Origin of the sequence: Rhabdonatronobacter sediminivivens (assembly GCF_013415485.1) — a bacterium.
GTDB lineage: Bacteria > Pseudomonadota > Alphaproteobacteria > Rhodobacterales > Rhodobacteraceae > Rhabdonatronobacter > Rhabdonatronobacter sediminivivens.
Map to the genome: position 1 here is coordinate 1 of NZ_JACBXS010000019.1, position 57,345 is coordinate 57,345.

General features: G+C 67.3%; 49 protein-coding genes (1 of these 49 only partly in view). 33 read left to right on the top strand and 16 right to left on the bottom strand.

All coding sequences use genetic code 11. The annotated features are described in order from the left end of the window. Positions 1–74: 74 nt before the first annotated feature. From HUK65_RS10355 to HUK65_RS10370, 4 genes are all read right to left on the bottom strand, one after another. Complete coding sequence (locus tag HUK65_RS10355; RefSeq protein ID WP_179906098.1) at positions 75–464, bottom strand: hypothetical protein; 390 nt, start codon at positions 462–464, stop codon at positions 75–77. Further along, a complete protein-coding gene (gene pdeM, locus HUK65_RS10360; RefSeq protein ID WP_179906099.1) occupies positions 464–1,087 on the bottom strand; it encodes a ligase-associated DNA damage response endonuclease PdeM in 624 nt (207 codons plus the stop codon). Before pdeM ends, HUK65_RS10355 begins: the two co-directional genes overlap by 1 nt. A gap of 132 nt (positions 1,088–1,219) precedes the next feature. Further along, the gene (locus HUK65_RS10365; protein ID WP_179906156.1) at positions 1,220–3,631 is read right to left on the bottom strand and encodes a ligase-associated DNA damage response DEXH box helicase; all 2,412 of its coding nucleotides are present in this window, start codon (positions 3,629–3,631) and stop codon (positions 1,220–1,222) included. A gap of 53 nt (positions 3,632–3,684) precedes the next feature. Beyond that, complete coding sequence (locus HUK65_RS10370) at positions 3,685–4,593, bottom strand: LysR substrate-binding domain-containing protein (RefSeq protein ID WP_179906100.1); 909 nt, start codon at positions 4,591–4,593, stop codon at positions 3,685–3,687. Positions 4,594–4,725: 132 nt separating this feature from the next. On the opposite strand from HUK65_RS10370, the gene katG reads away from it, so the two are divergent. The 12 genes from katG (at position 4,726) to gghA (ending at position 21,397) form a co-directional block, all read left to right on the top strand. Continuing rightward, positions 4,726–6,987: a catalase/peroxidase HPI gene (katG, locus tag HUK65_RS10375; RefSeq protein ID WP_179906101.1), complete on the top strand. Its 2,262-nt coding sequence runs from the start codon at positions 4,726–4,728 to the stop codon at positions 6,985–6,987. Positions 6,988–7,296: 309 nt separating this feature from the next. Beyond that, the gene (locus HUK65_RS10380; RefSeq protein WP_179906102.1) at positions 7,297–8,313 is read left to right on the top strand and encodes an amino acid ABC transporter substrate-binding protein; all 1,017 of its coding nucleotides are present in this window, start codon (positions 7,297–7,299) and stop codon (positions 8,311–8,313) included. A gap of 110 nt (positions 8,314–8,423) precedes the next feature. Beyond that, positions 8,424–9,695, top strand: a complete 1,272-nt coding sequence (locus tag HUK65_RS10385; protein WP_179906103.1) for an amino acid ABC transporter permease — start codon at positions 8,424–8,426, stop codon at positions 9,693–9,695. Between the two features lies 1 nt (position 9,696). Further along, entirely contained in the window at positions 9,697–10,995 is a 1,299-nt protein-coding gene (locus HUK65_RS10390; protein ID WP_179906104.1) for an amino acid ABC transporter permease, read from the top strand. Positions 10,996–11,005: 10 nt separating this feature from the next. Next, on the top strand, positions 11,006–11,809 hold the full coding sequence (locus HUK65_RS10395) for an amino acid ABC transporter ATP-binding protein (RefSeq protein ID WP_327787102.1): 804 nt from the start codon (positions 11,006–11,008) through the stop codon (positions 11,807–11,809). 45 nt (positions 11,810–11,854) lie between these two features. Next, positions 11,855–12,532, top strand: a complete 678-nt coding sequence (locus HUK65_RS10400) for a hypothetical protein (protein WP_179906105.1) — start codon at positions 11,855–11,857, stop codon at positions 12,530–12,532. Between the two features lie 89 nt (positions 12,533–12,621). Then, positions 12,622–13,131 (top strand): arsenate reductase/protein-tyrosine-phosphatase family protein, encoded by a 510-nt coding sequence (locus HUK65_RS10405; RefSeq protein ID WP_179906106.1) that lies wholly within the window; start codon positions 12,622–12,624, stop codon positions 13,129–13,131. Then, entirely contained in the window at positions 13,128–15,413 is a 2,286-nt protein-coding gene (locus tag HUK65_RS10410) for a polysaccharide biosynthesis tyrosine autokinase (protein WP_179906107.1), read from the top strand. Before HUK65_RS10405 ends, HUK65_RS10410 begins: the two co-directional genes overlap by 4 nt. A 219-nt stretch (positions 15,414–15,632) precedes the next feature. Then, entirely contained in the window at positions 15,633–16,439 is an 807-nt protein-coding gene (locus HUK65_RS18745) for a 2-keto-4-pentenoate hydratase (protein WP_327787103.1), read from the top strand. Positions 16,440–16,622: 183 nt separating this feature from the next. Further along, on the top strand, positions 16,623–17,027 hold the full coding sequence (locus HUK65_RS10420) for a (R)-mandelonitrile lyase (protein ID WP_179906109.1): 405 nt from the start codon (positions 16,623–16,625) through the stop codon (positions 17,025–17,027). Positions 17,028–17,334: 307 nt separating this feature from the next. After that, positions 17,335–18,513 (top strand): BaiN/RdsA family NAD(P)/FAD-dependent oxidoreductase, encoded by a 1,179-nt coding sequence (locus HUK65_RS10425; RefSeq protein ID WP_235441893.1) that lies wholly within the window; start codon positions 17,335–17,337, stop codon positions 18,511–18,513. A 484-nt stretch (positions 18,514–18,997) separates the two neighbouring features. After that, positions 18,998–21,397, top strand: coding sequence for a glucosylglycerol hydrolase (gghA, locus tag HUK65_RS10430; protein ID WP_235441894.1), 2,400 nt, complete (start codon positions 18,998–19,000; stop codon positions 21,395–21,397). A 144-nt stretch (positions 21,398–21,541) separates the two neighbouring features. Here the strand turns inward: gghA and regB are convergent, their stop codons facing one another. Further along, positions 21,542–22,942 carry a sensor histidine kinase RegB gene (gene regB, locus HUK65_RS10435; RefSeq protein WP_179906110.1) on the bottom strand — a complete coding sequence of 467 codons (1,401 nt, stop codon included), beginning with the start codon at positions 22,940–22,942 and terminating at the stop codon, positions 21,542–21,544. 96 nt (positions 22,943–23,038) lie between these two features. On the opposite strand from regB, the gene HUK65_RS10440 reads away from it, so the two are divergent. Both HUK65_RS10440 and HUK65_RS10445 read left to right on the top strand, forming a co-directional pair. Next, a complete protein-coding gene (locus tag HUK65_RS10440) occupies positions 23,039–23,662 on the top strand; it encodes an SCO family protein (protein ID WP_179906111.1) in 624 nt (207 codons plus the stop codon). Between the two features lie 120 nt (positions 23,663–23,782). Beyond that, positions 23,783–24,337 carry an ActR/PrrA/RegA family redox response regulator transcription factor gene (locus HUK65_RS10445; protein WP_179906165.1) on the top strand — a complete coding sequence of 185 codons (555 nt, stop codon included), beginning with the start codon at positions 23,783–23,785 and terminating at the stop codon, positions 24,335–24,337. A 52-nt stretch (positions 24,338–24,389) separates the two neighbouring features. On the opposite strand, the gene HUK65_RS10450 is transcribed toward HUK65_RS10445, so the two are convergent. Further along, complete coding sequence (locus tag HUK65_RS10450) at positions 24,390–26,333, bottom strand: bifunctional 2',3'-cyclic-nucleotide 2'-phosphodiesterase/3'-nucleotidase (protein WP_327787104.1); 1,944 nt, start codon at positions 26,331–26,333, stop codon at positions 24,390–24,392. Between the two features lie 257 nt (positions 26,334–26,590). Between HUK65_RS10450 and nudC the strand changes: the two genes are divergently transcribed. Beyond that, the gene (nudC, locus tag HUK65_RS10455; protein ID WP_179906113.1) at positions 26,591–27,556 is read left to right on the top strand and encodes an NAD(+) diphosphatase; all 966 of its coding nucleotides are present in this window, start codon (positions 26,591–26,593) and stop codon (positions 27,554–27,556) included. Between the two features lie 113 nt (positions 27,557–27,669). Here the strand turns inward: nudC and HUK65_RS10460 are convergent, their stop codons facing one another. Next, positions 27,670–28,782: an acetoin utilization protein AcuC gene (locus HUK65_RS10460; RefSeq protein ID WP_179906114.1), complete on the bottom strand. Its 1,113-nt coding sequence runs from the start codon at positions 28,780–28,782 to the stop codon at positions 27,670–27,672. Positions 28,783–28,885: 103 nt separating this feature from the next. Between HUK65_RS10460 and HUK65_RS10465 the strand changes: the two genes are divergently transcribed. The 8 genes from HUK65_RS10465 (at position 28,886) to HUK65_RS10500 (ending at position 39,667) form a co-directional block, all read left to right on the top strand. After that, a complete protein-coding gene (locus tag HUK65_RS10465; RefSeq protein WP_179906115.1) occupies positions 28,886–30,001 on the top strand; it encodes an AAA family ATPase in 1,116 nt (371 codons plus the stop codon). Beyond that, positions 29,998–31,293, top strand: a complete 1,296-nt coding sequence (locus tag HUK65_RS10470) for a vWA domain-containing protein (RefSeq protein WP_179906116.1) — start codon at positions 29,998–30,000, stop codon at positions 31,291–31,293. Before HUK65_RS10465 ends, HUK65_RS10470 begins: the two co-directional genes overlap by 4 nt. A gap of 403 nt (positions 31,294–31,696) precedes the next feature. Next, positions 31,697–33,535, top strand: coding sequence for a polysaccharide biosynthesis protein (locus HUK65_RS10475; protein ID WP_235441895.1), 1,839 nt, complete (start codon positions 31,697–31,699; stop codon positions 33,533–33,535). A 126-nt stretch (positions 33,536–33,661) separates the two neighbouring features. After that, the gene (locus tag HUK65_RS10480; protein WP_179906118.1) at positions 33,662–34,648 is read left to right on the top strand and encodes a metal ABC transporter solute-binding protein, Zn/Mn family; all 987 of its coding nucleotides are present in this window, start codon (positions 33,662–33,664) and stop codon (positions 34,646–34,648) included. A 74-nt stretch (positions 34,649–34,722) separates the two neighbouring features. After that, positions 34,723–35,490, top strand: a complete 768-nt coding sequence (locus HUK65_RS10485) for a metal ABC transporter ATP-binding protein (RefSeq protein ID WP_179906119.1) — start codon at positions 34,723–34,725, stop codon at positions 35,488–35,490. Continuing rightward, positions 35,487–36,626 (top strand): metal ABC transporter permease, encoded by a 1,140-nt coding sequence (locus tag HUK65_RS10490; protein ID WP_179906120.1) that lies wholly within the window; start codon positions 35,487–35,489, stop codon positions 36,624–36,626. The genes HUK65_RS10485 and HUK65_RS10490 overlap by 4 nt, the downstream gene beginning before the upstream one ends. After that, positions 36,623–37,753, top strand: coding sequence for a metal ABC transporter permease (locus HUK65_RS10495; RefSeq protein ID WP_179906121.1), 1,131 nt, complete (start codon positions 36,623–36,625; stop codon positions 37,751–37,753). Before HUK65_RS10490 ends, HUK65_RS10495 begins: the two co-directional genes overlap by 4 nt. A 126-nt stretch (positions 37,754–37,879) precedes the next feature. Then, entirely contained in the window at positions 37,880–39,667 is a 1,788-nt protein-coding gene (locus HUK65_RS10500) for a PAS-domain containing protein (protein WP_179906122.1), read from the top strand. 82 nt (positions 39,668–39,749) lie between these two features. Here HUK65_RS10500 and HUK65_RS10505 read toward each other — a convergent pair whose 3' ends face one another. The 3 genes from HUK65_RS10505 to deoC all read right to left on the bottom strand — a co-directional run bounded on the left by HUK65_RS10505 (position 39,750) and on the right by deoC (position 43,547). Then, positions 39,750–40,079, bottom strand: coding sequence for an AzlD domain-containing protein (locus HUK65_RS10505; protein WP_179906123.1), 330 nt, complete (start codon positions 40,077–40,079; stop codon positions 39,750–39,752). A gap of 154 nt (positions 40,080–40,233) precedes the next feature. Beyond that, the gene (locus HUK65_RS10510) at positions 40,234–42,582 is read right to left on the bottom strand and encodes an aldehyde dehydrogenase family protein (protein ID WP_179906124.1); all 2,349 of its coding nucleotides are present in this window, start codon (positions 42,580–42,582) and stop codon (positions 40,234–40,236) included. A gap of 14 nt (positions 42,583–42,596) precedes the next feature. Next, positions 42,597–43,547: a deoxyribose-phosphate aldolase gene (gene deoC / locus HUK65_RS10515; RefSeq protein WP_179906125.1), complete on the bottom strand. Its 951-nt coding sequence runs from the start codon at positions 43,545–43,547 to the stop codon at positions 42,597–42,599. 250 nt (positions 43,548–43,797) lie between these two features. Here deoC and HUK65_RS10520 point away from each other — a divergent pair, with 250 nt between their 5' ends. From HUK65_RS10520 to HUK65_RS10530, 3 genes are read left to right on the top strand one after another with little or no spacing between them, the layout of a single operon-like run. After that, complete coding sequence (locus HUK65_RS10520; protein WP_179906126.1) at positions 43,798–44,784, top strand: extracellular solute-binding protein; 987 nt, start codon at positions 43,798–43,800, stop codon at positions 44,782–44,784. Beyond that, positions 44,781–46,376: an ABC transporter permease gene (locus tag HUK65_RS10525; RefSeq protein WP_235441896.1), complete on the top strand. Its 1,596-nt coding sequence runs from the start codon at positions 44,781–44,783 to the stop codon at positions 46,374–46,376. The genes HUK65_RS10520 and HUK65_RS10525 overlap by 4 nt, the downstream gene beginning before the upstream one ends. A 16-nt stretch (positions 46,377–46,392) precedes the next feature. Beyond that, entirely contained in the window at positions 46,393–47,481 is a 1,089-nt protein-coding gene (locus HUK65_RS10530; RefSeq protein ID WP_235441897.1) for an ABC transporter ATP-binding protein, read from the top strand. Positions 47,482–47,624: 143 nt separating this feature from the next. Here HUK65_RS10530 and pcaD read toward each other — a convergent pair whose 3' ends face one another. From pcaD to HUK65_RS10550, 4 genes are read right to left on the bottom strand one after another with little or no spacing between them, the layout of a single operon-like run. Continuing rightward, a complete protein-coding gene (gene pcaD, locus HUK65_RS10535; protein ID WP_179906127.1) occupies positions 47,625–48,419 on the bottom strand; it encodes a 3-oxoadipate enol-lactonase in 795 nt (264 codons plus the stop codon). A gap of 1 nt (position 48,420) precedes the next feature. Further along, positions 48,421–49,437: a threonine ammonia-lyase gene (locus HUK65_RS10540; RefSeq protein WP_179906128.1), complete on the bottom strand. Its 1,017-nt coding sequence runs from the start codon at positions 49,435–49,437 to the stop codon at positions 48,421–48,423. Next, entirely contained in the window at positions 49,416–50,237 is an 822-nt protein-coding gene (locus HUK65_RS10545) for an alpha/beta fold hydrolase (protein WP_235441898.1), read from the bottom strand. The genes HUK65_RS10540 and HUK65_RS10545 overlap by 22 nt, the downstream gene beginning before the upstream one ends. Positions 50,238–50,239: 2 nt before the next feature. Continuing rightward, positions 50,240–50,926, bottom strand: a complete 687-nt coding sequence (locus tag HUK65_RS10550) for a haloacid dehalogenase type II (protein WP_179906129.1) — start codon at positions 50,924–50,926, stop codon at positions 50,240–50,242. A gap of 176 nt (positions 50,927–51,102) precedes the next feature. Here HUK65_RS10550 and HUK65_RS10555 point away from each other — a divergent pair, with 176 nt between their 5' ends. The 6 genes from HUK65_RS10555 to phnE (HUK65_RS10580) all read left to right on the top strand — a co-directional run bounded on the left by HUK65_RS10555 (position 51,103) and on the right by phnE (HUK65_RS10580) (position 55,140). Further along, positions 51,103–51,531, top strand: a complete 429-nt coding sequence (locus HUK65_RS10555) for an FKBP-type peptidyl-prolyl cis-trans isomerase (RefSeq protein ID WP_179906130.1) — start codon at positions 51,103–51,105, stop codon at positions 51,529–51,531. A 93-nt stretch (positions 51,532–51,624) separates the two neighbouring features. Then, positions 51,625–51,942: a TraR/DksA family transcriptional regulator gene (locus HUK65_RS10560; RefSeq protein ID WP_179906131.1), complete on the top strand. Its 318-nt coding sequence runs from the start codon at positions 51,625–51,627 to the stop codon at positions 51,940–51,942. A gap of 166 nt (positions 51,943–52,108) precedes the next feature. Beyond that, a complete protein-coding gene (locus HUK65_RS10565; RefSeq protein WP_179906132.1) occupies positions 52,109–52,675 on the top strand; it encodes a protein-tyrosine phosphatase family protein in 567 nt (188 codons plus the stop codon). Continuing rightward, complete coding sequence (gene phnC / locus HUK65_RS10570; protein ID WP_179906133.1) at positions 52,669–53,400, top strand: phosphonate ABC transporter ATP-binding protein; 732 nt, start codon at positions 52,669–52,671, stop codon at positions 53,398–53,400. The genes HUK65_RS10565 and phnC overlap by 7 nt, the downstream gene beginning before the upstream one ends. Then, positions 53,390–54,274 (top strand): phosphonate ABC transporter, permease protein PhnE, encoded by an 885-nt coding sequence (phnE, locus tag HUK65_RS10575; protein ID WP_179906134.1) that lies wholly within the window; start codon positions 53,390–53,392, stop codon positions 54,272–54,274. Before phnC ends, phnE (HUK65_RS10575) begins: the two co-directional genes overlap by 11 nt. Then, positions 54,271–55,140, top strand: a complete 870-nt coding sequence (phnE, locus tag HUK65_RS10580) for a phosphonate ABC transporter, permease protein PhnE (RefSeq protein WP_179906135.1) — start codon at positions 54,271–54,273, stop codon at positions 55,138–55,140. Before phnE (HUK65_RS10575) ends, phnE (HUK65_RS10580) begins: the two co-directional genes overlap by 4 nt. 192 nt (positions 55,141–55,332) lie before the next feature. Here the strand turns inward: phnE (HUK65_RS10580) and phnD are convergent, their stop codons facing one another. Next, complete coding sequence (gene phnD, locus HUK65_RS10585; RefSeq protein WP_179906136.1) at positions 55,333–56,232, bottom strand: phosphate/phosphite/phosphonate ABC transporter substrate-binding protein; 900 nt, start codon at positions 56,230–56,232, stop codon at positions 55,333–55,335. 181 nt (positions 56,233–56,413) lie between these two features. After that, entirely contained in the window at positions 56,414–57,058 is a 645-nt protein-coding gene (locus tag HUK65_RS10590) for a GntR family transcriptional regulator (RefSeq protein WP_179906137.1), read from the bottom strand. A 109-nt stretch (positions 57,059–57,167) separates the two neighbouring features. Here HUK65_RS10590 and HUK65_RS10595 point away from each other — a divergent pair, with 109 nt between their 5' ends. Continuing rightward, positions 57,168–57,345, top strand: the 5' end (the start) of a protein-coding gene (locus tag HUK65_RS10595; RefSeq protein ID WP_179906138.1) for a phosphatase domain-containing protein. 347 nt of this gene lie beyond the right edge of the window; the window shows 178 of its 525 coding nt (coding positions 1–178); it begins with the start codon at positions 57,168–57,170; its stop codon lies off the right edge, out of view.

The window sequence follows — 57,345 nt, forward strand, 5'->3', positions numbered from 1 at the left end:
CAGCATTCACCCCAGAGGAATGCGCGCGATACCTCCGCCATGCAGGCTATGCGTCAACTTGATCGGGAGTCACTCTAGGCTGCCAAGCGGGCGGGGCGCCCGGCGGCTGAGACTGCGGCGTCGGCGGGAGTGGCGTCAGGCTGTGCGGCGCGGAGGTCGGCGAGAATGACGGCAGTGGCAGTTGCGACTTCGGCGCGCGCTGCCGCGGTCCTGATTTCAGGGGTCGAATCCATCGCCGCCACCCCTGAGATCAGATTCATTCGCAGGATCGGCATGCCTTTCGAATTAGTATCCCGCGCACTCCCGTATGGGCTTGATTGGAAAGTTTGCGGCAAAGCTCGCATCGGCGTCTGGTGCGCAATCGCCACCGCCCAACGCTGTGCCTCTTTACGCTCGGCTTCCTGCGGCAGCGCTTCGTGCCACGACATTAGACTGTCCGCGTCCCTGATCTCTTCCACCTCCATCACGCCCTCCTGCGGCTCCCCAGCGGGATCGGTCGGGCCGTGCGGCCGGTGAGGACGGCAAGGCCTTCGGGGATCAGGTTGCGCAGCACCGGCGCATCCGTGTCAAGCCCGCCGGTATATGTGCCGAAGGCGGGCAGGATCAGGTGGCCACCCCCGATCAGGAACACCGGCACCCGCCGCCCTGCGATGCGCAGTTTGGGGTGATAGTGCCCCGAGATATCGGGTCCTTCGGCGGCGATATGGCGCAGGGCGATGCCGTGCAGCATGGCCTCGGCCCCTGCCGTGCCGGGGTCGTGGTTACCGCCCACCCAGAGCACCTCCACTCCCGCGAAAACGCCCTCCAGCGCCGCCGCCACCCCGTCCCGCGCGGCGTCATCGTCGAAACTGTCCCCCAACGCGATCAGGCGTCGCGCGCCGGTGGCGGCCAGTTCGGCGCCCAACCGCTCCAGCGTGGCCTGAACCTCATAGGGGGGCAGCAGCGCGCCGCCGCGCCTTGCCATGCGCTCGGCCTTGCCCAGGTGCAGGTCGGCCACCACCAGCGCAGCTTCCGCCCCCCACCACAGCGCGCCCGAAGGGCGTGCGGTGAACGCCTGCCCAGCGAAACGAAAGGGGAAACCACTCATGAACCTAGCTCCAATCAGTCACGCCCGCCCGCACACCGTCCCCGCGGCGTGCAGGGGTGGGTGGGTGGGCACGCCGTGGGGACGGTGTGCGGGCGGGCCGCGTGCGCGCCAAACGCTCAAACGGACGTGGTCTCATGCCCCCATATCGGGCGCCCCGTCACCAAAGTACAAGCCCGCCTCGGCCATCATCCGCGCGGCCTCGGCCTCGATCAGCCGGTCCTCGCCCAGCCCGCGAATGGGGATGCGCCCGGCTTCCAGCAATAGCGGCGCGGCAAGCGGCGTGACATGGGGCGCACGGGCATGGACCAGACGCGGACGATCCGAAACCATCGCTTCGATCCGGTCGAAGTCCACCAGACCGTGCCGGGCCGCGTCCCGGGTGATGCGCAACAGCAGGTGGCCCGGGTCAAAGCGGCGCAGCGTGTCATAGAGGATGTCCGAGGAAAACGTCGCCTGCTTGCCACTTTTCCTCTGCCCCGGCAGGTTCCGCTGCAGCAACCCTGCCACCTGCGCCACGGCCCGGAAGCTGCGCTTCATCACCGCGTTTTCGGCCAGCCAGTCGTCGAACCCCGCGCGCAAGTTCTCTGCCGCCAGAAGCGGCGCGGGGTCCGCCACCGGGTCCAGGGACCAGATCAGCACGGCATAATCCGTCGCTACAAACCCCAGCGGGCCCAGCCCGGCCTCCTCCATCCGCCTTGTAACCAGCAGGGCCAGCGTCTGATGCGCGTTGCGGCCCGCGAAGCCGTAGATGCAAAAATATGCCCGGCCCGCGCGCAGGAAGGTCTCGCAGGTCAGCGTCCCGGGTTCGGGCAGCACCGAAATCCGGCGTTGCAGGTCCAGCCATTCGCGCACCTCTGCCGGCAGCGCATCCCATTGCGCCGGATCGCCCAGCAATGCCTGCACCCGCGCCGAGAGCTGCACCGAAGTCGCCATCTTGATGCCGTTGAACACCGCGATCTTCGGCTGACGCGCGGGTTGGGGGGTGACCTCGACCACCATCTCGCGCAGGCCCTCGTAGCGCACGGTCTGCCCGCCGATCAGGAAAGTGTCGCCCGGCGTCAGGCTGGCGGCAAAACTCTCCTCGATCTCGCCCAGCGGCACGCGGTTGCCCCGGCGGCGGACCTTCATGGTTTCGGGGTCGGTGATGGTGCCGATATTCATGCGGATCATCCGCGCGGCACGCGGATCACGCAACTGCCAGCGGCCCTCGCGCAGAAGCAGGCGTTGCCAGCGGTCATAGGCGCGCAGCGCGTAGCCACCAGTAGCGCAGAAATCGAGGCAGGCGTCGAAATCGGCCCGGCTCAGCGCGGCATAGGGGCCGGCGCGGCGCACCTCGGAATAAAGCGCATCGGCATCGAACGGCCCGACGCAGGCGGTCAGCAGGATATGCTGGCACAGCACGTCCAGCGGGGCATCGGCGCGGGGGGTGCCATCAAGGTCGTTTTCGGCCACGGCCTGCAGGGCGGCGACGCATTCCACCACCTCGAACCGGTTGGCGGGCACCATCCGGGCGCGCGAGGGGCTGTCATAGCGGTGGTTCGCCCGCCCGATCCGCTGCACCAACCGCTTGACGTTATGCGGCGCGCCGATCTGGATCACCAGATCCACATCGCCCCAGTCGATCCCCAGATCCAGGCTGCCGGTGCAGACCAAGGCGCGCAGGGCACCGCTGGCCATGGCGGCCTCGGCCTTCGCCCGCGCCTCGCGCGACAGGCTGCCGTGGTGCAGGCCGATGGGGAGATTCTCGTCATTGATGGCCCAGAGCGCCTGGAAGAACAGCTCCGCCTGCGCGCGGGTGTTGATGAAGACCAGCGTCAGCCGGGCGCCCCGGATCGCCTCCATCACATCGGCGGCGGCGTAATGCCCCCCACCCCCGGCCCAGGGCGCGGGGGCTGAGGTCGGCAGCATGGCGATATCCGGCGCCGGGCCGGGCGGCGCCTCGATCACCCGCGCGCCGCCCATGAAGCGGGCCAGCGCGGCCGGATCCTCGACCGTGGCCGAAAGCCCCGCCACCTGCAGCCCCGGCGCCAGGCTGCGCAGCCGCGCAAGGCCCAGCATCAGCTGATCGCCGCGCTTGCTTTCGGCCAGGGCGTGGATCTCGTCGATCACCACCCGGCGCAGGGTGGCGAAGATGCGCGGGGCTTCCTCGTAGGACAGCATCAGCGCCAGGCTTTCCGGCGTGGTCAGCAGCACATGCGGCGGGTCCACCCGCTGGCGCGCGCGCCGCGTGGCCGAGGTGTCGCCGGTGCGATCCTCGATGCGGATATCCAGCCCCAGATCGGCCACCGGACGGGCCAGGTTGCGGGCAATATCATTGGCCAGCGCCTTGAGCGGCGAGACATAGAGCGTGTGCAGCCCGGGTTCGGGCGCCTGCAGATCCACCAGCGACGGCAGGAACCCCGCCAGCGTCTTGCCACCGCCGGTGGGGGCGATCAACAGCGTGTCATCGCGCTCCGCCAGCAGGGCCAGCTGGTGCGGATGCGGTGCCCAGCCCTGATCGGCGAACCAGCGGGCAAAGGCGGGGGGCAGGGTGTCGCGGGTGATGGCGGGATCTCCGGACTTGGCTGCGGGGGAAGCTGTGCCCGCGCGCGACGCCGTCAAGGCTGCGGCACGGGCGCGCCCGTTCCCACCGCCCGCACCAGCGCACCGATCTGCGCCAGTTGCGGCGCCAGCGGCGAGGTGCGGCGCCAGATCATGCCGATGGTGCGCGCGGGCTGTGGCTCTGGAAAGCGCGCCACGGCCACGGGGGCCGAGCGCGTCTCGACCGCCACCGCCATTTCCGGGATCAGCGTCACGCCGATCCCCGCGCCCACCAGTTGCACCAGCGTCGCCAATGATGACCCGTCCAGAAGCTCTCGCGGGCGGCCCGGCGTCATGGCGCAGAAGGACAGGGCCTGATCGCGGAAACAATGCCCTTCCTCCAGCAGCAGCAGACGCATTTCGCGCAGGCCCTCGCGGTCGGGGACGGGGGCGGCGGCATCGGCCTGCGGACGCACCAGCACGAAGGATTCCGCGAAAAGCGGGGCCTCGTCTATGCCCGGCTCGGACACCGGCAGGGCCACGATGGCTGTGTCCAGGCCACCGGCGCGCAACTCGCTCAGCAGGCGCGGCGTCATCGCCTCGCGCACTTGCAGGTCCAGCTCCGGCCAGGCGCGGCCAAGCGCGGGCAGGAGGCCCGGCAGCAGATAGGGCGCAATGGTGGGAATCACCCCCAGCCGCAACTGCCCCGCCAGCCCGGATTGCGCGGCGCGGGCCAGATCGCCCAACTCATCAACCGCGCGCAGGATTTCCCGCGCGCGGGCCACGAAGGCGGCGCCGAAACTGGTCAGCCGCACCTGCCGGGCGCTGCGTTCGAACAGCGGCGTACCCAGCGCGGCCTCCAGATCGCGGATCTGCATGGACAGCGCCGGCTGCGAGATGGCGCAAACCTCGGCGGCGCGGCCAAAATGGCCCTGCTGGGCCAATGCCTCGACATAGCGCAACTGTTTCAGGGTAAGGCTCTTCATAAGCGTTACATATGGTCGCAATCAGAAAATCAAACTTAAACTAATCGCCATGAGGTGTTAGAACCATTCCAGAATCTTGATGACGCTGCGTTCCGGCAGGCCCGGACCGGCGCAAACATGAGGGAGACGATCATGGATGGAACCGATTTCGGCAGTGGCGGCGGATGCCCGATGGGCTTTGGCGGCGGCAACCCCAATGCAACCCAGCGGGGCCGCAACAACCGTGACTGGTGGCCGAACCAGCTGAACCTGAAGCTGTTGAGCCAGAACAACCCGGCCACCGATCCGATGGGGCTGCATTTCAACTATGCGCAGGAGTTCAAGAAGCTGGACCTGGTGGCGCTGAAAAAGGACCTCACGGCGCTGATGACCGACAGCCAGGACTGGTGGCCCGCCGATTACGGCCATTACGGCGGCCTCATGATCCGCATGGCCTGGCACGCCGCCGGGACCTACCGGACCGCTGACGGACGCGGCGGCGCAGGCACCGGGCAGCAGCGCTTCGCGCCGCTGAATTCGTGGCCGGACAACGCCAACCTGGACAAGGCGCGGCGCCTGCTGTGGCCGATCAAGCAGAAATACGGCAACAAGATCAGCTGGGCCGATCTGTTCGTGCTGGCGGGCAACGTGGCCATCGAATCCATGGGCGGCAAGACTTTCGGCTTCGGCGGCGGGCGCCCCGATGTCTGGGAGCCCGAGGAAGACGTCTACTGGGGTTCGGAATCCGAATGGCTGGGTGACAAGCGCTACAACACCTCGGCCGGGGCGGATGGTCCGCTGGTCGCCGAAGGTGCGGTGGAGCCGACCGACCGCTTGCTGGAGGACCCGCTGGCCGCCGTGCAGATGGGCCTGATCTACGTCAACCCCGAAGGCCCCAACGGCAACCCGGACCCGCTGGCCTCGGCCCATGATATCCGCGACACCTTTGCCCGGATGGCCATGAATGACTATGAAACCGTGGCGCTGACCGCCGGGGGCCACACCTTCGGCAAATGCCATGGCGCAGGCGATGCCGCCCATGTCGGCCGCGAGCCTGAAGGCGCTCCCCTGCACGAACAGGGCCTTGGCTGGACCAGCAGCTATGGCAGCGGCAAGGGCCGCGATACCATCACCTCCGGCATCGAAGGCTCCTGGACCCCGAATCCGATCGCCTGGGACATGGGCTATTTCGACGTGCTCTTCGGCTACGAGTGGGAGCTGGTGAAAAGCCCCGCCGGCGCCTGGCAGTGGACGCCCAAGAACCCCGATGACAAGGCCATGGCCCCGGATGCCGAGGATCCGTCCAAGCGCGTGCCGATCATCATGACCACCGCCGACATGGCGATGCGCATGGACCCGACATACGAGAAGATCTCGCGTCATTTCCATGCCAACCCCGATGAGTTCGCCGATGCCTTTGCCCGCGCCTGGTTCAAGCTGACCCACCGCGACATGGGGCCGAAAGCGCGCTATCTGGGTGCCGAGGTCCCGGCCGAGGACCTGATCTGGCAGGATCCGCTCCCCGCCGTCGATCACCCGCTGGTCGAAGCCGGTGACGTGGCCGCGCTGAAGGAAAAGCTGCTGGGCGCGCTCTCGGTGCAGGATCTGGCGTTCACCGCCTGGTCCTCGGCCTCGACCTTCCGCGGGTCGGACATGCGCGGCGGCGCCAATGGCGCGCGCATCCGGCTGGCGCCGCAAAAGGACTGGGAGGCCAACGAGCCCGCGCGACTGGCAAGCGTGCTCAAGTCCCTCGAAGGCATCCAGGCCGATTTCAACGCGCAGGCGTCGGGCGGCAAGAAGATCTCCTTGGCCGATCTGATCGTGCTGGGCGGCGTGGCGGCGGTTGAAAAGGCCGCGCGGGACGCAGGTTTCACGGTCGATGTGCCCTTCACCCCCGGCCGCACGGATGCCAGCGAAGAGCAGACCGACGCTGAATCCTTCGAGCCGATGGAGCCGATTGCCGACGGGTTCCGCAACTGGCAGAAAGGCGTCTACAGCGTTTCTGCCGAAGCGATGCTGGTGGACCGCGCGCAGCTTCTGGGCCTGACGGCACCGGAAATGACCGTGCTGGTGGGCGGCATGCGCGCCCTGGGCGCAACCCATGGCGGCAGCGCGCACGGGGTCCTGACCGACCGCCCCGGGCAGCTCAGCAATGACTTCTTTGTCAACCTGCTGGACATGGGCACCGTTTGGGCCCCCGTGGAGGGCGACGACCAGTTGTTCGAAGGCCGCGACCGCAAGAGCGGCGAAAAGCGCTGGTCCGGTACCCGGGTGGACCTGGTCTTCGGGTCGAACTCGCAGCTGCGCGCGCTGAGCGAGCTTTACGCCCAGGACGACGCGAAAGAGAAGTTCGTCAAGGACTTCGTTGCCGCATGGACCAAAGTGATGGACGCCGACCGCTTCGACCTGAAGTGATGCGGCACCGGTATTGACCGGGACACAGCGAACACCGGCGGCAACGCCGCCAGTCACCGGGCCGGGCGCATCAGCGCCCGGCCTTTTGCATGGATCATGCCCGCCAGCGCCCCCCTGTGAGCCCCGCCGCGCTTTGCCCGTTCAGGCAGCAGTGATTCCGAATTAGGCAGCCGGGGCGATCATGAGTCTTGACCCATGCGGCATTATCGGCACAAAATTGCCGACGGCGGGGGCATTGCCGTCCCTGCTGCCCGCCCCTGCGCGGCAGGGACCGACCGCCGCAAAGGCGGCGACAACAGAGAGGTAGAAATGAAAAAATCCATAATCGTGGCTGCAGTGGCAGCGACCGGGCTGACGGCGGGGATCGCCAATGCACAAACACTGTCGCAGATTCAGGAACGGGGTGAACTGAACTGCGGCGTGTCCACCGGGCTGGCCGGTTTCTCGGCCCCTGATGCCAACGGCGTCTGGCAGGGCTTCGACGTGGACAAATGCCGGGCCGTTGCGGCGGCCATCCTGGATGACCCGATGGCCGTGAACTTTGTCCCCACCACCGGGCAGACCCGCTTTTCGGCGCTGGCCTCGGGTGAGGTGGACATGCTGGCGCGCAACACCACCTGGACCTTCACCCGTGACATCGACCTGAACCTGACCTTCGTGGGCACGAACTACTACGATGGCCAGGGGTTCATGGTGCCCCGCGAAATCGGCGTCAGCTCTGGCATGGAACTTGATGGCGCCACCGTCTGCATCCAGACCGGCACCACCACCGAACTCAACCTGGCCGACTTCTTCCGCGCCAATGGCATGAGCTACGAACCCGTGCCGATCGAAACCAACGCCGAGGCGCAGCAGCAGTATCTTGCCGGTGCCTGTGACGTCTACACCACCGACGTGTCCGGCCTCGCCGCCACGCGCGCGTCCTTCGCCGACCCGGGTGAACATGTGATCCTGCCGGAAGTGATCTCGAAAGAGCCGCTGGGCCTGGTGGTGCGCGATGGTGACAAGCAGTGGGAAGGCATCGTGCGCTGGACCCTGATGGCGCTGATCGCCGCCGAGGAGCTGGGCGTGACCTCGGCCAATGTTGCCGAGCTGGCAGAGGGCACCGATTCGCCCGAGATCAACCGCCTGCTGGGCGCCGAAGGTGATTTCGGCGCGATGCTGGGTCTGGACAGCGAATGGGCCGTCCGCGCCATCGCCGCTGCCGGAAACTATGGCGAGATCTTTGCCGCCAATATCGGCGAACAGACCCCGATCGGTCTGGCCCGCGGGCTGAACGCACAATGGACCCAGGGCGGGCTGATGTACGCACCGCCCTTCCGCTGATCTGATCGAATGCGCGCCCGAAAGGGCGCGCATTTTCGGTTCACGCTTCCGAATACCCTGAGCACGCCTCTGGCGGCGCGGCAAGCTTTTGCCTGCGTCAGGAGAAACCCATGTCCACATCCAGCGACCCGCGAACCAAACCGGCGCCCCCGAAGCGCAGCTTCGAATTGAGCATGCTGCTCTATGACCAACGGTATCGCTCGATCACCATCCAGGTGTTTTTCCTGTTCCTGCTGATGCTGTTCGCGGCCTGGCTGGTTGACAACACGGTGAACAACCTGCGCGCCCTGGGCCGGGATTTCAGCTTTGCCTTCCTGAACGCGCCTGCGGGCTATGACATCAGCCAGCGGCCCATCGAATACAACAGCCAGATGACCCATGGCCGGGCGGCGCTGGTGGGGCTGCTCAATACGCTGATCCTGGCGGTGATGGCCTGTGTTCTGGCCACCGTTCTGGGGGTGATCGCCGGGGTGTTGCGGCTGTCGAACAACTGGATCGTCGGCCGCCTGATGACCGTCTATGTCGAGGTGTTTCGCAACATCCCCACCTTGTTGTGGATCCTGATCTTCGGCGCCATCATGACCGAGGCGATGCCCGCGCCCTCGGCGTTCCGGGGCGACACGCCAGCGGCCAGCATGCTGTTCAACGACTCCATCGCCATCACCAACCGGGGCGTCTACGTCCCGTCCATCCTGTTCGAACGCGATCTGGGCAGTTTCCAGCTTGGCCCGGTGGCGCCGTCGATCAGCTGGGTGCTGGTGATCTTGATTGTTGCCGCCAGCATCTGGGCCAACAAGAAGATCATTGACCACGCCACTCGGGTCCAGAATGCCACCGGCATCCGGCCAAAGACCTGGTGGAAATCCATCCTTGTCCTGCTGGGGCCGCTTGCGCTCTATTTCATCGCGCTCGGGGCGCATCTGGAATACCCTGAGCTGCGCGGCTTCAACTTTGCCGGCGGCACCCATCTGCGCAATTCGCTGATTGCCATGTGGCTTGGCCTTGGCATCTATACCGGCGCCTTCGTGGCCGAGAACGTGCGCTCGGGGATCCTTGCGATTTCACGCGGGCAGACCGAAGCCGCCTTTGCCCTGGGCCTGCAGCCGGGCAAGACCATGCGACTGGTCGTCCTGCCACAGGCGCTGCGGGTCATCATTCCGCCGCTGATCTCGCAGTACCTCAACATCACCAAGAACACGTCGCTTGGTCTGGCGGTCGGATACATGGACCTGCGCTCGACCCTGGGCGGGATCACCATCAACCAGACCGGACGCGAGCTGGAGGGAATGCTGCTGATGATGCTGATCTATCTGGCCATCAGCCTGATCATCTCGGGGGCGATGAATGTCTACAACTCCCGCGTCACGCTGAAGGAGCGATAAGATGAGCAATATCGAATCGCATACCATCGCTTACGTCCGGGGCACGATGATCCCCGAGCAGGACCCGCCGATCACCGAAACCGGTGCCATCAAGTGGCTGCGCGAGAACCTGTTTTCCGGCTGGTTCAATACGCTTCTGACCATCCTGTCGCTCCTGATCATATGGTGGTCCGTGGCGGCCATCGGGCCGTGGCTGTGGAACATGGTCTGGAACGCGGGCTCCCTGCGCGAATGCCGCGAGATCCTGGCCGGGGCCGAGGGCGCGTGTTTCGCCGTCATCAACGACCGCTGGCATCAGTTGCTGTTCGGCTTTTACCCGCCGGCACTCTACTGGCGGCCCGTGCTGGCCCTGATCCTGCTGTTCGTGGCCCTGGCCCCGGTGCTGTTCCCGGACCTGCCGCGCAAGCTGCTGTGGTTTTCCGCCGTCTACCCCTTCGTGGCCTATCACCTGCTCTGGGGCGGGTCGGTCTGGCTGCCGATCGTGGCGCTTCTGGGGTTTGTGGCGGGCTATGTCGCCTGGCGCCTGATACATCGCATGTCGCCGCTGGCCTCCGTCTTTGCCGCCGTGATCGTGCCGGTGCTGTGGTGGGTGATCCTTGCCGCACCGCTGAACAGCTTCCTCTATTCCGGGCTGCCCTGGGGGCTGGATTTCGTCCGCTCGGACCGCTTCGGCGGCTTCCTGATCTCGCTGGTCATCGGCATCACGGGGATTTCGATATCATTGCCGCTGGGCATCCTGCTTGCACTCGGGCGGCAATCGGACATGGTCTTCGTGAAATCCGTCTGCGTGGTCTTCATCGAATTCATCCGGGGCGTGCCGCTGATCACGCTGCTGTTCACCGCGTCGCTGCTGCTGAACTATTTCCTGCCGCCGGGCACCAGTTTCGATCTGATCCTGCGGGTGATCATCATGGTCACGCTGTTTGCCGCCGCCTACATGGCCGAAGTGATCCGTGGCGGCCTGGCCGCCCTGCCCCGCGGCCAGTACGAGGCCGCCGACGCGCTGGGGCTGGACTACTGGAAGGCGCAGCGGCTGATCATCATGCCGCAGGCGCTGAAAATCTCCATCCCCGGGATCGTCAACACCTTCATCGGCCTGTTCAAGGATACCACGCTGGTGGTGTTCATCGGGCTTCTGGATCCCATCGGGCTGTCCAACGCCATCCGGGCCTCGACCGACTGGCAGGGGGTCTACTGGGAGTTGTTCATCTTCATCGGGCTCCTGTTCTTCGTCTTCTGCTTCGGCATCTCGCGCTACTCCATGTATCTGGAGCGGCGCCTGAAGACAGACCACAAGTAAGGATATTGTCATGACTGACCTCCAAATCGACCATGGGATCGACCGCAAGATCGATACCAGCCAGATGAAGGTGACCAGCGAGGTCGCCATCCAGATCACGGACATGAACAAGTGGTTCGGCGCCTTCCATGTGCTGCGCGACATCAACATGACCGTCAACCGCGGCGAGCGGATCGTGATCTGCGGCCCCTCGGGCTCGGGCAAATCCACATTGATCCGCTGCATCAACCGGCTGGAGGAACATCAGGCCGGGCAGATCATCGTGGATGGCACCGAACTGACCTCGGACCTCAAGAACATCGACAAGGTGCGCTCCGAGGTCGGCATGGTGTTCCAGCATTTCAACCTGTTTCCGCATCTGACGATCCTGGAAAACTGCACGCTGGCGCCGATCTGGGTGCGCAAGGTGCCGAAGAAGGAAGCCGATGAAATCGCCATGCACTTCCTGGAAAAGGTCAAGATCCCCGAACAGGCGCTGAAATACCCCGGCCAGCTTTCGGGCGGGCAGCAGCAGCGCGTGGCGATCGCGCGGTCGCTGTGCATGCGCCCGCGGATCATGCTGTTCGATGAACCCACCTCGGCACTGGACCCGGAAATGATCAAGGAAGTTCTGGACACCATGATCCAGCTTGCCGAGGAAGGCATGACCATGATCTGCGTCACGCATGAAATGGGCTTTGCCCAGGCGGTGGCGAACCGGGTGATCTTCATGGATCAGGGCCAGATCGTCGAACAGAACGAACCGCGGGAATTCTTCAACAACCCCAGGTCGGACCGCACCAAGCTGTTCCTGAGCCAGATCCTGGGACACTGAACGGGTGCGATGGATTGGCGCCGCCGCAGCGCTACCTTTCCGCGCATGTTCATAATCTCGCCCGATACGCTGCGCGGGCGCGCGGCGTTTGAGTTCCGGCAGGTGCCGCGCCGTTTCCTGGGCCGGGTCACCGTCTGGCCCCGCGCCGAAGGCGACTGGCGCCTGCGCGCGCGGCTGATCTTTGAAATGGAATTCCTGCGCTATCTGGTCGCGCTGGCGCCCTTTGCGTTGGCGGCCCTGATCTGGCGCGACAGCGCGCTGGTCATCGCGCAGGCGCCGCTGTTGATGGTTCTGGTGATCTATGGCGTGGAGATGCGCTATCTGCGGCTTCTGCCCGCGCGCCGCCGTGCGCTGATGGGCGCCGCCGAACAGGACCGGCTGGGCGACCTGCTGGCCGCCCGCGCGCGAGAGGTGCTGACCCGGATCGGCGCCGGGCGCAACCTCAGCCAGGGCAGGCTGCATCTGGTGATCGAGCAATCCGACCTGGTGCGGGTGCCTCCGCTCACACTGGTTTCGGTGCAATGGGATCAGGGCCCGTGCATCCTGGACCTCGATACCCGCGAACGCGCGCTGATCCGTGACCGGCTGTTCGCCCCGCCCCTGACCGAAGCCGCCATGCACCGCCTGACGCTTGCGCGCAATGAAACCGTCCATGCGCTGCCCCTGGACCTGGACGCCATTTCCGCCCATGCCCGCATGGCCGCCCTGACCGCTCCGGCCTGAACCCGGCGGCCGGAACACGGGTTTTTCATGGACGCTGTTGCGGAAAAGCTGCAGGGCGGCCTTGCCCTTCGGGGTGTTTTGACATCATCATGGCGGCGCTCCGGTTCGGGGCATTTCGGGGTGGGATTGAAACCGTGCTGAAATCGGTTCTGGTTGTCTGCGTGGGCAATATCTGCCGTTCTCCGCTTGGGGAGCGGATGCTTCAGGACGCGCTGCAGGGCAGCGGAATCACCGTTGCCTCCTGCGGCATCGCCGCCGTGGTGGGACATGGCGCCGATGCCACAGCGGCCACGGTCGCCGCAGAGGCGGGTGTCACGCTGGACGGCCACGTGGCGCGGCAGTTCACCCCGGAAATCGGCAAGGCGCATGATCTGATCCTGGTGATGGAGCCCGGGCACAAGCGCGAAATTGCCCGCCTGTCCCCCGAGCTTTCAGGAAGGATCATGCTGTTTGATCACTGGACCGGCGGCACCGGCATCGCCGATCCCTATCGCCAGCCCCGCGCCTTTCACGAGGATGTCCACGCCCGTCTGGCCGCTGCCGCAGACGCCTGGGCGGCGAAACTGGCGCCCGCACGGCGCCAGCAGGTGTCAGGATGAACATCCTGCGCCCGGACCCGCCGCCCAACCTGCGCGACAGCCCGCCCGCGCCGCCGCAGCCAGCGCGCGATGATGAAATCGATATCGGCCATCTGTTCCTGGTCGCCTGGAAAGGCAAACGCTGGATTGCGCTGTTTACCGTCCTGGCGCTGATGGTGGGGGCCTTCATCTATGCCAATACGCCGCGCACCTATCAGGCCGATGCGCTGATCCAGCTTGAAGACCGTGGCGGGCGTCTGGCCCTGCCCGAGGCCATGCGCGAGCTGGTCGAAAGCTCCACCACCGCCGAAACGGAAACGCAGATCCTGTCCTCGCGCATGGTGCTGGGCCAGGCGGTGGCCGAACTGAACCTGGACTGGGTGGTGCAACCCACGCTGGCGCCGCTGATCGGCTCGATGGTCTCGCGCTATCCGATCCCGCTGCCGGACCATGACCTGCTGCGCCGCTACGCACGCCCGGGCGAGCGCCTGACCCTGGACCTGCTGCAGGTGCCCCCCGAATGGCTGGGCGAAGAGATCATCCTGACCGTGACCCCTGAGGGCTACCGGATCACAACCCCCGATGAACGCACCCACCAGGGCCATCTGGGGGAAACGCTGGGGCTGTCGGACATCGGCTTTGCACTGAACGTGCAGGCGCTGGAGGCGCCACCGGGGCGGGAATTCCGCCTGCGCCAGATCTCGATGCTGGAGGCGACGACCCGCCTGCGCAACAACATGCGCGGCTCGGAAAGCGGGCGGCAATCGGGGATCCTGCGGGTGACCATGACCGCCCCCTCCCGCGCCGAGGCCGCGCGCTGGCTTGATGCCGCGCTCAATGCCTATGTCCGCCAGAACATCGCCCGCAGCGCCGCCGAGGCCGAGCGCAGCCTGGAATTCATCCGCCAGCAACTGCCCCAGGCCGAGGAAACCCTGCGCATCGCGCAGGACCGGCTGAACAGCTTCCGCGAGGAGGCCGCCGAGCGTGCCTTGCAGCGCGACCCCGCGCTGGAGGGTGGAGAGGATGCCGAGGCGAATTTCGTCACCCAATCGCTGCTGAGCCAGATCTCGCGGCTGGAAACCAACCTGCGCGAGATCGCCCAGCGCGAGGAAGAGACCCGGGCGCGGTTTTCGGAAACGCACCCCCTGCTGCGCCAGATCCAGCAGGAGCGCGAGTCGCTTGAAAACCGTCTGTCGAACCTTCTGGACCGGGTTCAGGACCTGCCTGCCACCCAGCGCGAAATCATCAGCCTGTCCCGCGATGTGGAGCTGGCCCAGCAGATCTATTTCGAGCTGCAATCGCGCGCGCAGGAAATGCAGGTCCTTCAGGCCAGCGCCGTGGGCAGTGTGCGCATCATCGACACCGCCGAACCGCAGCGCAACCCGGTGGCCCCGCGGCGCAACCTGATCCTGGCGGTTTCGCTTCTGGTGGGCGGCATGGCGGGGATCGCCTTCGTGCTGATCCGCAACTGGATGCGCAAGGGTGTCCAGGACGCACGCGATCTGGAGCAGATGGACCTGCCGGTCTTTGCCACGATCAACTACACCGAACATGCCGATTTCAAGCACAAGCGCATGGACAACCTGCCGATCCTGGCACTGACCGAGCCTGACGACCTGGTGATCGAGGGGTTTCGCTCACTACGGACCTCATTGCATTTCGGCATGCTGGATGCGCCCAGCAAGGCGATCGTCCTGACCAGCGCCGCGCCCGAGGCGGGCAAGAGCTTCACCTCGGTCAATCTGGCGGTGGTGGCCGCGCAGGCTGGCCAGCGGGTCTGCCTGATCGATGCGGACCTGCGGCGCGGGCAGTTGCGGCGCTATTTCAACCTGCCCCGCGAACAGGCCGGCCTGGCCGATATCCTGGCCCGCAGCGCCAAGTTGAAGGAAACGCTCCTGCCCACCGGGGTGGAGGATCTGTTTTTCATCCCCACCGGGCGCTATCCGCCCAACCCGTCCGAGCTGCTGATGCGGCGCGAGCTGACGGAGCTGGTGCACGAACTGGACCGTGAATTCGATCTGATCATCCTTGACAGCCCGCCAGTGCTGGCCGTGACCGATCCGGTGATCCTGGGCCGGGCCACGGGCACGACCATCCTGATCGCGCGCCATAGTGTCACCCCGCTGGGCGAGGTTGAGGCCGTCAAGAAGACCTACCAGACCGCCGGGCTGCGGCTGGCCGGCGCGATCCTGAACGGGTTTGATCCGCGCAATGCCCCCGCCGCGGGCTATGGTTATGGCTACGGGTATGGGTATGGGTATGGCTACGGGTACCGCTACGCCTACAAGCCGCGCAAAGGCTGAGCGTGATGCCCCCCTTGCGCGCGACCTGCCGAAGGGCCGCCCTGCCCCCTAGGGCGCGACACCTTTATGAGATGCTGGTGGCCAACCGGCAGACATGATGGCAATGACACCGCTGCCCGAACTCTCCCATGTATGGGACAGAACCGCCCCCGAAACTGCGCCTTGCCGGGCGTTTCCGCCTGTGATCACGGTTGCACAGAACCGAAAGTGAGAGCCCCCGTGTCTGACGATGCTTGTCTTGCCGAGGAAATCCTCAACGCAGTTGCGAAACCGCAGCAGATCCCGCTTCTGACCGCGCGTCCCGGCGGCATGTCGATTGATCGCGCCTATCGCCTGAGCGCACGGATTGAGGATATGCGCACGCAATCAGGCGAAGCGCCTGTCGGGCGCAAGATCGGCTTCACCAACAGGGTGATATGGGAAGAATACAATGTGTCGGAACCGATCTTCGGGCCGATGTATGATAGCACCCTGCGGCCGCTCGGCGCGCCATTCGGCACGGCAAACCTGCTGGAGCCGCGCATCGAGCCCGAGATCGCCTTTCGGCTTGCACGCGCACCGGAACCGGGCATGACGCCCCGGGAGGTGATGACCTGCGTTTCCGGCGTATGTGCCGGGTTCGAACTGGTGCAGTCCCTCTTTGCCGGATGGAAATTCGAGGCAGCCGACACGGTTGCCGCCTTGGGGCTGCACGGTGCGTTTCTGCACGGACCGTTTGTGGAGGTTTCACCGGTGGACCAGGCCGACTGGGCTGCGGCCCTGGCCAGCTTCGGCACAACGCTGCGATGCAATGGCACTGTCGCCGATGAGGGCCATGCGCGCAACGTCCTCGGTGGCGGGCCGCTCGTGGCGCTGGCGCATCTCGCCGACCTGGTCAGGCGCACACCGCATGCTGCGCCCCTGAAAGCGGGCGAGATCGTGGCGACCGGCACATTGACACGGGCACTGCCCGTCGCCCCGGGCGAGGTCTGGCAGGCGCGCTTCGATGGCCTGCCCCTGGACGCCATCGAGATCGCACTGACCTGAAGGTTGCGGGCCCACCCGGTTTGGGCTTGTCTGCGCATCGTGCCTTCACAAACGATGATGCATCTGCGCAGTGTTGTGCTGGCCCCCGCCCCCGCGCGGTCGAAGTCGGCCCGCCAGGCAAAGATCAGGCATCGCAGTCCGGTTCGGCATCGGTCAGGAGCCTGCCAGCAAGAGGAGATCGCCATGCACATCCGACCCGCCGGATCGGCCCCCTCCCGCCCCGCGCCGATGGAGTATTTCACCGGCGCCGTATGGCAGGAACCGATCTGCGATCCCGCCGAGACCAGGGCGCTGATGGCCCTCATGGTCACTTTTGCCCCCGGGGCGCGGACGCATTGGCATACGCATCCGCTGGGCCAGACGCTGCTTGTCGTCTCGGGCTGCGGGCTGATCCAGAGCAGAGGCAGGCCCGTGCAGACGATCCGCGCCGGTGATCGGGTCTGGATACCGCCTGGCGAAGACCATTGGCACGGCGCAGGCCCTGACACGATGATGCGCCACATCGCGATGCAGGAGACCGAGGACGGCGTGAGCGCTGTCTGGCTGGAGCCGGTGAGCGATGCGGATTACGGGCAAGCGGGCGGCTGAACGTCGAACGATGTCGGCTCCGGGCGCCAGCCGCCAGCACAAGCCCCATGTTGTGACAGGGCCGCCGCACCGATCCATGCGCTGCTGCAGCCCGGTGACTGGCACGGTGACTGGCACGGTGCCGCATTGACCGAAGGCTGAGCACCGCCGAAGGTGCCGCCCGGGCGCCAATGGCAGGTTGCAGATCAGAGCCTCCGCCCGGCGGATGGTCCGGGAGGGCACGATTGGCGTTGATTTCACGTCGGCCGATCTGGCGCCGGATGCGCGCCGCGACTATCAGGTGTCAGGGAAGTGCAGGGACGCGATGATGTGGGATGCAATCGTTCTGGGCGCGGGCGCGGCAGGCTTGATGTGCGCCATCGAGGCCGCGCGCCGGGGGCGGCGGGTGCTGGTGCTGGATCATGCCCGCGCGCCCGGTGAGAAGATCCGCATCTCGGGCGGGGGGCGGTGCAATTTCACCAACCTTCAGATCTCGCCCGAGCGGTTCCTGTCGCAGAACCCTCGGTTCGCGCGCTCGGCGCTCAGCCGCTACACCGAGCAGGATTTCATCGACCGGGTGACGCAGGCCGGCATCGCCTGGCATGAAAAGACGCTGGGGCAGCTTTTCTGTGACGGGTCGGCGCGGCAGATCGTCGACATGCTGCTGCGCGATCTTCACGCCGCCGGGGGGGAGCTGCGGCTGCGTGTGCGCCCGGGCGCGGTGACCCGCGGGGCCGATGGCGGGTTCCGGGTGGAAACCGACGCCGGGGAATTTGCCGCGCATGCCGTTGTTCTGGCCACGGGCGGCAAGTCGATCCCCAGGATGGGGGCCAGCGATTTCGGCTACCGGGTGGCCGAGGCGTTTGGCCTGCGGATCGTGCCGACCCGGCCAGCGCTGGTGCCCCTGGTCTTTACCGATGCGCAGATCGAGGCGATCCGCCCGCTGGCGGGTCTTGCGGTCCACGCACGGGTCGGGGCCGAAGGCCAGAAGATCACGTTCGAGGAGGGGCTGCTGTTCACCCACCGCGGGCTGTCCGGCCCCTCGATCCTGCAGATCTCCAGCTACTGGAGCCCGGGCCGGGCGATCCGCGTGGACCTGTGCCCGGGGCGCGACCTGGCAGCCGAGGCCGAGGCGGGGCGGGCGGCGGGTCTGGGCGGGCGCGATCTGGTGAATGTGCTGGACCTGCCGCAGGCGCTGGCGCGCAGTGTCGTGACCCGCGCCCGACTGACGGGGCGCCTGGCCGATCAGACCCGGGCGGGGTTCGAGACGCTTTCGCGCAGCGTCCATGACTGGCAACTGGTGCCCGCCGGAACCGAAGGATGGCGCACGGCGGAAGTGACGGCGGGCGGGGTCGACACAAGGGATCTGGACGCCCGCAGCCTTGCCGCCCGCGCGGTTCCGGGGCTGCATGTGGTGGGCGAGCTGGTCGATGTCACCGGCTGGCTGGGCGGCTACAACTTTCAATGGGCCTGGAGTTCGGGCTGGGCCGCCGGACAGGTGGTCTGACAGCGCGACCTGTCCGGCGACAGGCCAGCAGGCACGCCACCTGGCTTCGACACCATCCCAGCCGGATCATGATCCCCGAAAGAGGGCGCGACTCCACATGCTGCAGAGCGCGCCCGATAGCCGCAGCGCAGGGGGCGCCAGCACCTGCATCGCGGGTGAAATGTCGGCACCACGCGGCATGCTTGGGATCAGGAGCACCCATATTGCCTGCGCCTGTGGACATCGGGTGCCGGGCCACCATATCCTTACCCCATGTTCAGGCACGAAATACCGCCCCGCAGGCAGCCAGGCTTCGCGCGCCTGGTGGTCCCGGGCGTCGCTGAAACCGAATGCACGGGGATGACATGATACGCCCGCACCGGGCCCGCTGCGGGCACCGCGTTTGCCCTCCGCGCCCCCGCGGCGCGGCGGGTTTCGATGGTCGGCGATTTCAACCACCGGGACGGACGCCGCTGAGTGGCCTCCATCTCATGCCGGAGGGCTCATGATGGACAACAGCGCCGATTCCACCCCCGACACCGGTGCCGTGGCGCAGAACGCGGCGGCGACGAAAACCCTCGCCGATTGGGCGATGCAGACGCTGCACAGCGGCCTGCCCACCTTCGAGGCCGCGCGCAAGATCGCCACGCGGCTGGGGGCGCATCGCCGCGCTGACATCTGCGAGGTGATGTTCTGGGCGCCGGAGCTGCAGGAGAACCGGGTGTCCGAAGGCGACATCTTCATCGAGGTGCTCGATATCGAGGGCGCGGAAGAGGTGGCGCTGTCACGGTCGCGCCAGACGCTGACCTTTCGGCGGACCCGCGTGCCGGTGGCGCGCATTGACGCCTGGTGCATGGCGGCGATCGACGGCATGCGCGCCGGCACGCGCGACAGCATCGGCAGCTTCTACGCGCTGGTCTGGCGCGATGCCGAGAACCGCTGGCGCCGCATCCATGACCCGCTTTCGGCGTCGCTGCCCTTCGGCCCCTTCGCACCGGCCGAATATTACGATGTGGCGGCGATGCAGGCGGCGCGGGCGGACAAGGCCTATTACGCCGCCCTGCCCGAGGGCGCGGTCCACAAGTTCGGCCCGCCCGGCAACATCCTGCAGATCCATGTCCCCACGGCCACCGCCAGCATGAGCCTTGCAGGGCTGACGCGCCATTTCGCCACGCTTGCCGAGAGGGTGCGCCAGGGCGCCGAGCCGGAACCGGCGGACCGCATCTTTCTGGGCTACGATGCGGTGCAGCTTCTGCCGGTGGAGCCGACGACCGTCTATGAAGCCGGCCCCGACTTCTGGACCGAGGTCGAGGACCGGGACGGGACGCTTGTGGTCGACATTCGCCGCCCGGACACCACCAACTGGGGCTATGACGTGGTGATCACCGGCATGTCGGCGGTCAACCCGTCGCTGCTGGAAACCGATCGCCCCGATGAACTGGTCGATCTGGCCGCCGTGCTGCACAACTTTCCGGGCGGGCCAAAGAAGCTGATCCTGGATGTGGTCTTCGGCCATAGCGACAATCAGGGGCTGCGGGGGTTGAGCCATCACTATTTCGCCGGTCCCAACATGTATGGCCAGAACCTGAACTACCGCAATCCGGTGGTCCGCGCGATCCTGCTGGAAATGCAGCGCCGCAAGGTGAATTTCGGCGCTGATGGTGTGCGCGTGGACGGCGCGCAGGATTTCAAATGGTGGGATGCCGATGCCCAGATGCTGCGCCATGATGACGAGTATCTGCAGGAAATGGCCGATGTCGTGCAGGAGGTCGCGGGCCGCCAATACCGCCCCTGGTTCGTGTTTGAAGACGGTCGCCCCTGGCCGGATGAGGATTGGGAGCTGAGTTCCGACTACCGCGCCGTGATCGAAAGCCAGCGCGATGATGACGTGTTCCAATGGGGGCCGCTGACCTTTGCCCATAACACGCCGTTTCTGTATACGTTCTGGCTGTCCAAGTTCTGGCGGATACAGGAGATTTTGCGCGTCGGCTCCAACTGGATCTCGGGCTGCGCCAACCATGACACGCTGCGCCGCGGCACCCAGATCAACCCGAAACTGAACATCAACACGCGGCTGGGCGACACCCGGATGGAGATCCTCGACAAGGCCTATGACCACCCGGCGGCACAGATGCTGACCTATGTGGCTTTCCCGGGCGTGCCGATGGATTTCCTCAATGCGATGGCGCGGGCCAGCTGGGGGTTCATCCGCAATCAGGATGACCAATACGGCGTGAAGGTGGTGGCCGAGGAGGCGATCTCGCTCAACTGGCAGGTCGATGCCTATACCTATTCGGAACCCGGCAATTTCCGCCGCATGAAGGAGCTGGGATTCGAGGATCGTGACACGCTGGGGCGGTTCTTCGTCATCCTGCCCGCGCTGGTCGAGGCCACGGATTACGACCTCGATGTGATGGCCAAGCTTCTGAACGCCGTGGACCCGCCGCTGGACGGCCCCACACCCTATGACGCCGCGGCGCTCAAACGCGTGGCGCGCGCCTGGATGGATGACATGCACGATTACTGCAATGTCGCCAACTATGTGGACAGGCTGGGCGACGCGCATACGGCCTACATGCTGAACCTGCGCGCATTCCGCGCCGCGCGGCCCTGGCTGCGCGACAATCACGGCCCGGGCGATGTGTTCGATTATCACACACCCACGGATGGCACGGTGGCATTCCGCTGTCTGCGCGATGGGCCCGAGGGCGAGCAGGTCTTCATGATCGCCCATCTGGAGGGCAAGCCGATCCTTGATATCGACCCCACGGCGCTGCCAATCCCGGGGCTTGAGGGCGGCGGCTGGAATGTCGCGCTTCGCTCGCCGACCATCGGTCCGGATTACCTGGGCGGGCCCATCACATTGCATGACAGCATGGCGGTGCTTTTCACCCGCAGCCGATAGGGGCGGGACCGGCGCATCATCGGGCTGTGCCCGGCGTCCGCGGTCTGGTTCGCTTGCGCGGCGGCACGATGGGCACGGCAATGGCGTCAGGGCCGCAGACTGCAGATCAACGCGATACGCCCAGTCTTCTATTTCAGCAGCCTGTTATACCGGGTTCGCCGGGTTGGGGCCGAGCGCGCGGGTGGTATCGGCCTCCAGCCGGGCGCGCGGCCAGTGCAGGGTGATCAGCGCGCCGCGGGTTTCAGGGGGCGTGTCCAGCAGGGCGTCCACCATATCCGGCGCGGCATCGGCATTCTGGAAGCTGAGCGTGGCGCCTGAGCGTTCCAGCAGGGTCTTGGCGATGAACAGCCCCAGCCCCATGCCGTCATACCCCGGGCGCGGGTCGGGGGTGCGCGCTCCGCGGCGACGGCGCACGAAGGGCTCGCCGATCCGGGGGATCAGCTGCGGATCGAACCCGTTGCCATCATCCAGGATGAACAGGCGGATGTCCTGATCGCTCCAGCTGCCCACCACCCAGACGCGGCTGGCGGCGAAATCCACCGCGTTCTGGATCAGATTGCGCAGCCCGTGGATGACCTCGGGGCGGCGATGGATTACCGGCTGGCGGGGATCGCTTCCGGGTGCGGGGGTCAGGTGGAACTGGATCGCGCGGCCACGCTCGGCATGGGGTTCAGCGGCCTCTCGCAGGACTGCCTCAAGCGGCGCCTGGTGCAATTGCTGGTCATCCTTGCCCGCCCGGCCCATGGAGCGCAGGATATCGCGGCAGCGGTCGGCCTGATCGCGGATCAGGCACGCATCCTCGTGCAGGTCCGGCCGGTCCTGCAGTTCCGCGGCCAGCTCGCTGCTGACCAGCTTGATGGTGGCCAGCGGTGTGCCCAGTTCATGCGCGGCGGCGGCCACCACCCCGCCCAGATCGGTCAGCTTCTGCTCGCGCGCCAGGGCCATCTGCGCGGCCAGCAGCGCATCGCCCATGGTGTCGATTTCCTGCGCGACCTGCCGCGCATAGAAGGCCAGGAACACCACACCCGTCACAATCGCCAGCCAGAAGCCGAAGGCAAAGAGCGGCGGCACCGTCAGGATGGAGCCATCGGCAAAGCGCAGCGGCTCCTGCGCCAGCGCCAGCAGCGTGACCAACCCCACCGCCATAGCGCCTAGGAACACCGTGCGCCGCGGCGGCAGCACCGAGGCCGAGATCGTCACCGGCGCCAGCATCAGCAGCGCAAAGGGATTGTTCAGACCGCCGGTCAGATACAGCAGCACCGCCAGCTGCGCGATATCGAAGAGCAGCGTCAGCATGGCCTCGGTTTCGGACAGCCGCTTGTTTTCCGGAAACAGGAGCGCGGCCAGCAGGTTGGACAGCACCGACACGCCAACCACCAGATAACACAGCCCGATGTTGAAGTTCAGCCCGACATACCGGTCGGCCACGGTCAGCGCGACCAGTTGCCCCAGAACCGCCATCCAGCGCAGCATGGTGAGCGTGCGCAGACGCACCCACTGGCCCCGGTTTTCGCGGCTGGAGGGGCCAAGGCGGGGCCGGGTCATGCAGGTTGGGTCCTGTTGTCACATGCTGTTGAGCAGTGATTGTAATGCCCGCACGGCTGGGGCATCAAGGGGCCGATCCTTTCAGGGAATACAAACATGCTCCGCATCTATTCCATCATCGCCGCCGGTCTGGTGGCCGCATTGCTTGGCGGGCTGGGCTACATGATGCTGCGCGGCCCGGCCGATTCGGGGTTTGCGCAATGCCGCTCCTCGCAGATTGCCGGCGGATCGGGCGCCATCGGCGGGCCATTCGAGTTGGTGGACCACACCGGCAGCACCGTCACCGACGACACGCTGCTGACCCGGCCCACGCTGATCTACTTCGGCTATGCCTTCTGCCCCGATGTCTGCCCGCTGGATGCCAATCGCAACGCGCTGGCCACGGATATCCTGCAGGACAGGGGCTATGACATGCAGCCGGTCTTCATTTCCGTTGACCCGCGCCGCGACACGCCAGAGGTGCTGGCCGATTTTGTCAGCTTCATGCACCCCGAGATGGTGGGCCTGACCGGCACCGAGGCGCAGATCCGCGAGGCCGCCCGCGCCTATCGGGCCTATTATGCCATCCATGACCAGGATGACGATGAATTCTATCTGATCGACCATTCGACCTTCAGCTACCTGCTGCTGCCCGGACACGGCTTTGTCGAAGTGTTCCGCCGTGACCTGACCCCCGAGGACCTGGCCGAACAGGTGGCCTGCTTCATCGACGCGGCCTGATCTGACATGGAAGCGTCCGGGCACCCGTCCGGACCCGCGCCCGGCGCGGCGTTCTCGTTTGACCCGGTGGCCCGTCCGGCCTACATATCAGTAATGATGAATGGAATGGAACGTCAGGTCATGGACCAAACCGCGCAGCCGGATATCGGGGCCGACCCATCGCTTCTGCTGGTCGATGATGACGAGATCTTTCTGCGCCGTCTGGCGCGCGCGATGGAAAAACGTGGCTTCAGCGTTGAAAGCGCCTCCAGCGTTGCCGCCGGAAAAGCCATGGCGATGGCGCGGCCGCCCGCCTATGCGGTGATCGACCTGCGGCTGGAGGATGGCAACGGGCTGGACGTGGTCGAACTGCTGCGCGAGGCCCGCCCGGACAGCCGCATCGTGGTGCTCACCGGGTATGGCGCCATTGCCACGGCGGTGGCTGCGGTGAAGATCGGTGCCACCGATTACCTGTCCAAGCCCGCCGATGCCGATGATGTTGTCCGCGCGCTCCTCTCCAGCGGCGAAGCCCTGCCCGAGCCCCCGGAGAACCCCATGTCCGCCGACCGCGTGCGCTGGGAGCACATCCAGCGGGTCTATGAGCAATGCGACCGCAATGTCTCGGAAACCGCGCGGCGGCTGAGCATGCATCGCCGCACCCTGCAGCGCATTCTGGCCAAGCGCAGCCCGCGCTGAGAGGCCATACGCAGGGTCGGCGCCTCGGGGATGGACGCCTGGGGATGGACACTCAGGCCCGCGCGTCAAAATCCAGCAGCAGATTCAGGAACCCGGCGCCGCAATCGTCCAGCACGCCGGGATTCAGATCCGCGATGTCATGCAGATGCGCCCGTGCGCCCGGTCCGGTGGGCAGGATCGCGCGCCCCTGCGGGATCGGGGCAAAGCGCAAGGGGGGGCCGTGCTGCGGCACCAGCCGGGGATGGGTGGCAATATGGTCACGCAATATCCCCAGCATCGAGGTGCTGTCCCCGAACACCTGCTGTTCGGTCCCCGGCCCGGCAAACCCTCCGGCGCCCGAAGCGCGGAAATTGTTGGTGCACAGGATGACCTCATCATCCTCCAGCAGCGGCTTGCCGTTCAGCCGCACACGCAGGACGCGGCTGGCATCGGCGTTTTCCCCCGCCCGGCCAGGCAGGAAGCGCGCAGGCTGTGCCAGGTCCAGCACATAGTCCAGCCCATAGAGGATATCGAACTGATAGGGCGCCGCGTCCGGTTCGGTCAGGACCCGCGGCGCGCCTCCGGGCACAACCTGGCTGAAGACCGAAGCGCTGCGTTCCAGCCACAGCCGCACCTGCGCCCCGGTCAGCCGCAGCGCCGCCACCATGTTGGGATAGGCATAAAGGTCCGAGACATGGCGCAGCGCCAGCGGCCCCGGCGCGATATCGGTGTAATGCTGCGCGCCGCTGCGCCCCCCGGCCTTGAAGGGTGCCACGGCGGCGATGACCGGCAGGTGCCCATGCTCGGTGCCACGCAAGCGTTCGGTGATATAGGCGCATTGGGCATCGGCCACCACCGCGGTTGCAGCCGACCGGCCCAGCAGGGCGAAATAGCTGTGCAGCGGCGCGGCGGCCTGCCCGATGGGCTTGCGGATGGCCGCCAAGGTGTCCTGATGCGTCTGCGCGACTATCCGGCGCACGCCGGGGCTGCGGGGCCGCGGCGGGGTGAAGCCGGGGACGGGATCGGTCAGGGCAGGCGCGCGCGGGCCGGCAGGCTTGCTGGCCAGCGCGCGCAATTCCGAGCGGCTGCCCATGATGGTCCAGCTGCGCCCCTCGCGGCGCAGCAGCAGGTCGATGACCCCCAGATGCGAGCCCCAGAACCCCGCCATCACCGCGGGCTTTCCGCAGATGGTCCCGGCGGCAGGGTCGACCTCGGGGCTGGGGGCAAAGGCGGGTCCGGGGAATTCCAGATGGCTGTGCCCCGCCAGGACCACATCGATCCCGTCCAGCCGGGCCAGGGGCAGAATGGCGTTTTCCATTCCGTCACTGTGCCGTGCCGCGCCAATACCCGAATGGGCCAGTGCAATGACGATATCGGCCCCGGCCTCGCGCATCTCGGGGATCCAGGCACGGGCGGTTTCGACAATGTCACGCGACCAGACGCGGCCATCCAGGGCGCTGTGTTCCCAGTTCACCACCTGCGGCGGCGCCAGCCCGATGACCCCCACCCGCAGCGGATGCGGCTGGCCCTGCATGTCGCACACGACACGGTCCAGCAGCGCATAGGGCCGTGTCAGCGACCTGTCACCGCGGGCCGTCGCCCCGCGCTTGCGCAGCAGGTTCGCCGCCAGAACCGGGCAATCGGCCCGCGCGATGGCCTTCATCAGGAAGCTCAGGCCATAGTTGAATTCATGGTTGCCCAGGGTGATCGCATCGAACCCCAGCGCATTCATGGCCGCCATCACCGGGTGCAGGTCCCCTTCGCGCAGGCCGCGCTCATAGGCGACGAAATCCCCCACCGGGGTGCCTTGCAGGAAATCGCCATTGTCGAACAGCAGCGTGTTGGGCGTTTCGTTCCGGGCCTGATCCACCAGCCTGGACAATGGCAACAGGCCCAGATCATGGCGCGGGCGGTCGGCATAGTAATCATAGGGCGCCAGATGGACATGCAGGTCCGTGGTCTCCATGATCCGCAGACAGGCCATGTCAGCGGACATCTGGGCCGAGGCAAATGGCACGGACTGTTGCAACGCACTTCCTATACGCATCAATTCTTCTCAGCACATCCATGGCATTCTGCCCACGGATCCCGGACCTCGCCACTCTGTCCGGTCGAACTTGTCATTGCCCAGACAAGATGGCAATTCCGTGAATGGGATTCGGCATGGACGTGGCCTTTTCACCTTAGGGTTGTGCGCTTGCCGCTGAAATGTCAAGCCGTTGGACCGTTTGCAGACCGCACCTGTCCGGACACATCATACACGGGGGCTTGCCAATGACAGCTGCGCATACGGCCGCATTCACCGAGGATGGAGGCCCGCGCCGGGCCGAATTGCGCACCGACAGCGCGCAACTGCGCGCCCTGTCGGCGCATCCGCAAGCGCAAATCCTGCCCATGTGGCGGGGCAAGCCCTTGCTGGTGGGCGGGGCGCGGCTGGGCTGGGTGGGGCGCGCGGCATCGGTGCTGCGCCATGCCGCGCCGGGGCAGCTGTTCCTGGGCACTGACCCGGTGCCGCGCTTCGCGGCCGATGTCTCGCGCTGGGAGCCTCCGGCCCTGGACCGCGCGGCGCTGGCCATGTTCAACGACATGAGCGAGCAGCATTTTCCCGGCCTGCCCGCCGATCATCTGTTCTGTGACCTGCGCGCCCGGATGACGGACTTGCCCCCGCCCGAGGCCACCCTGGCCGCCACCGCCCGCGCATTGTTCAACTGGCACCGCACCCATGGGTTCTGCGCCGCCTGTGGCGCGGCATCCGAAATGACCATGGGCGGGTGGCAACGGGATTGCCCGGCCTGCGGGGCGCGGCATTTTCCGCGCACGGACCCGGTCGTGATCATGCTGGTGCTGCGCGGGAACCGGTTTTTGCTGGGCCGCTCGCCCGGCTGGCCCGAGGGGATGTATTCCGCGCTGGCGGGTTTTGTCGAACCGGGCGAGACCATCGAGGCCGCCGTGCGGCGCGAGGTGGCCGAGGAAACGGGCATCACGGTGGGGGCGGTACGTTACCTGTCCTCGCAGCCCTGGCCGTTTCCGTCCTCGCTGATGATCGGCTGCGTGGCCGAGGCGCTGGACGCCCGGATCACCCTGGATGCCGAGCTTGATGATGCGCTCTGGGTCAGCCGCGAGGAGATGGTCGAGGCCTTTGCCGGGGTGCATCCGACGATCCGCGCCGCCCGGCCCGGCTCCATCGCGCGGCAGATGATCGGGGAATGGCTGTCGGGGCGGGTGACGGCGGCTTTCTGAGCCTGGCGCCGCCACCTGCGGCGGGCCGGTCCAGCGCCCCCGAGCCGCACCCACCCACCCACCCTGTGCGCCTCGGGGGCGCTCTGCTGCGCAAGCGCAGCAGGGGTGGGGTGTCAACGTTGGGCGAGGGTGTTCAGGCGGTCGCGGATGTCTTGCCGCAACGGGCCGGGGCGCGGTGGGTCGGCAAGGGTGGTGAACCAGCTTTCGGGCGGGGTTTTCCCCGCGCGCGCGCCGGGCCAGCGCAGGGTCCGCAGCACAGCCTCGGCCTGGGGGGGGAGCCGGTCGGGGATTTCCTGCCCGCTGAGCGCCCCCCAGACCCCGGTCCAGCAGCGCGCCACGGACCAGGGGTTATACCCGCCCCCGCCCAGCACGATCAGCCGCGGCGCCAGGTCGCGCAGGGCCAGGGCCACCCGGCGGTGGGCGTTGTTGGACAGCGCCAGCCGTGACAACGGGTCCTCGGTCACGGCATCGGCGCCGCATTGCAGGACGATGGCATCGGGGCAGTGTTCGGCCGTGCGCGGCAGGATCAGCCGGTCCAGCACGGCCTCCATCTCGGTATCGTTGAAGCCGCGCGGCACCGGCAGGTTGAAGCCCGCGCCGCCCGCGCGGTCCTCCAGCGCGCCGGTAAAGGGCCAGCGGCGCTCTTCATGGACCGAGATCATGCGCACCGCCGGATCCCCGGCAAAGGCATGTTCCACCCCGTCGCAATGATGCGCGTCAATATCCACATAGACCAGCCGCTCCAGGCCCTGCCGCCGCAGCGCCAGCAGGCACAGCACCGGATCATTGATGTAGCAGAACCCGTTTGCCCGGTCCGGAAAGGCATGATGCGTGCCGCCGCCGGGGACATGGACCACGCCGCCATGGGCCACCAGTTCGGCGGCCAGCATCACCCCGCCTGCCGATGTGGCGGGGCGGCGGAATATCTGCGCAAAGACCGGGTTGGCGGTGGTGCCCAGCGCGTGGCGCGTGCGCGTTTCGGCATCCACGGCGCCCTCGGCCTCGGCCCGTTGCAGGGCGGCGATGTAGCGGGGCGTGTGCCACAGCTCCAGCGCCACCGGTTTGGCGCGCGGGCTGTTGATGTAGGTGTCAGGCCCCAGCCAGCCCAGCGCGCGGCCCAGGTCCATAACCGTGGGCACCCGCGGGATCCGCAACGGATGCCAGGGGCCATAGCTGGACCCGCGATACACCTCGGACCCGATGAAACGGGGGATGGGCTGTTGCATGGGCCATGTCTTGGCGCGCGCAGCGCCCCGGTCAAGGCCGCGCGCGCAAATTGACAGGCGGGGGCGCCGGGTTATCTGAGCGGCAGACCAGCGGAGGCCAGCGATGAGCGTGAACACCCTGCCCGTCACCACCGGCGAGGCGCTGCGCACCCTGCGCGCCGGGTGGGAGGCGCAGCACGCGGGCACCATGACCGTATCCTGGATGCTCCATGGCCGCCCCGGCATCGGCAAGACCGAGATCGTCCAGCAACTGGCTGATGCCATCGGCGCGCGGCTCTTTGATCTGCGGCTGACCACGATCGAGCCGCAGGACCTGCGCGGGCTGCCCTATTACGACCATGCCGCCCGGCGCACGGTCTGGTACCGCCCCGAGGACCTGCCCGATGACCTCGCACAGCCTTCGGTGCTGTTTCTGGATGAATTGACCGCCGCCCCCCCGCTGTTGCAGCCCACCGTCTATGGGCTGTTGCAGGAGCGCCGGATCGGCCGTCACGCGCTGCCCGCAAGTTGCTTCGTGGTGGCCGCGGGCAACGGCCCCGAAGACGGCGCCATCGCCTATGAAATGGGCAGCGCGCTGTCGGACCGGCTGGTGCATCTGGCCTTGCGCGCCAGCGCCGAGGACTGGGTGGCCAGTTACGCCCTGCCCCGGCAGTTGCACCCGGCGGTGCCGGCCTTTATCCGCGCCCGTCCTGATCTGCTGGAAAACGGGCCTGAAACGCTGCAGCGCGGGCAGATGATCGCCTGCACCCCGCGCGCCTGGGCGCGGGTCAGCGCGATCCTGCAGGCCGTGCCGGACCGGCGCCTGCGCGATGTGATGGTGGCGGGCACCGTGGGCGAGGCGGCGGCAGCCGAATTCGCCCTGGTCGCCGATGAGATCGCCGCCAGCGTGCAGGTGGATGCCATGATCGCCGCCACCCCAAAGGCCCGGTGGGAGTTGTATCCCACCACGCTGCACGGGCTGACCGCACTGGCCTATGGGCTGGTGGGCGCGGCCGAGGATGACACCATCGGCGCGGTGATTGCACTGATGGCGGGGATCGGCGATCTGCACCGCCATCGCGCAGAACCGGCGTTTCGGGCGCTCCCGCTGGCCGAACTCTGCACACATGGGTTCGAACTGCTGCTGCAAAAGGCGCTGGAGCGCGGCTGGCAGGACGCCTTTGCGGCCTCGCCCGAATGGCGGGCCTATGCCGATGCGCGGGCCGAGGCCGGGCTGTGACCCTGGCCGCCGCGCAGCATTCCACGCGGGCGCGGCGGGCCTTGGTGCAACTGGCCAGCGAAGACCCGGCATTGGGGGCGCTGGCGCTGTGGTGCACGCACCGGGATGCCGCAACCGGGCCAGCAGCGCGGACCGAAGGCACGACCATCCATTACGGACCCGCATTCGAAACCCTTCCGCCCCATGAACAACTGGGGGTGGCGGCGCATCATGTGCTGCATGTGGCGCTGCGCCACGGCGCGCGCATGGGCGCAATGGGCGCGCGGTTGGGGGCGAGGTTTGACCGGGACATCTATGCGCTGGCCGCCGATGCGGTGGTGAACGAGGCGCTGCTGGCCGCCGGATATGGCCTGCCGCGCCCGGCGGTCACATTGCAACTGCTGCTCGGGCGCGCCCTGGGTCGGCCTGCGGGCGCGGACGCGCTGGCCGAATGGGATGTGGACCGGCTGTATCTGGCGCTGACCGGTCAGGGCGGCGGGCGGCGGCAGGGGCCGCAGGACGGGCAGGCCCTGGACCATGCCCCCACCGAAGCCGCGCGCCAGATCGTCACCGAAACCGGGTTCTCCCCGGACCTGGACATGCGGGCGCCAGACCCCGAAAGCCCGGAAAACGCCGATGAGGCCGCGCTCTGGCGCCAGCATCTGGCCCGCGCGCTGGAGGCCGGGCGGCTGGCCGGGCGCGGGATCGGCACCCTGGGTCACCGGATCGCGGATATCCCCGCCCCGCGCATCCCCTGGGAAATGCTGCTGCGCCGCGCCCTGTCGCGCGCATTGATCGAGGGCCGCAGCCCCGGCCATACCCGTCCCGCCCGCGACTGGATCGCGGCCGAGGCCCTGGCCCGCGCCACCGCGACCCCGACCCCCGGCTTTCGCCCCGCCACCCTGCGCCGCCGCAGCGCCCCGCGGATCGTGCTGGCGGTCGATGCCTCGGGTTCGGTCGAAGCGGGGTTGCTGGACCGTTTCGCCGCCGAGGTCGCGGGCATCGCCCGCCGCCTGAGCGCAGAGATCACGCTGATGGCCTTTGACGAAACGGTGCATTGGCAACAGCGCATGGATCCGGCGCAATGGGCGCAGACGCTGTCAAAGGCGGACTGGCCCCGCGGCGGCGGGACAGACTTTGGCCCGCCGGTGGCCGAAGCGCTGCGCATGCATGCCTCGGCCCTGGTTGTGCTGAGCGATCTGGACGGCCCCTTCGGCCCAGCCCCGCGCAGCCTGCCGGTGATCTGGGCCTGCTTCGGGCCGCCGCCTGGCGATGGTCCGCCTTTTGGCCTGCTGCTGGATCTTGGAAAATAACTGTCCGGCCGCGCCTTTGGCAGGTCGGCGCGGAAAACCGCTCGCGCAGCCCGTGCCGACCGAAAACCAGCATCCCGGAAACCGGAAATGATCCGGGAAATATCAACGTTAAGTAGAGGCAAATTATACCTAAACAATCTTGAGTTGTATTTCGTTAATTTCGATCCCTGTGTTGAAACTTTTCCATTTACATCAAATGCTAAAGATGTGTTGATCGGTCAATTCGAATTAAGTCTCTGTGTTTTTCCGGAAGCGAGCGCGTTGGCGTATGCAGACGTTCCTTGAGAGCCTGACAACATTGAGCCGCCCGATGAAACGGGCCATCCAGATTACAGCAGATAGCGCAATCATCATTCTGTGCTTGCTGGTGGCGATGTCATTGCGCCTTGAAAGCCTTGCCTTCATGGCTGAACCGCAGGTCTGGCTGGCGCTGCTCATTGCTTTGCCGCCCAGCGTCCTCGCGTTCTCACAACTGGGGCTTTACCGCTCGGTGGTGCGGTTCATCACCGTGCAGGCGCTACCGGCCATTGCGGTGGGTGTGCTGTTTTCCGCCGTCACACTTTCTGCCGCAGCGCAACTGATCGGCGCGCCCATCCCGCGATCGGTTCCGGGCATCTATGCGGTGCTGCTGTTCCTGGGGATCAGCCTGGTACGCTTTGTGATGCGCGGCTTCCTGCGCCAGCCGGGACAGGCAAAACGTGACGCAGTGGTGATCTATGGCGCGGGGGCCGCCGGGCGGCAGTTGTGCAATGCCCTCAATGACGGCAATGAATACCGGCCCGTGGCCTTTGTCGATGACGACCCGGCGCTGCAGCAGAGCCTGGTTTCCGGCAAGCCGGTGATCGCCCCGGACCAGCTTCCCGGCTTGCTGGAGCGCACCAAGATTGCCGCGATCCTGCTGGCCATTCCCAGCGCCAGCCGCGCGCGGCGCCGCGAGATCGTGACCCGGCTGGAACCGCTGGGCGTGGAGCTCAAGACCCTTCCGGGCATGGCCGATATCGTGTCCGGCGCCGCCGGGTACAGCGATATCCGCCGCGTCCGCCCCGAGGATCTGCTGGGCCGCGATCCGGTGCCCCCGCGCGCCGATCTGATGGGGCGCAACATCACCGGCAAGGTGGTGCTGGTCTCCGGGGCGGGCGGTTCCATCGGCAGCGAGCTTTGCCGCCAGATCCTGCGCCACAATCCCCGCACACTGGTGCTGATGGAGCTTTCCGAAATCGCGCTATACACCATCACCACGGAACTGCGCGGGTTGCAGGAACGGACAGGCCGGTCGGTGCGGATCGAACCCGTGCTCTGTTCCGTGCAGAACCGCAGCCGGGTCAGCGCCACGCTGCGCGCCTTCGGGGTGCAGACGATTTATCACGCCGCCGCCTACAAGCATGTCATCCTGGTCGAGGAAAACACGGTCGAGGGTGTTCTGAACAATGTCATCGGCACCCGCGTCCTGGCGCAGGCCGCCGCCGAGTTGCGGGTTGAAGATTTCATCCTGATCTCGACCGACAAGGCCGTGCGCCCCACCAATGTCATGGGCGCGTCGAAGCGCATGGCCGAACTGGTCTGCCAGGCCCTTGCGCGCGAAGGAAGCCGCACCCGGTTTTCCATGGTGCGCTTCGGCAATGTGCTGGGATCCTCGGGGTCGGTGATCCCGCGGTTCAAGGCACAGATCCAGCATGGCGGCCCGGTGACCGTGACCCATAAGGCCGTCACCCGCTATTTCATGACCATCCCCGAGGCCGCGCAACTGGTGATCCAGGCCGGGGCGATGTCGCAGGGGGGCGATGTTTTCGTTCTGGACATGGGCGAGCCGGTGCGCATCCTGGACCTGGCGCAAAGCATGATCCGGCTGCACGGGCTGAAACCCTATATCATGGACGGTGACACCCCATCCGAACCCGCCCAGGGCGATATCGGCATCCGGATTGTCGGGCTGGGCAAGGGCGAAAAGCTCTATGAGGAATTGCTGATCGGTAACGTTCCGAAGGGCACCGAGCATCCGCGCATCATGACAGCCACAGAACACGCCCTGCCCCGGCATCGGCTGGACCCGCTTCTGGACCGGCTTCAGCGCGCCTGTCATGCCTGCGATGTCGCGGCGATCCAGCAGATCTTTCTTGAGGCGCCCCTTGCCTATCGCCCGGCAAGAGTGGAGCCGCATGACCTGATCTGGAATGCGATCCGCAGCCAGCCCGAAGCCGCCCCCGTGCCGCTGGCCCTGCCCAAGGTCTCGCAACTCACCTGACATCTGGCCGCACCTGCGCGACCCTGTGCCCCCGGACGGCGGGTGCCTTGGGCATTGCGTTTCGGAATTTACTTGCAAGTGATTATCAATTGCAAGTAATCTCAGATCCGAATCAGGAGGTTTGACATGCACAATCACAGACTGCGCGCCACAGTGATGGGCGCTGCGCTGGCCCTCGGCACAGGCCAGACCGCCCTTGCACAGGAGACACCGCTGAATGTGCTGGCCACAGTGGGCATGATTGCCGATGTGGCCCGGTCGGTTGCCGGGGAATGCGCAGAGGTCCGCACGCTCATGGGCCCCGGTGTGGACCCGCATTACTATTCCGCCACCCCCAGCGATGTGAACGCCATCGCCAAGGCCGAGCTGATCCTCTATGTCGACCGCACGCTGGAGGAACGCCTGGCCGATGTGCTGGACAATTTCCGCAACCGGACGCCGACCGTGGGCCTGGCCGGCGCCAGTTTTGATGCAGACGCGCTGCTGGAAGACCCCGACGACCCCGGCGCCATGGACCCGCATCTGTGGATGGATGTCAGCCGCTGGGCGCAGATCGCCCCGGTAATTGCCGACGCCATCACCGAACAGCGCCCCGATTGCGCCGAAGACATGGCCGCCAATGTCGAAGCGCTGGGCGCGCGGCTGGATGCGCTGCACGGCTGGGTGGGCGCGGCCATCGCCAGCATCCCCGAAGGCGGGCGCATCCTGGTCACCGCGCATGACGCCTTCTATTACTTCGCCCATGCCTACGGGATCGAGGCGAGCGAGGCCATCGAGGGCATTTCCACCGGGGCCGAGGCCAGCATCGGCGATATCCGCGCGGTGGCGGATTTCGTCATGGAACGGAACGTCCCGGCGGTCTTTGTGGAAACCACCATCAACCCGCGCACCATAGAGGCGCTGGTGCAGGAGGTCCGCAGCCGCGGGCATGACGTGGCCATCGGCGGCGAACTCTTCTCGGACGCCATGGGCGACGATGGCACGCCGGAAGGCACCTATATCGGCATGATCCGCGCCAACACGGTCACCATCACCGAAGCCCTTGGCGGCACGCTCCCCGACTGGCCCGAGGCCCTGTCCGGCTGGGCGCAGGACCACGGCATCTCGCCCTGAGGCGGGCATTGCTGTAGAAGGTGGCGGCAGCGCGCGCGCCCTGCGCCTGCCGCCCCATCGGAGAGGCAAGATCCATGCACGAGGATACCCTGCACGAACCCGACCAGGCGCTGCATGTCGAGGATCTGACCGTCAGCTATGGCGTCACCCCGGCGCTGTGGGACATTGACCTGGACATTCCGCCGGGGGTCATGTGCGCGATTGTGGGGCCGAACGGGGCGGGCAAATCCACGCTGATAAAGGCCGCGCTGGGACTGGTGCGGCCGGTGGCGGGGCATGTGCGCTTTCTGGGCCATCCGGTGGGCCGTATGCGGGGGCGGATCGGTTACGTGCCGCAGCGCCATTCGGTCGACTGGGATTTTCCCACCACTGCGCGCGATGTGGTGGAAATGGGGCTCTATCGTTCCCTGGGCTGGTTCCGCCGCCCCGGCGCCGCCGCCCGCACCCGCGCGATGGAGGCGCTGGCCCAACTGGACATGCAGGATTACGCCGACCGCCAGATCAGCCAGCTTTCGGGCGGGCAGCAGCAGCGGGTCTTCCTGGCCCGCGCGCTGGTACAGGACGCGCCGATCCTGATCCTGGACGAACCGCTGGCGGGGGTGGATGCCAGCACCGAAGCCGTGATCATCGCGCTTTTGCAGCGCCTGCGCGACGAAGGGCGCACGGTGATCGTGGTCCACCATGACCTGACCACGGTGCAAAGCTATTTCGACTGGATGGTCATGCTGAATGTGCGCATCATCGCCCAGGGGCCGGTAAAGCAGGTCTATACCCCCGAGAACCTGCGCGCCGCCTATGGTCGGCAACTGGCCATGATCGCCATACCGGCCACCGCGCCATGACCGCCCTGGCGGATCTGCTGGGCTCGAACCTTGTGCGCACGGTGCTGCTGGGGGCGGCGCTGCTGGGGGCGATATCGGGGATGCTGGGGGCCTTTGCGGTGCTGCGGCGGCAAAGCCTGCTGGGCGATGCGCTGGCCCATGCCGCCCTGCCCGGCGTCTGTCTGGGCTTTCTGATTGCAGGCGCGCGGGATCTGGGCAGCATCATGGCCGGGGCCTTCTTCACCGGGGCGCTGGCCGCACTGGCCATGATGCTGATCACGCGCGCAACACGGCTGAAGACCGATGCCGCGCTGGGGATCGTGCTGAGCGTCTTCTTTGCCATTGGCGTGGTGTTGCTGACCCATCTGCAGGCGCAGGGCGGCGCGGCCAGCGCGGGGCTGGCCAGTTTCCTGTTCGGCCAGGCGGCGGCGCTCCTGCGCAGCGATCTGTGGATCATGGGCGGTGTGGGGCTGGTGGCGCTGGCGCTGGTGCTGGGCCTGTGGAAGGAATTCAAGCTGGTCAGCTTCGATGCCGATTTCGCCCGCGCCCAGGGCTTTCCGGTGCTGGTGCTGGAGGGCATTCTGACCGTGATGGTGGCCATGGCCATCGTGGTGGGGCTGCAACTGGTCGGCGTGGTCCTGATGGTGGCGCTGCTGATCGCCCCGGCGGCGGCGGCGCGGCAATGGACACGCTCGCTGGGGGCGATGGTGGCGCTGTCCGCCGCGTTCGGCGCGGCCTCGGGCATGGGAGGGGCGCTGATCAGCGCCTCGGTCCGGGGTCTGGCGACGGGGCCGGTAGTGGTGCTGATTGCAACAGCGGTGGTGGTGGTCTCGATCCTGCTGGCACCGGGGCGAGGGGTGCTGTGGCAGGCGCGGGCCGCCCGGCGCGCCCGGGCACAGATCAGCGACCGGCGCCTGCTGGCCACGCTGCAGGGCCTGGCCCACGCCCATGACGATGCCGCCTATCCGGTGGAACAGGGCATGATCGGCACCGCGCTGGGTGCCCAGCCCCCCGCAACCCAATTGGCGAAGCTGGAGCGGCGCGGCCTGATCCGCCCCGTCACCCATCCGCCCGAAACCACCCCGCATTGGGAGCTGACGGGCAAGGGCCACGCGGCTGCGGCCGCCCCGGAAACCGACCGGGAGGCCCCGCAATGATCGCCGCCCTGTTCGACTCCATTCCCGCCATGATCCTGCTGACCGGCGTGCTGGTGGGCGTGTCGGGCGCGTTGCTGGGCTGTTTTCTGGTGCTGCGCGGCAATGCCATGCTGACCGATGCGATCAGCCATTCCATCGTCTTCGGGATCATCGTTGTCTGGCTGCTGACGCGGCAGCTATCGGGGCCGGTGCAGCTTCTGGGGGCGGCGGCCACGGGCCTGCTGACCGTGGTTCTGTCCGAGGCCCTGGCCCGGTCCCGCCTGGTGCGGATGGATGCGGCCATCGGCCTTGTTTTCCCGGCACTTTTCGCCGCCGGGGTGATCCTGATCGCGCTTTATGCCCGCGATGTGCATATCCATGTGGACACCGTGCTGCTGGGCGAAATCGGCTTCGTCTGGCTGCATACGGTTCCGGTCCTGGGGCTGGAGGTGCCGGTCGCGGTGGCCACCCTGTCGGTGGTGCTGGCCCTCAACCTCGCCTTTGTGCTGGGCCTCTGGAAAGAGCTGAAACTGGCCAGCTTCGACCCCGGGCTGGCTGCGGCACTGGGCTTCCTGCCCGGCGTGCTGCATTATGCGATCCTGACGCTGACCAGCGTCACCGCCGTCGCCGCATTCGATGCGGTGGGCGCGATCCTGTTCATCGCCTTCGTGATCGTCCCGCCGGCGACAGCCTATCTGCTGACACGCCGGTTGTGGCTGATGGTGATGCTGGCGGTGGCCCTGTCGGTGGCCGCGTGTGTTGCGGGCTACGGGTTGGCGCTGCGCTGGGATGTGTCGATTGCGGGGATGATGGCCTCGATGACCGGGGTGTGGTTTGCGCTGGCGCTGCTGCTGGCCCCGGAGCGCGGCCTGCTTGCACAGGCGATGCGGCTGCGTCGGCAGCGGGTAGACCATGACTGCCGGGCGCTGGTGGCGCATCTGTTCACCCATTACGGCACGCCCCAGATGGCCGAGGAAAACACCCTGCGCGCCCTGATCCACCACCTGGGCTGGCCCGAACCCCGCGCCCGCGCCGCCATCCTGCGCGCCCATGACCGCGCCCTGATCGAACGCCGCGCGGGGCTTCTGACCCTGCGGCCAAAGGGCATCGCCGAGGCCGAGGCGATCTTCGGCCGCCGCACCGAGTGAAGCGCCCGAGGGAGCAACACCCTGTGCCGGTTTGGCACCATGGGCGATGCCAGCGGGGCAGGCGCAGGGCGGCGTCGGCATCCTTAACCCGCAATTAACCATTTCAAACAACTCTGGGATGCAGGTATGACCCCGGAGAATCGCATGGCCTTCCCGCTGATGCTTGCCTTGATGATCGTTGCGACCTCGGCCCTGACGGCGGGGGCGGTGCTGCTGGCCGCGCAGGCCTGGCAGGACCGTCAGGCGCGGCGCCGGGCTGACGGTATCCACCAGGATGATCCCCACGGGCGCGCGGGTTTCGTGTTCCATGATCGTCGGATGCTGGATTGCAACACCCGCGGCCAGGCGCTGCTGGCCACGGCGCGCGCCGCCCATGCCAGCCCGCCACAAGGCGATGACCTGGAACCGCTGCTGCGCTTTCTGACCCCCCATTTCCCCGGAATGCGTGGCAGTCTGGCCCAACTGGCCACGCGCGGTGCGCTGTCCATGACCGCCGCCGATGACAGCGGCCTGCAACTCGATGCCGAATGGCGCGCCGGGCTGGCCCATATCCATGTCACCGACACCCGCGCCGCCGGCAGCAGCATCATCCTGGACCGGCTCAGCTTCGACGCGCTGGAGGCAGAGTTGCAAAGCCTGCGCCAATGCACCGAAAAGGCCCCCTTCCTGATCTGGCATCAGGACAGTGATGACGCCGTCACCTGGGCCAATGGTGCCTATCTTGAACTGGCCGCCCGGCAGGACCATGACCTTGTCTGGCCCCTGCCCGTGCTCTTTCCCGCAGCCTCGGACCCGGAGACGCCCCGTCTCTGCCTGCAGCTTGAAGACCGGCCCTGCTGGTTTCAGCATCATCACCAGCCCATCGCCAATGGCACCCTGCATTACGCCATCCCGGTTGAGGCCGGATCCCAGCAGGACAGCGGGCGCCGTGACCTGATGCAGACGCTGGCAGGCGCCTTTGCCACCCACCAGGTGGGGCTGGCAGTCTTTGACCGCGCGCGGGTGCTGCAGATATTCAACCCCGCGCTGGTGGACATGACCGGGCTGGAGCCTGAGTTCCTCATCGCGCGCCCGCGCTTCGACCAGGTCCTGCACTGCCTGCGGGAACGCCGCCTGCTGCCCGAACCTGCCGATTACCGCTCCTGGCGCAACGCCCTGCTGGAGATGGAGCGCGCCGCGGAAACCGGCGCCTACCATGAGGAATGGGCGCTGCCCTCGGGGCAGACCTTTCACGTCACCGGTCGCCCGCACCCCGATGGCGGCATCGCCTTCCTGTTCGAGGATGTGACCAGCGAAATCACCCTCACCCGCAGCTTCCGGGCACAGATCGAAACCGCCCAATCAGTGATCGATGCCATGCCGCAGGCCATGGCCGTCTTCTCCCCCCAGGGCACGCTGACGCTGGCCAATGCCGCCTATCACCGGCTCTGGGGCAGCGACCCCGACGAGGTCGCCGCCCGCATCAACCTGCAGGGCGCGCTGCAGGGGTGGCGCGCGCGCAGCCAGCCCAGCCCGCTTTGGGATGCGCTGGCCAGCCTGACCGAGCGGCGCAGCGAAGACGGCGCGATCCGGGGCAGTGCGGTCCTGCGCAACGGGCAGATCCTTTCGGTTCACACCACCGCACTTGAAGGCCGCAACACGCTGGTCACCTTCGAACAGGCCGTCGGCGCCCAGCGCCAGGGCGCGGCGGGTGCGGTGCCACCGCCGCACCTGCATGGCCAGAGCCTGACGGCGGCCGCTCCCCACGCCTTGCCCGAAACCATGAGCAAGAGCCCGATCATGCTGGCCGAAGCCCCACGCCCCCAGCCCGCGATCCATGCCGCTGCGGCGGCGCGGGCGTCTGCCCGCTCAAGCGTGGATCACAGCGCAACCGCATCCGTCGCGGCACGCACGGGCTCCTTGGGCGACGGTTGAAGCAGGCCAAAGGCAAATCGGCGCCGGCGCGCGCCAGGGTCTCGGCCCGCGGGCAGTTCCGGCTGCAGCAAGCATCCGCGCCTTACCCGGGCAGGAAATGCAACCCCATCAGGACACCTGCGCCTGAAACCACCGCCAGCACCACATTGCGCGTCAGCAGCCCTACCGCCACCGTGACCACCGCAGCCGAAATGCGCGCCGGGTCGGGCGCGCCATCCGTTGCCGCCGGAAACAGGATCATCGGCGCAATCATCCCCGGCATCACGGCCACAGCCGTGTAGCGCAGATGCCGCAGCACCCATTCCGGCAGATCGCGCGATCCGATCAATCCCAGAAAGGAATAGCGCAGCAGAAATGTCCCGGCCCCCAGGCCCAGGATGATCACCCAGATGTCAAGCGCAGTATAGTCCATGACCCTGCCTTACCCGCTCTGCGCCGCTTTGCAACCCGTCCCCCGCCCCGGCGTTCCATTCCCGGATCATGCGCCCGCGCGCAGCGCCCGGCCCAACGGGATGAGCCGCGCCGCAAGGCGTGGCGAAGACGGGCGGGAGCCCCCCCTCCCCGCTTCACGCGCCGTAAGGGGTCCAGACCGTCTTGACCTGCACTGCAAACTCCCTGAACACCGCCTCCTGCCCTGCCGGGCCGAACCAGTCGCGCTGCGCGCTTTCTGTCCACACGGGCTTCAGGTTCCCGGCGGCTTCGGCCTCGGCCATGGCGCAGACCTCGGGCGGGGCGACGCAGCACAGCGCATCCACCCCGTCATGGGCGGCCAGCACCCGCGTCAGCGCCGCCCGCGGCCCCGAGACGATATTGACCACCCCCCCCGGCACGTCCGAGCTGACCAGCAGCTGCCCGAAATCCAGCGCCGGCAGCGGTTGGGTCTGCGAGGGCACCACCACCACCCGGTTGCCCATGGCAATCGCCGGCAGCACCAGCGATACAAAGCCCAGCAGCGCGGGCGCATCGGGGCAGATCACCCCCATCACCCCATGCGGCACATTCATCGCCAGGGTCACATGGGCCGAGCGTGTGGCGTGGACCCGCCCGTCCAGCTTGTCTGCCCAGGCGGCGTGGAGGAAGGCGCGGCGGATCGAACAGTCGACCTCGGCCGCCGGGTCGGGGCTGCCCGCCTGGACCAGCGCCTCGGTCATTTCGGCGCGGCGGCGGTCCATGTTTTCCGCCAGGAAATAGAGAACCTGCGCACGCTCATGGCCCGTCGCGCGCCCCCAGCCCGTGGCCTTGGCCGCCGCCTCGACCGCGTTGCGGATATCCTTGCGGCTGCCCCAGGGCGCCTGGCCGATCACGTCGCCACCGGCGCCATGCACCGACCAGCTTTGCCCGGCATCCGCGCGCTTGAAGGCACCGCCGATGAACAGCTTGGTGGTCCGGTCGATCCCGCCACCCGCGCCCCCACCTGCAGGCAGCGGCACCGGTGCAGGGCTGTCGGCCAGCGGCGCACGCCCCTGCGGCCCCGGCGCGGCCAGATAGGCCAGCATCCCCGCCCGCCCCCCTTCACGCCCGAAGCCGGACTCGCGCATCCCGCCAAAGGGCGCATTGGCGTCAAAGAGGTTCGTGGCGTTGATCCAGACCACGCCTGCGCGCAGATTGGCCGCCACATCCATGGCCGTGCCGATGTTTTCCGTCCAGACCGAGGCCGCCAGCCCGTAGCGGGTATTGTTGGCCAGTTCCAGCGCCTCGGGCGGGGTGCGGAAGGTCATCATCACGGCAACGGGGCCGAAGATTTCCTCGGTTACGGCGATATTGGCGGGGGCGACATCGGTCAGCAGCATGGGCGGGCAGAAACAGCCCTGCGGGGCAGTGCCAGCGTGCACCGTGGCCCCCTGCGCCTGCGCCTGATCCACCAGCCCGGTGATCCGCTCCAGTTGCCGCGGATGCACGATGGCGCCGATATCGGTGCCCTTGTCCAGCGGATCGCCCGCGCGCAGCCGCCCCATACGGGCGCGCAGCAGGGCCTCGAACCGGGGCGCCACGGCTTCGGCCACCAGGATGCGCGACCCCGCGCAGCAGACCTCGCCCTGGTTGAACCAGATGGCATCGACCACGCCTTCGACCGCCGCATCCAGATCGGCATCGGCAAAGACGATGAAGGGCGACTTGCCGCCCAGCTCCAGCGTCAGGGCCTTGCCGGTCCCGGCGGTGGCGCGGCGGATCTCGCGCCCTACCGCGGTGGAGCCGGTGAAGGCGATCTTGTCCACGCCCTCATGCGCGACCAGCGCCGCCCCGGTGGTGCCATCGCCGGTGACGATATTCACCACACCGGGGGGCAGACCGATCTCGGTGCAGATCTCGGCGAAGAGCAGCGCCGTGAGGGGGGTGTATTCCGCCGGTTTCAGCACCACCGTATTGCCCGCCGCCAGCGCCGGCGCGATCTTCCAGGCCAGCATCAGCAGCGGAAAGTTCCAGGGGATGATCTGGCCGCAGACGCCATGGGGGCGGTGGTTCGGGAACTCCTCGACCACCAGTTCGGCCCAGCCCGCGTGGTGGTAGAAATGGCGCACGGCCAGGGGTATGTCGATGTCGCGCGCCTCGCGGATGGGTTTGCCGTTGTCCAGAACCTCCAGCACCGCAAACAGGCGTTCGCGTTTCTGGATATGGCGGGCCATGGCATAGAGGTAACGCGCGCGTTCGTGCCCGGGCCGGGCCGACCAATCGCCAAAGGCCGCGCGGGCGGCGGCCACGGCGGCGTCGATATCCGCCGCGCTGCCCTGGCTGACCTGCGCCAGCGGCGCGCCGGTGGCCGGGTTGTCAGTGGTGAACAGCGCATCGGGTGCGGTGAAGGCGCCGTTGATGAAATGGCCGAAGGGGCCGCGCTCCAGCCATTTCAGGGCGTGATCGGCGCTTTCGGGGGCGGGGCCATAGTCCATACTGTCCAGAACCTCGGATATGCTGGGCATTGCGGAAAACCCTTTCAGGCAAGCGCGTGGCGGTGCGCGGCGGCATAGCGCCCGGTGACATGGTGGTCCAACTGGCGTTCGATATCGCCCAGCATGGAGGAGGCGCCCAGCCGGAACAGCCCCGGCTCCAGCCAGTCGCGGCCCAGTTCCTCGCGCATCAGGATCTGCCAGTTCAGCGCATCCTTCGCGGTTTTCATGCCACCAGCGGGCTTGAAGCCGACCCGGTGGCCGGTGGCGGCGGCATAGTCGCGGATGGCGCGGGTCATCACCAGCCCCACGGGCAAGGTGGCGTTGACCCCCTCCTTGCCGGTGGAGGTCTTGATGAAATCCGCCCCCGCCGCCATGGCCACGCGAGAGGACGCGGCCACGTTGCGCAGGGTGACCAGATCGCCGGTGGCCAGGATCGCCTTCAGATGCGCCGGGCCGCAGGCTTCGCGCATGGCGGCGATTTCATCATGCAAGGCCGCCCAATCGGCGGCCAGCACATGGGCGCGGGTGATGACGATGTCGATTTCCGCCGCGCCCTGATCCACCGCATAGCGGATTTCGGCCAGCCGCAGGTCCAGCGGCATCAGTCCCGCCGGAAACCCCGTGGCGACCGAAGCGACGGGGATGCCCGAGCCCTCCAGCGCGCGCACCGCAGGGGCCACCATGGTGGGATAAACGCAGACCGCCCCGCAGACCGGCATGGCCTCCAGCCCAAGCCCGGCGACAATGTGATCGGCCAGCGGGCGGCGGGCCTTGGCGCAAAGCCGGCGCACCCGGTCCGGTGTGTCATCGCCCGCCAGCGTTGTCAGGTCCATGCAGCGGATCGCATTGACCAGCCAGGCCGCCTGATGGACATTCTTCAGGCTGCGCCGGGCGGTCAGCGTGGCCGCGCGGCGTTCGGTCGCCGGGCGGTTCACGGCCAGCCGGTCCAGCGCGGCGAAATCGGGCGGGGTGCCGGGGTTGCGGGCGTGGGACATGGGGGCTCCGGCTGGAAGGGTCTGGGCGCAGTATGCGTGGCGCGGGCCGGGGCCGCAATCCCCGAGGCTGACCGGACGGTCAAATCCGTCACACGCCGTCAGAAGCTTTCTTGACGAAACCACTCGGGTATTATAACTGACAGCTTCAGTAGGAATTGAGCGGACCAACCGCGCAAGGGAGGTGCCAGCAGGCGCAGTACCGGGATCCTGTTCCTGCATGCACGCAACACATGCCTTACAGGGGTCTGACATGACATTTCTCCGCACTTCGGTCTTCGCCTTGGCGGCCTTTGCCGCAACGCCCACCCTGGCTGACCTGACGCTCTATTCCGGCCGGGGCGAGCCGCTGGTCGCACCGATCATCGAGGCCTTTACCGCCCAGACCGGCATCACCGTCAATGTCCGCTATGCCGGAACCGCCGAACTGGCGGTCCTGCTGCAGGAAGAGGGCGATGCCTCGCCCGCGGATCTGTACTGGGCGCAGGATGCCGCCGCGCTGGGGTCGGTGGTGGACCTGTTTGCGCCACTGCCCGAGGCGCTGGTGGCCGATGTGCCCACCGCCTATCGCGACGCCGAAAACCGCTGGGTGGCCACATCGGGCCGGGGCCGGGTGCTGGCCTATTCGACCGAGCGGGTGGACGCGGCTGAACTGCCCGCATCGATCTTCGATCTGACGGATGAAAAATGGAACGGGCGCATCGCCCTGCCCGCGACCAATGGCTCTTTCCTGGCCCATGTCACGGCCATGCGCGTGACCCATGGCGAGGAGGCAACCGCCGAATGGCTGGCCGGGATCGCCGCCAACAACCCTGTCGCCGTGCGCAACAACACGGCCGGGATTCAGGCCATCGGCGATGGCGAGGCCGATGTGGCCGTGACCAACAACTATTATCTCAACCGCTTCCTGAACCGCGACGCCGAGTTTCCCGTGTCGCAGACCCTGTTTGCCAATGAAGGCGATATCGGCAACCTGCTGCTGGTGGCCGGAATGGGCGTGCTGAACAGCTCGGACCAGCAGGAACAGGCGCAAGCCTTCATCGAATTCCTGCTCTCGCCCGCCGCGCAGCAGTATTTCACCGGCGAAGTGTCCGAGTTCCCGATCATTCCGGGCACGATCGTCACCCGTCAGGATATCAACCTTGACGATGTGATCCGTGTTGCGCCAGAAGTCGACCTCAACACCATCGGCGATCTGGAAGGCACGCTGGAGATGATCCGCGCAGCCGGGCTGCTTTGAGCCTGACCACGACCATAAGCCCGCGTCTGTGGCGCCAACCACGGGCGCGGGTGATCTTTTCGGCCCTCGGTCTGATGATCGGGGGCCTGATGGTATTGCCGCTGATCTGGCTGGTGATGCGGGCGGCGCAGGCGGATATGGCGCAGGTGATCGACATGTTCACCCGTCCGCGCACGCTGCAACTGCTGGTCAATACCTTCCTGCTGGTGGTCTGCACGCTGGCGCTGGCCACGGCCATGGCGCTGCCCCTGGCCTGGCTGGTCAGCCGCACGAACCTGCGCGGGCGGCGGCTGGTCAACGTGCTGGCGGTGATCCCGCTGGCGGTGCCGGGCTATGTGATGGCCTATGCGCTGATCGGCCTGTCGGGCAATTTCGGCTTCATGAACCAGGTGTTCGGCTTTACCATTCCACGGCTGCAAGGGCTGCCCGGCGCCACGCTGGCGCTGTCGCTCTACACCTTTCCCTATATCTACCTGAACCTGCGCGCCGCCTTTGCGGGCCTTGACCAATCGCTGGAAGAAGCCGCGCGCGCCCTGGGCGCCACCCCGCGCGAGGTGTTCTTTCGCGTCACCCTGCCCCACCTCATGCCCGCGCTGATGGCGGGGTGGCTGGTGGTGGGGCTGTATGTCATCGGCGATTTCGGCGCCGTGGCGCTGATGCGGTTCGAGGTCTTCAGTTACGCCATCTATCTGCAGTATTCGGCCATGTTCGACCGGGTCTATGCGGCCTGGCTGGCGCTGATGCTGATTGCGATTGCGCTCTCCGTGGTCTGGTGGGAAAGCCGCCTGCGCGAAGGCGCGCATTATGCGCGCACCGGCTCCGGTGCGGGCAGCGCGCGGCGGCTGATGACGCTGCCGCCGCTGGCGCAGGTGCTGGGCTGGGCCTTTGTGGCGGTGGTGGTGCTGGCCTCGATCGGTCTGCCGATCGCGGTGCTTAGCTTCTGGATGGTGCGGCTGGATGATCTGCCGGGTGTGCTGCCTGCGCTGTTCCGCGCCTTTTCGCAATCGCTGTCGGTGGCGGCACCGGCGGCGCTGATGGCGGCGGCCATGGCGCTGCCGGTGGCGGTGCTGGCGGTGCGCTACCCCTCGCCGCTGTCAACCTTCATCAACCGGCTGGCCTTTGTCGGCTATGCGGTGCCAGCGCTGGCCTTTGCGCTGGCCTTCGTGTTCTTCTCGCTCCACGGGGCGCGGTTCCTGTATCAGACGCAGTTCCTGCTGGTCATGGTCTATGGTCTGAGCTTCCTGGCGCTGGCGCTGGGGCCGATCCGCTCGGCGCTCTATCAGGCGCGGCCTTCGGTCGAGGAATCGGCCCGCGCGCTGGGCCATGGGCCGCTGTCGGTCTTTGCCCGCGTCACCCTGCCCACCATCCGCCCCGGCGTGGTGGCGGGGATGGTGCTGGTCTTTGTCATCGCCATGAAGGAGCTGCCCATCGCCTTTCTGCTGGCGCCCACCGGGTTCCGGCCCCTGTCGATCACCATGTTTTCGCGCACCTCCGAGGGGATGTTGATGGAAGCCGCGCCCTATGCGGCAGCGATCATGGTGTTTTCCGCCCTTTTCGTGGGCTTCGTTCTGCGCCATGACAAGAAGACCTGATATCGCCCGAGGATCCATGAACAGCCTGCCCAAAGCCCTGTCCTTCAAGATGCCCGCCGAGGCCACGCCGCTGGGATACCGCGCGCGGCCCACCAAGGTGCTGCTGGAGGTCGCGGGCCTGCGCAAGCATTTCCCCCATGGCGATGCGCCGGCGGTGGAACGGGTGGGATTTTCCCTGGGCGAGGGCGAGATGCTGGCGCTGCTGGGCCCTTCGGGCTGCGGCAAGACCACCACGCTGCGCATGATCGGCGGGTTCGAAGTGCCGGACGCGGGCACCATCAGTTTGCGCGGACGCGACATCACCCGCCTGCCGCCCGAGGCCCGCGGGATCGGTTTTGTCTTTCAGGATTATGCGCTGTTCCCGCATCTGGATGTGCTGGAGAATGTCCGCTTCGGCCTGCGCAAGATGTCGCGGGCCGAGGGTGAGGCCCGCGCGCGCGAGATGCTGGCGCTGGTGGGGTTGTCGGGGCTGGAGCGGCGCCGCCCGCATGAGCTTTCGGGCGGGCAGCAGCAGCGCGTGGCGCTGGCGCGCACGCTGGCGGTGGCACCGCCCCTGGTGCTGATGGATGAGCCGTTTTCCAACCTGGATGCCGCCATGCGGGTGGAAACCCGGCAGGAGGTGCGCAAGCTGCTGAAGTCCTCGGGCTCGGCCGGGATACTGGTGACCCATGATCAGGAGGAGGCGCTGGCCATTGCCGACCGGATTGCGGTGATGGAGGCGGGCCGGGTGGTGCAGATCGGCACGCCGGACGAGATCTATCTGAACCCGGTGTCGGAATTCGTGGCCTCGTTCCTGGGGCGGTCGAACATCCTGCGCGGGACGGCGAACGGGATGCGGGTGGATACGAGCTTTGGCACGCTGCCGCTGTCGCGCGCGGCCAATGGGGCGGTCAATCTGGCTGTGCGGCCCGAGCAGATCATGCTGGAGCCGGATGCGGAGGGGCCGGCCTCGGTCGTGGGGCGCGAGTTCCGGGGGCATGATCAGCTGTATTGGGTGCAGGAGGGCGAGCGCTGCATGCTGGTGATCTCTGGCCCCGGGGCGAATATCGAGATCGGCGCGCGGGTGCGGTTGCGCATCTGCGATTGCGTGGTGCCGCTGGTCTGAGGGGCGGTGATCTGGCGGAGCGCGCGATGCGCGCACGCCTTCTGGCACTGCGTGCGGGGTCAGGGGGCATTCTGCCCCCTCTGCGCGTGCCGCGCATTCACCCCCGGAGAGTATTTTTCGGCATGAAAATTGGGTGAGTTGGCTCAGGGCGTGATGTGGCCGGTGCTGCGCAGGAAATCGGTGAGCAGGGCGGCATAGGCTTCGGGGGCCTCGACACAGGGCAGATGGCCAGTGCCGCGCAGGAGTTCGAAGCGCGCGCCGGGAATGAGCGCGAGGGTTTCGCGCATCAGATCCGGCGGGGTGGAGCCGTCATGATCGCCACCGATGCCAAGCGTGGGCAGGCGCAGGGTGGCGGTGGTGGTGTAGAAATCCGTGCCGGCGATGGCGGCGCAGCAGCCTGCGTAACCGGCGGCGGGGGTGCGGGTGAGCATGTGGCGCCAGGCGGTCAGCGCGGGGGTCTTGCGGAAGTCCGGGGAGAACCAGCGCTCCATCACCGGGTCGGCGAGGGGCTCGATCCCGTGGGTTTCGACGGTGGCGATGCGGTCGCGCCAAATGTCGGGCGTGGCGATCTTGGCGGCGGTGTTCGACAGGACCATGGCGCGGATCAGGTCCGGGCGTTTGACCGCCAGCCCCTGGGCGATCATGCCGCCGATGGAGAGGCCGACGAAGAGGCAGTCCGTGACGCCCAGATGGTCCAGCAGGCGTTCGGTATCGCGGATCAGCTGGCCCATGGAATAGGGCGCGGGGGGCGTGTCCGACAGGCCGTGGCCACGGCGGTCATAGCGGATGTATTTCAGCGAGGGCGGGAGCAGCGGGATCACCTGATCCCAGAGCCGCAGGTCCGTGCCCAGCGAGTTGGAGAAGACCACCGGCGCGCCTTTGGGGGTGCCGTCGATGCGGTAGTGCAGGCGGATGTCGCCCAGGTCTGCGATCTGCATGTCAGTCCTCCGTGCTCAATGCCTGGATGAAGCGCGAGCGGTCCACATTGCCGCCCGAGGCGATGACGATCACCGCATCGCCTTGCAGCGCCTGGGGCTGGAACAGGGCGGCGGCCAGGGCCACGGCGCCGCCGGGTTCGATCACCAGTTTCAGCCGCGCGAAGGCTTGGGCCATGGCGCGCAGGGTGTGATCATCTGGGACCACCAGCCCCGGGCCGCAGAGGCGTTGCAGAACCGGGAAGGTCAGCGCGCCGGGGGTGGGGGTGACGATGGCATCGCACAGGCCCATGCGCGCATCGTTGGACAGCCGCTGACCCGCGGCCAGCGAGCGGGCGGTATCGTCGAAGCCCTGGGGTTCGACCGGGCGGACGCGCAGGCCGGGGACGGTTTCGGCCAGGGCCAGGGCCACGCCGGCTGTCAGCCCGCCGCCGCCGCAGGGGATCAGCACATCGGCGCTGTGGACGCCGTCCTCGGCCGCCTGTTGGGCCAGTTCCAGCCCGGTGCTGGCCTGCCCGGCGATCACCTGCGGGTCGTCGAAGGGGCGGATCAGGGTCAGGCCGTGGCGCGCGATCAGAGCGGCGCCGATCTCCTCGCGCGGTTCGGTGGCGCGGTCATGCAGGACCAGTTCGGCGCCCAGCGCGCGGGTGGCCTCGATCTTGGTCTGCGGCGCGTCCGCGGGCATGACGATCACCGCGCGCACCCCGTGCATCCGTGCGGCCAGCGCCACCCCCTGCGCGTGATTGCCCGAGGACCAGGCCAGCACACCGCGCGCGCGTTCCGCCGCCGACAGGGCCGACACAGCCGCGAAGCCGCCACGGAACTTGAAGCTGCCGGTATGCTGGAGGCATTCGGCCTTGACCAGCACGCGCCGTCCCGCCAGCGCATCCAGAAAGTCCGAGGACAGCAGCGGCGTGCGGCGCACCACCCCGGCCAGCCGCGCGGCGGCATCGGCGATCAGGGCGGCATCGGGGGCCGCCCGGGGTTCGGCCAGCGTGGTCACAGGCAATTCCCCAGCCATTCATGGATCGCGCGCAGCGATTCGGGTTCATCGAGGAAGGGCACATGGCCGCGATCGGGGACCTCGGCATGGACCATGTCCGGGCGGCGGGTGCACATGGCCTCGGCGGTCTCGGTGGTCAGCAGGCCGGAATTGGCGCCCCGGATCAGCGCCATGGGCAGGTCCGCGCAGGCGTCGAACATCGCCCACAGATCGCCGGTGCCGCCGGTCATGGCGGCCATGAAGGCATCGCGCAGGGCGGGGTCATAGGTCAGGTCAAGCCCCTGTTCGGTCTGGATGAAACGGCGGCGCGCCTCCTGAAACCAGCGCTCGGGGGGGACATTGGCGAACTCGTCCGAGTTATGCTCCAGCGCCACGGCGGCGGCGGCATGGGTGCGCGCGGCGGGGGTGCGGCCGAGATACTGGGCGATCCGGTCCAGCGCCCCGGGTTCGATCACCGGGCCGACATCGTTCAGGCAGATGCCGCGCAGCCGATCCGGCGCGGTGGCGCCCAGATACATGCCGATGATCCCCCCGCGCGAGGTGCCCAGGAGTGCCGCGCGCTCCACCCCCAGATGGTCCAGCAGGGCGAGGGCATCGGCAGCCTCGGTCGGCACGGTGTAGGTGTCGGCGCCGGTCCAGTCGGACTGGCCGCGGCCACGGTAATCCATGCGGATCAGGCGCAGGGGCGGCAGGTGCGGCTCCAGATAGTCGAAATCGCGGCCATCCCGGGTCAGCCCGGCCAGACACAGCAGGGCCACGCCATGGCCCTCGTCGCTGTAATGCAGGCGGGCGCCGTCGGGGGCGGTGAAATGCGGCATGATCAATCCCTTTTGATGATATCGGGCAGGGGCGAGAGGTCGCCCAGAACCTGCGCCGGGCGGGCGGCGAGGCGGTCCATGGGCGCGCCCTCGCGGTTGACCCAGAGGCTGTGAAACCCGAACGCCGCCGCCGAACAGGCGTCCCAGCTATTGGCCGAAACAAAACCCACCTGCGCGGGCGGCAGGCCCAGATGGCGTTCGACCAGCGCATAGACCTGCGGGGCGGGTTTGAAGATGCCGACCTCTTCGACCGAGATCACGGCGCTCAGCGCCTCGCCGATCCCGGCCGAGGCGATGGCATCGGCCAGCATCGCGGGCGATCCGTTGGACAGGATCGCGCAGGGCATACCTCGCGCGCGCAGGGCGGCCAGCACGGAGGGCACCTCGGGGTAGGCGGGCAATTCGCGATAGAGCGCCAGCAGGCGGGTGCGCAGGGCCGGTTCGCTCAGCTCTGCGGCATCGAGCGCCCAGTCCAGCGCATCGGCAGTGACCTGCCAGAAATCCGCATGGGTGCCGCTCAGCCCCCGCAGCCAGGTGTATTCCAGCTGCTTGCGCCGCCAGTCCGCGGCCAGTTGCGGCCAACGGGCCACCCAGTCCGCGCCCTCATCCTGCGCCGCTGCGGCGCGCGCGGCCCCGGCCACATCGAACAGGGTGCCATAGGCATCGAAGACACAGGCATTCACGGGCATGGGCGGGCGCTCCTTCGCGCCCATGATTTGCACAGGCTGGCCCCGGGGAAAAGGGGGGCGCGCGCGCCGGGGTTTATCCCTGGGCCGATCCGGGCTATATTGACGATGAGACAGGAGCACCCGCGCAGATCATGCGGCCTCCGTGAATTCACCTTTTCCCAAATGAAGGATACCCCATGACCCAGGCCAAATCTGGCGATACCGTTCGATTCCACTACACCGGCACGCTGGAGGATGGTTCGGTATTCGACAGCTCGGACGGGCGCGACCCGCTGGAATTCAAGCTGGGCGAAGGCCAGATCATCCCCGGGCTGGAACAGGCCATCGAAGGCATGTCCAGCGGCGAACAGAAAACCGTGACCATTCCCGCCGACCAGGCCTATGGCCCCTATCAGCCGCAGGCGCGCCAGGGCATCCCGCGTGAACAGATCCCGGACCATATCCCGCTGGAGATCGGCACCCGGCTGCAGGTCCAGACCCCGGATGGCAACCCCATGCCCGTCACCGTGGCCGAGGTCAGCGACGAAGTGGTGGTGCTGGACGCCAACCACCCGCTGGCCGGCAAGGATCTGACCTTTGCGGTCGAGGTTGTCGAGGTCGGCTGACCTGCCCTTTTCGAATTCGCGGGCTGGCTTGACCCTGATCAAGGCAGCCCGCCGCGCATTGCGACAGTCTGGGCCGTCACAAGGAGGTGGCCCATGACATCACTGGACGAACGCCGCAAGCAACTGCAATCCCGCCGCGCCGAGCTTGTCGCCCGCATGCAGGCGGTGGAGGAAGAGCTTGAATCCCATGCCGACCCGGATTGGGAGGATATGGCCGTCGAGCGTGAAACCGATGAGGTTCTGGAGGGCATGGGCCTGAGCGCCCAGACCGAAGTTGCCCGAATCGATGCAGCGTTGAAGCGGGTCGAAGCCGGCGAATACGGCATTTGCGTGAAATGCGGCGCGACCATCAGCGAAGCACGGCTGGACCTGGTCCCGTTCACCCCCTTCTGCCGCCACTGCGCGGCCTGATCCCTGCCCTGCTTTTCGCGCGTCCCCCGGGGCGCGCGTGCTGGTTTTCAAGGCAACCGCGAGCGCATCGTCGCGCACCGGGTGAAATGATGCGTGTTGCGGTTGTCATGGTTGCGATGGCGTGGTTGTATACAGGTATCCAGACCCCGTAGGATATCTTTTACACATGCCCACGCGCCAGCCTGCCCACCGCACCGAACCCGCCACTGCCCCCGATCCGAAGGAAGACGGCGCGCCCGGTCTGGCCCTGCGTCCGGTCGATCTGGACGGGCAGGCAAAGGGGCGGCTGTTTCTGGCCGCGATGCCGGGCCGGTCCGGCGGCACCGCCACCGACCTGGACCGGATCGCCGCCCGGAAGGTTGGCGCGATCCTGTGCCTTGCCGACCCGGCCGAAGTCACCGCATTGTCACCTGAATATGCGAACGCCTGGACCAGCGGTCAGGGGCTGTCCGCCGACCGGCTGAACCACCCGATCCCGGATTTCGGCATCCCGCAGGATATGGAAAGGTATCGCGACATGACCCGCCAGATCGCAGAGCGGCTGCGCCAGGGCGACAGGGTTCTGGTCCATTGCGCCGCCGGAATCGGGCGCACGGGCATGACGGCAATTGCGGTGCTTTGCGCCCTGGGGCTGGACCCGGACCGCGCGCGCCAGCAGGTGGCAGAGGCCGGATCAGGCCCCGAAACCCCCGCACAAAAGGCCTTCCTTCAGGAGCTTGTGGGCAAATGCTAGAGATCGAGGGGCTGACCCGGAAGTTCGGGGATACGATCGCCCTGGACGCGGTCTCGCTGCGCATCGCCCCGGGGGAATTCGTGGGTGTGATCGGGCGATCGGGGGCGGGGAAATCCACGCTGTTGCGGCTGATCAACCGCCTGGTAGAGCCCAGCGCCGGAAGAATCGTTTTCGACGGCGCCGATGTCACCGCCAAGCGCGGCGGTGCCTTGCGCGACTGGCGGCGGCAGGCGGCGATGATCTTTCAGCAATTCGCCCTGGTGGATCAGCTCAGCGTGCTGGAAAACGTGCTGGTGGGGCGGCTGGCCCTGACCCCGCGCTGGCGCACCTGGACGCTGCAGTTCAAAGCCGAGGACCGCGCCCTGGCGATCGAGGCGCTGGACCGGCTGGACATGGCGCAGCACGCGCTCAAACGCGCCGATGAACTGTCCGGCGGGCAGCAGCAGCGCGTGGCCATCGCCCGCGCCCTGGTGCAGGAGCCGCGGCTGATCCTGGCCGACGAGCCCGTGGCCTCGCTGGATCCGCGCAGCACGGCGGCGGTGATGGGGGCTTTGAAACGGATCAATGCCGAGGACGGGCTGCCGGTGCTGTGCAACCTGCACCATATTGATCTGGCGCGCGACTATTGCACCCGGATCATCGGGGTGCGCCGCGGGCAACTGGTGTTCGACGGCCCGGTTGAGGCGCTCGATGATGCTGCCATCCGTTCGATCTATGACCAGTAGCGCCGCGCAACCCTCCGGCGATGCCGTCGCCATGGTCGAGGCCCGCCGCGCCGAACTGCGCGCGGCGAAGCGCCGCCAATCCTTGCTGCTGCTGGTGGTTCTGGCCGTGGCGGTGCTGGTGGCGGGGCATCTGGGCGAGGTCTCGTGGCAGAAATTCGTCGACGGGCTGCCGCGCTTTGGCCGCTACATCATGCGCACCATGCCGCAGCTGTCGCTGGAGAGCTTCGGCGCGGATATGTCCCGCTGGATGTGGAATTTCCGCGTCTGGGTGGGGCTGTTGGTGGATACGGTGCTGATTGCCTTCGTGGCCACGACCCTGGGCGTGGCGGGGGCGTTTGCGTTGTGTTTTGCGGCCTCGGATAACCTTGCGCCCAACAGCATCGTCTATCATGCCGCCCGGCGCACTCTGGAAGTGTTGCGCACGGTGCCGGAACTGGTCTTTGCGCTGCTCTTTGTCTTTGCCTTTGGCCTTGGGGCCATGGCCGGGGTGCTGGCGATTGCGCTGCATACCATGGGCGTGCTGGGCAAGCTGTTTTCCGAGATCAACGAGACCGTATCCGACCGCGCGCTGGAGGGCGTTGTGGCGGCCGGGGCCGCGCGCGGGCAGGTGATCCGTTATGGCGTGGTGCCCCGCGTCCTGCCGGGCTTTATCAGCTACACGCTGCTGCGGTTCGAAATCAACGTGCGCTCGGCCTCGGTCATCGGCTTCGTGGGCGCGGGCGGGATCGGACAGGAGCTGATGTTCGTCATCAACCAGTTCATCTATCGCGACATCAGCGCGATCTTGCTGTTGCTGATCATCACCGTGGCGCTGGTGGATATCCTCAGCGAATGGCTGCGCCATCGCATCATCGGCGGGGAGTTGCAGCGATGACCCCGCCCGATACCCGGCGCCTGGAGGATCTGGCGCAGAAATACCCCGGCACGGTGCGCCCCAGGCCCCTGACGCTCTGGCGGCGCCGGACGCTGATCATCGCTTTCCTGATCGCCTTTCTGGCCGCGGCACAGGCGTTGGGGCTGGCACCGGGGGCGTTTTTCTCGGGGTTGAGCGATCTGGGCATCATCACCCGCCAGATGTGGCCGCCGACCAGCAAGGGGTTCTTTGTCGAATACCTCCATGCTCTGGCCGAGACTGTGGCGATTGCCTTTCTGGGCACCATCGCGGCCAGCATCATCTCGGTCCCGCTGGGGTTTCTGGGCGCGCGCAATGTGGTGCGCAACGGGTTCATCCATTTCGGGCTGCGCCGCGCGCTGGATATCGTGCGCGGGGTGGATGTGCTGATCTGGGCGCTGATCTTCGTGTCTGTGGTGGGGCTTGGACCCTTTGCCGGGATCCTGGCGATCGCGCTCAATGACACGGGCGTTCTGGCCAAGCTCTATGCCGAAGCGGTGGAGAATGCCGACCGCCGCGCGGGCGACGGGGTGCGGGCGGCGGGCGGCGGGCAGGCGGATGTGGCGCGGCTGGCGATCTGGCCGCAGGTGTTCCCGGTCTTCCTGTCCAACAGCCTGTATTTCTTTGAGGCCAACACCCGTTCTGCCACGATCCTGGGCGTGGTCGGCGCCGGGGGGATCGGGTTCTTTCTGGCCGACCGCATCCGGGTCAATGCCTGGAGCGATGTGGCCTTCATCATCCTGATGATCCTGCCCACGGTGGCGCTGATCGACTGGCTGTCACGCTATCTGCGCCGCAAGGCGCTGGGGCGTGCGGCGCGCGATCCGGCCCCGGTGGCCGAAACCTGATCCATTGGCGGCTCCCGCCGCGCCCTCCTGACAGCATAAAGCGCCCCCGAGCCGCGCCCCACCCACCCACCCGCGCGCCTCGGGGGCGCTGCGGTGTCTTGGATGGGCCACCGCAGGCGCCGCACCCTGTGGGGCATGAAAAAGGCCCGGGCGATCATGCCCGGGCCTTCATGGAATGGCTGCCGATAAAGATCAGTTGCCGCGCTGGCGCAGCATTTCCTCGCGCATGGCGATGCTGTCCTCGAAGGCTTCATGGCCGACCTCGACCAGATGCGTCCAGGAGCCGACGCTCACAATCTCGATCCGTTCCGGGTCGCGCTCGTGGAATTCGGTCAGCGCGGACAGCAGCTCGGCTTTCAGGTCATCGGGCATCGAGCCGCGCACCGACCAGGCGTCCGAGGGGATCAGCGGGCTTTCCCAGATGACCTTGACGGCGCCTTCCTCGATCTCGCCGCGGTCGGTCATGCGCTGCACGGCGCCATTGTCTTCGGAGTAATGCCAGGTGGCCGCCGCGTCATAGGTGCCGCGCACCACCGCCAGGATGCCGTTGTCATGGCTGCCGGAAAACCCGGTGGAGGCGAAATGCCCCTGCGCGAGCCCCAGCTGGCCGAGGTAGAAATTCGGCACCAGATAGCCCGAGGCCGAGTTCGGATCGGCGAAGGCAAGGGTCTGGCCGGCCAGATCCTCAAGCGATTCGGCCTCGCTGTCGCCGGCCACGACCACCACGGCATAATAGCCACGATCGCCGGTACGCGACACGGCGTGGGCCAGCGGCTCCAGATCGCCCTCCAGCACGTCATAGGCCGAGGCATAGGCCGCAGCGCCGAACATGGCCATATCGGCCTCGCCCGCGTCCATGGCCTGGATGATGCCGCTATAGGCGCTGGCCATGCGCAGGGTCACGGGCACGCCAAGCTGTTCGGACAGGTAATCGGCGAAGGGCTGCCACCGGCGGGCGCCTTCCTCGGCGTTTTCGATGGGCGGCAGGCCGATGGTGAGCGAGTCATACTGCGCCCGCCAGTCGGCAGCAGCCGGAAGGGCGGTGCCGAGGGACAGGATGGCCACACTGGCCAGAAGGGTTCTGCGCTTCATGGGATTGGTCTCCGTGCTGGATCCGGGTTTCGGATGGGCGGACAGGGGCTGTGACCCTGTATACAGGTTCATAGCAATCTGGCGCAGATCGGTAAAGCAAAGCTTCCATGACACCGGACCCACCTGCCGCGGCGCGGAAGCGATTGCGTGTTTTCTGTGCAGTTGGCGCGGGCGCGGGGTTTCAGGGCGCAGGGCGCGCAGCGGTCGCGGCAAACGCGGACAGCACCGGCCCGGCATCGGTCTGCGTGGCAATCGCCGCAAAAGCCTGTGACAGGGCCGCATGCTGCGCCGCCAGTTCCGCCGCCCCGAACCCTTGTGACCGGCGAAGCATCCGCCAATGAGCGGCGGCATGGGCCTCGGCCAGGATCGGATCCTCGATCAGCGCCGAAAGCAATGGAATCAGCGCCGCGCGCAGGTCGAAATGCTGCGCGAAGGTAAAGCTGTCCAGGGCGATGGCGTCCAGCGACATGGCCAGCCCGCGCAATGCAAACAGCGGCTGCGTCGGCACCGGGCGGGTGGCGGTGGCGGCAGCCAGTTCGATGATCCCGCGCAGCACGTCGAAATCGCGCGGGCCGCTGGCCGGGTCCAGGGGTGCGACCACAGTTCCCACCCCGGAGCGTGTCTGCACCAGATGCTCATAGGACAGCCGTTGCAGCGCGTGGCGGATCGGCGTCCGGCTGACGCCGAATTCCGCCGCCAGCTTGTTTTCATGCAGCAGATGCTCCACCCCCGGATCGGCGGTGCAGATCCGCAGCCGCAGGGCGTGAACAATGCTGTCCAGCCGCGATGTCTCCGGTCCGGCGAAATACTCTGATGATCGGTTCATGGATCAGCCCTGATGATGCGCAGGCAGATGGTCGCCGCCAGTGGAGTTGATATACAGAGTTGACCGTGAAACAGCAACGTGGCACAACCCCGATGGCGGAGACCTGCCCATGAGCGATGCGTTTGCAACCGTCCCGCTGGGGGCAGGCAGGGTCCATCTGCTGGGCTGGCCGGGGCTGCGCAAGGGGCATGACGGGCGCGGCTGGATCGACCCCGAAGACCGGGACGAGGCACTGGCCCGCCTGCGGCAACAAGGGTGCCATGCGCTCTTTGCCCTGACCGAACACC

What these genes read in the sequence shown, in the direction of transcription:
- HUK65_RS10355 (WP_179906098.1), bottom strand. Translation starts at nt 464, where the DNA reads ATGGAGGTGGAAGAGATCAGGGACGCGGACAGTCTAATGTCGTGGCAC.
- pdeM (WP_179906099.1), bottom strand. Translation starts at nt 1,087, where the DNA reads ATGAGTGGTTTCCCCTTTCGTTTCGCTGGGCAGGCGTTCACCGCACGC.
- HUK65_RS10370 (WP_179906100.1), bottom strand. Translation starts at nt 4,593, where the DNA reads ATGAAGAGCCTTACCCTGAAACAGTTGCGCTATGTCGAGGCATTGGCC.
- katG (WP_179906101.1), top strand. Translation starts at nt 4,726, where the DNA reads ATGGATGGAACCGATTTCGGCAGTGGCGGCGGATGCCCGATGGGCTTT.
- HUK65_RS10380 (WP_179906102.1), top strand. Translation starts at nt 7,297, where the DNA reads ATGAAAAAATCCATAATCGTGGCTGCAGTGGCAGCGACCGGGCTGACG.
- HUK65_RS10385 (WP_179906103.1), top strand. Translation starts at nt 8,424, where the DNA reads ATGTCCACATCCAGCGACCCGCGAACCAAACCGGCGCCCCCGAAGCGC.
- HUK65_RS10390 (WP_179906104.1), top strand. Translation starts at nt 9,697, where the DNA reads ATGAGCAATATCGAATCGCATACCATCGCTTACGTCCGGGGCACGATG.
- HUK65_RS10395 (WP_327787102.1), top strand. Translation starts at nt 11,006, where the DNA reads ATGACTGACCTCCAAATCGACCATGGGATCGACCGCAAGATCGATACC.
- HUK65_RS10400 (WP_179906105.1), top strand. Translation starts at nt 11,855, where the DNA reads ATGTTCATAATCTCGCCCGATACGCTGCGCGGGCGCGCGGCGTTTGAG.
- HUK65_RS10405 (WP_179906106.1), top strand. Translation starts at nt 12,622, where the DNA reads ATGGCGGCGCTCCGGTTCGGGGCATTTCGGGGTGGGATTGAAACCGTG.
- HUK65_RS10410 (WP_179906107.1), top strand. Translation starts at nt 13,128, where the DNA reads ATGAACATCCTGCGCCCGGACCCGCCGCCCAACCTGCGCGACAGCCCG.
- HUK65_RS10420 (WP_179906109.1), top strand. Translation starts at nt 16,623, where the DNA reads ATGCACATCCGACCCGCCGGATCGGCCCCCTCCCGCCCCGCGCCGATG.
- HUK65_RS10425 (WP_235441893.1), top strand. Translation starts at nt 17,335, where the DNA reads ATGTGGGATGCAATCGTTCTGGGCGCGGGCGCGGCAGGCTTGATGTGC.
- gghA (WP_235441894.1), top strand. Translation starts at nt 18,998, where the DNA reads ATGATGGACAACAGCGCCGATTCCACCCCCGACACCGGTGCCGTGGCG.
- regB (WP_179906110.1), bottom strand. Translation starts at nt 22,942, where the DNA reads ATGACCCGGCCCCGCCTTGGCCCCTCCAGCCGCGAAAACCGGGGCCAG.
- HUK65_RS10440 (WP_179906111.1), top strand. Translation starts at nt 23,039, where the DNA reads ATGCTCCGCATCTATTCCATCATCGCCGCCGGTCTGGTGGCCGCATTG.
- HUK65_RS10445 (WP_179906165.1), top strand. Translation starts at nt 23,783, where the DNA reads ATGGACCAAACCGCGCAGCCGGATATCGGGGCCGACCCATCGCTTCTG.
- nudC (WP_179906113.1), top strand. Translation starts at nt 26,591, where the DNA reads ATGACAGCTGCGCATACGGCCGCATTCACCGAGGATGGAGGCCCGCGC.
- HUK65_RS10460 (WP_179906114.1), bottom strand. Translation starts at nt 28,782, where the DNA reads ATGCAACAGCCCATCCCCCGTTTCATCGGGTCCGAGGTGTATCGCGGG.
- HUK65_RS10465 (WP_179906115.1), top strand. Translation starts at nt 28,886, where the DNA reads ATGAGCGTGAACACCCTGCCCGTCACCACCGGCGAGGCGCTGCGCACC.
- HUK65_RS10475 (WP_235441895.1), top strand. Translation starts at nt 31,697, where the DNA reads ATGGCTGAACCGCAGGTCTGGCTGGCGCTGCTCATTGCTTTGCCGCCC.
- HUK65_RS10480 (WP_179906118.1), top strand. Translation starts at nt 33,662, where the DNA reads ATGCACAATCACAGACTGCGCGCCACAGTGATGGGCGCTGCGCTGGCC.
- HUK65_RS10485 (WP_179906119.1), top strand. Translation starts at nt 34,723, where the DNA reads ATGCACGAGGATACCCTGCACGAACCCGACCAGGCGCTGCATGTCGAG.
- HUK65_RS10490 (WP_179906120.1), top strand. Translation starts at nt 35,487, where the DNA reads ATGACCGCCCTGGCGGATCTGCTGGGCTCGAACCTTGTGCGCACGGTG.
- HUK65_RS10495 (WP_179906121.1), top strand. Translation starts at nt 36,623, where the DNA reads ATGATCGCCGCCCTGTTCGACTCCATTCCCGCCATGATCCTGCTGACC.
- HUK65_RS10500 (WP_179906122.1), top strand. Translation starts at nt 37,880, where the DNA reads ATGACCCCGGAGAATCGCATGGCCTTCCCGCTGATGCTTGCCTTGATG.
- HUK65_RS10505 (WP_179906123.1), bottom strand. Translation starts at nt 40,079, where the DNA reads ATGGACTATACTGCGCTTGACATCTGGGTGATCATCCTGGGCCTGGGG.
- HUK65_RS10510 (WP_179906124.1), bottom strand. Translation starts at nt 42,582, where the DNA reads ATGCCCAGCATATCCGAGGTTCTGGACAGTATGGACTATGGCCCCGCC.
- deoC (WP_179906125.1), bottom strand. Translation starts at nt 43,547, where the DNA reads ATGTCCCACGCCCGCAACCCCGGCACCCCGCCCGATTTCGCCGCGCTG.
- HUK65_RS10520 (WP_179906126.1), top strand. Translation starts at nt 43,798, where the DNA reads ATGACATTTCTCCGCACTTCGGTCTTCGCCTTGGCGGCCTTTGCCGCA.
- HUK65_RS10530 (WP_235441897.1), top strand. Translation starts at nt 46,393, where the DNA reads ATGAACAGCCTGCCCAAAGCCCTGTCCTTCAAGATGCCCGCCGAGGCC.
- pcaD (WP_179906127.1), bottom strand. Translation starts at nt 48,419, where the DNA reads ATGCAGATCGCAGACCTGGGCGACATCCGCCTGCACTACCGCATCGAC.
- HUK65_RS10540 (WP_179906128.1), bottom strand. Translation starts at nt 49,437, where the DNA reads ATGGCTGGGGAATTGCCTGTGACCACGCTGGCCGAACCCCGGGCGGCC.
- HUK65_RS10545 (WP_235441898.1), bottom strand. Translation starts at nt 50,237, where the DNA reads ATGCCGCATTTCACCGCCCCCGACGGCGCCCGCCTGCATTACAGCGAC.
- HUK65_RS10550 (WP_179906129.1), bottom strand. Translation starts at nt 50,926, where the DNA reads ATGCCCGTGAATGCCTGTGTCTTCGATGCCTATGGCACCCTGTTCGAT.
- HUK65_RS10555 (WP_179906130.1), top strand. Translation starts at nt 51,103, where the DNA reads ATGACCCAGGCCAAATCTGGCGATACCGTTCGATTCCACTACACCGGC.
- HUK65_RS10560 (WP_179906131.1), top strand. Translation starts at nt 51,625, where the DNA reads ATGACATCACTGGACGAACGCCGCAAGCAACTGCAATCCCGCCGCGCC.
- HUK65_RS10565 (WP_179906132.1), top strand. Translation starts at nt 52,109, where the DNA reads ATGCCCACGCGCCAGCCTGCCCACCGCACCGAACCCGCCACTGCCCCC.
- phnC (WP_179906133.1), top strand. Translation starts at nt 52,669, where the DNA reads ATGCTAGAGATCGAGGGGCTGACCCGGAAGTTCGGGGATACGATCGCC.
- phnE (WP_179906134.1), top strand. Translation starts at nt 53,390, where the DNA reads ATGACCAGTAGCGCCGCGCAACCCTCCGGCGATGCCGTCGCCATGGTC.
- phnE (WP_179906135.1), top strand. Translation starts at nt 54,271, where the DNA reads ATGACCCCGCCCGATACCCGGCGCCTGGAGGATCTGGCGCAGAAATAC.
- phnD (WP_179906136.1), bottom strand. Translation starts at nt 56,232, where the DNA reads ATGAAGCGCAGAACCCTTCTGGCCAGTGTGGCCATCCTGTCCCTCGGC.
- HUK65_RS10590 (WP_179906137.1), bottom strand. Translation starts at nt 57,058, where the DNA reads ATGAACCGATCATCAGAGTATTTCGCCGGACCGGAGACATCGCGGCTG.